This window comes from Pseudidiomarina aestuarii (assembly GCF_048263735.1).
Classification (GTDB): Bacteria; Pseudomonadota; Gammaproteobacteria; order Enterobacterales; family Alteromonadaceae; genus Pseudidiomarina; species Pseudidiomarina aestuarii_B.
On the sequence record NZ_JBLXDX010000003.1, the window covers coordinates 229,422 to 286,778 of the forward strand.

Genomic DNA, 57,357 nt, shown 5'->3' on the forward strand with positions numbered 1-57,357 from the left:
CGGAGCAACACAAATCATCAGTAGTAAACTGAGTGGCGTTCCCGGTGAGTACTCGTTACTTTTTACCGTATGGCATAGAGACGGTACGCAACGCCACGGCGTGCTGCACGGTGGGACTATTGAACAGGTCATCAGCGATTATACCGAAGCGCTGATGCTACAGTTGTTCGGCGAATTGGCGCGCCCCCACCGCGGTGCCTCCTCGCTGTTAACCACGACCTTAACGCATCGAGCCATGACACTGCTCGCGCAGGGCGAAACGCAAGCGGCTCTTCCCTATCTGGAGAGTGCTGTACTTGAGCACCCTGAAGAGCCTATGCAGCGCTTTTTGCTGGCGCGGAGCTACTTGCATTTGGGCCAAATTGAAACAGCATTGCCACATATTGAAGCCGGCCTTGGGGCTCTTGATGCTCTGCCAACTCAAGCACTACGCGGCCGCCTCCTTTATTTGAAAGGTGTCGCGCTTATGGGCAATAACCTACCCGCGGCGAGTCATTTTCTCGGCGCCGCACAAGAAGCAGCCGAGGCCCAACAGGACTGGCTTTATCACGCTTATGCAAAGGCAATGCAAGGTCAGGTACTGATTCAACAACAGCGTTTCAGTGAAGCGGAGCCTCTTTTAGCCGAGTCACTTCGCTATCAACAGCTCTTGAATTGCCCGCTTGGTATTGTACAAGGGCATCTGGATTACTTTGACTTTTACTTCGCGCAAGGAAACACGGCAAAAGCTCAGGCAGAGTTACAACTTGCTGAGCAAATGGTGCTTGAGCGTAACCTTGTCATAGTCAAGCAGCTTATTGCGGATTACAAAAATAAACTATCAAAATCATAGCGTTAAAAATTATAGAGTTCTTATAGAGGAATTCTAAGCCTTTTATTTCATGTCTTGCCATGCTGTTCCGACAACGAACAGAGGATGTAAACATGAAAATAAAATCACTCGCTAAATCACTTATGTATTGTGGTCTTGTCACCGCGCTTACGGCATGTTCTAGCTCGGGCGTCGACCGCTCAGATCTCGATGAAACAATTCAGCGCTATCATGCGGTGGTGTTGGACCAAGAGGCGGTAACTTTAAACTCACGCGTACCTGAAGGCATGGTAACGGGCGCGAGTTATGGTCTATTCGATGAGCTCGATGGTGATTCCGAAGATATGATTTCCGGGGTGCTTGCCGGGGTGCTAGTAGGTGGGGTGGTCAGCGCCCTAGCTGATGGCTCAAATGACGCCATACGCTATCGCCTTTACCACCAAGACAAGGGCGAATTTGCTGTCATTAGTAAGCAACAACTCGATGACGATGTTCAGTGTGTTGAAGTGCAGCAAGCGCAACAGGTCAAACTTTATGCTGTTCATCCGGAGTTTTGCCAACAAGCGCAGGACGAAGCCCCAGTAAAAGTCATTTACGGTGCTCGAGTAAAGCAACCTGGCACTAGCGATTGGCGCACCGCAACGGTCACTGTCAAAAATGAGCACATCGTGGCAGTTACCGAAATCAATGAGGAAATTCCCACCGGAGCACAACTGATAGATGCTCGGGGTACGTGGCTGATTCCGGGCCTCATCGATGGTCACGTGCACTTATCGCAGAGTGGCAGCGCCTTTACCCGACCGGATATTATTGGTGCAACAGAACTACACAGCTATGACCAGGACCAAGCATGGCTGACTGAACAGTTGCCGGATATCTTGCACGACTACCTTCGCCTTGGCATCACGACAATTGCGGATTTAGGCGGCCCAACGCAACGCCTTCAATCCCTTAACCAGCTTGACTGCACATCAGGTTGCCCGACCATCTTGAGTGCCGGTGAGTTGATAAGTGTTGCTCCTGTCGCCGCGCTTGACGGTGACTATGGCCCCACGTTTTTGGCTGCCGCAACGCCAGCAGAGGCAACCGCTGCGATCAAAATGCAACGCGGCTTTGGCGCACAGATTAGTAAGTTTGTGTTTACCAACGAAGCCGGTTTTAGTCCCCGGCAATTAAAGGAACGCTTTGTCGAGGCCATCGCAGAGGCGAAAGCTCACGGTCAGATTATTGCCGTGCACGCACAAGACTTGGACTACGCCAAAGCAGCCATTCGCGCAGGAGCAGATATTCTGGTCCATGGCGTTATGACTGCTGCTATCGACCGCGAGTTTATCGAGTTAGCCCAAGCGCATGATGTCTCCTACATGCCGACGCTGACGGCCTACGAGCATTATCTTTCGATTTTTAAACAAAAACTGACGTTTTCTGAATTCGAACAGCAATTCGCCGACGCCTATGTGCTGAATTCCTTCGCCGAATTACAGGAAAACCTTCCTGCGACGGATCAGATGTTTCAGGTTTTTACCCGCTATGTACCTTTTGTCGACGCCAGTCCAGAGGAACGCGCCGCGTTATCAGCACAAGAGCAAGCTATCGTGCAACAACTCGAAGCACTCTTTTCACAACGCATATTGCAGGTGCAATACAGCAATCTACGTGCCGCCCTTGATGCCGGCTTGCAGGTCGGTTTTGGGACTGATGCGGGCAATCCAGGAACCTTACATGCTGTTGCGGTAGCTGAGGAAATTAGAGCATGGCAGCGCGCAGGCGTCGGTGCCGGGGAGATTCTACAGGCTTTAACCGTTGGCAACGCCAACGCCTTCGACATAACCCAGCAGCAAGGTGTTATCGCACAAGGCAAAGCGGCGACGTTTAACTTGCTGCAACGTGATCCATTACAAGATCCACAAGCCTTGTTAACGCCCACACAAGTTTTCCAGAACGGTAGCCTTGTTTATCACGTGGATGGCAGCTTATGAACAGCAAATGCAGCTTATCAGTTTGGCTTTATAGCCTGGTAGGCATCGGCTTGTGTCTACTCGCAATCAATGCCTTGGCGAAACCAATTGTGATTCGGCACGACGTCAAAGATGCTCACTATTTGGCAACACAGGACGACTTTCCACCCCTCGCGACCCTCTACAAGATCGGCGCGCACGGCACCTTGGTGAAACCACAATGGGTTGTGACCGCAGCGCACACGGTGTTTTGCGTTACGCCAGGGACTGCGATTCGCATCGGTGATCAGCTCGCCGAGGTGAAAGCGCGATACAGCCACCCAGATTATGAACGCGGAGGCGACAACGATATCGCTCTAATTGAGCTAGCAAAGCCTCTGGTAACACCCACCCCTGCCCTCCTCTATGCGGGGAGCAACGAGGCTGGTAAAGACGTTTGGTTTATTGGCTCTGGCGCAACGGGCAACGGTCTGACCGGGCCAACGGTCAATTACAAAGCTAACGACGGCGTGCTGCGCAAAGCACAAAACCGCGTAGAAACCGCCCGAGGCAATGAAATCTCATTCACTTTTGACCGTGACGACAAAGCATTGCCATTAGAAGGTGTTTCGGGCAACGGCGATAGTGGCGGGCCAGCCTTTATGCAACGTGGCAACACCTACTGGCTGCTTGGCATTAGCTCGCGCGCGGACTCTTGGTTCAAAGACGTCGGTGAGTATGGCGTGAACGAAGTCTACACCCGTATTTCTGCTCACTTGCCTTGGCTCGAAGCCATGTTCGCGGCAACTCCTGCGCAACGCTTACAGATGAGTTCAGCTGAGCGCTTTGTTCAGCCTGGGATCGAGGATATCGACAGCGTGTGCGCCCAGATCAACTACACCCCTGTTAAGGAAAACTAATGTTTAAACGTATTGTTTTAACAGTGCTGTTCGTGCTTAGCACTATCGCATCCAGCACGACACTAGCAGCCAGCCAAGATGCGAAGCTTTATGTCGGTGGTAGCTGCTTTAAAGCGTTCCCCACCTACGATGCTTGGATCGACTTGATGCGTGAACGCAATGGTTGGTTCAAAACGTGGGTCATCTCATGGCGCTACGACGAAGAACGCTTTAACGATGCTGTGGCTAGTGTGGATTGCACCGTCGGCATTTACCCAAGTACCGACGGCACTATGGTGCAAACGTTTATTGTCAAACCTAAGCAGGTGACAGAACCGCTACCGATGGTGCTCTACAACCGTGGCGGTAATCAGGGTTTTGGTTCGGTAACCTTAGCGCAGCTATTGGACTTTATCATTCCTTTGTCAAAGCAAGGGTACGTGGTTGCTGCAACACAATACCGTGGCGGTAGTCGCCGCTCTGAAGGTCAAGATGAATTTGGCGGCCGCGACGTGCAAGATGTGCTCGCACTCAGCGAGTTAGTTGCGGCAATGCCTGAAACCGACGGTTCGCAGCGCTTCATGTTAGGCGTGTCGCGAGGCGCGATGAACACCTTTATGGCCCTACGCGATGCACCAGAAGATACTGCTACCAGCTACCGCGCAGTGGCGGTGATTGGTGGCCTTGTTGATTTGGTCGAAATGAAAGACTTTCGCCCAGAAATGGAGCGCGTCTATCGTGCCCTCATTCCCAATTACGCTACGCAACAGGCAGAGCAGCTTTACACCCGCTCCGTGAGCCTTTGGCCGGAAAAACTGCCAGCGCATGTTGGTATTTTACAACTTCATGGTGAAGATGATGAACGCGTCTCAGTGGAATCGGCGCGGACGCTTTCCGAGCGCTTGCACACTCATGTTAGGTCGCATAATCTCAAGGTGTTCAGCGGTGAAGACCACATGATTCGTGGTGAACGTGAAGCTGTAGTTGAAGCGATTGATAAATGGTTCAAGCAGCATCTTAAGACAACTTAGAATATAATTTTGCAGCCATCGCTGCTAAAGGAGCAAATTAATGTATGAACTAAGTGTAATTTTATCTTGGGGTTCTCCAGTCGGAATTGGACTGTTTTTATTCCTCATGGGATGCGGTTTAGGGGTGTTCTTTTGGGGGATTTCGCGCTTGCCGCAAAAGCCATGACTGGGCACTTTTGACGCTCGCTACCCTACGCTTCGTCGTAGGGTAGCTCCACCGCGCGACAACGCTCACGAATACGATCCGTTATCGTTGCGTACATTTGGTCCGGTAACGGCGTTCGAAAACCACTTTCGATCACCTTTAATAACTTGCCCATGAGCTGTTCTAGTTGTTTTTTCACGAGTGCTTGCGGTAAGCCTACGTTCACCCCAAGCTGCACAAAGTCGCTTTGGGTATAAAAGCCAAACTGCTCGTAGGCGTCACTGAAATAACCCTCGTCTCCTTCCTCGGTTGCGAGAACACCAATCGACATAAAGCAAGCGCGATCAAAATTGGGATAGGGTGCGAGGCTGAGTACGTCATAGATGGGCGCTAAACTATCCATCGTTGCGTCTTGTCCAGAAGGTTTTCGCATCAAAGAAAAGTTCTTTAAGTGCAAATCATTGTTCGCAACAAGGTATGAAAAAACGACTTGTAAGAATAGGTTGAGCGTCACCGCTTTGCTGTTTCCGGCGGTCTCGCTTAGCCTTTTTAAAACGGTTTCATAACTTAACGCCTCGCTGTCTTTATGCTTAGGGTGCACCATACATAACGAAGCGCCATCCTCGACAAAGAAACGCGCATCCTTGCTGAGAATATCGAAACGCTTCGTCACATAAGCGAATTCTCCGTCTTCAAAGGGGACAAGGCCACATTCAGCCGTCTTCAGGCCAATCTTATTGGCTAAGCTCATGACAAAAAACTCGTTTTCAGGGCAATGCGGAACACCTTCGGGGGCGGGTTTGACAATGTATTGTCCGCCACGCGTCGTTGGCACCAGTTGTTGACCCTCAAGTTTCATCATCAGCTTTCGCTGCACACCTGATATGGAGTGTCCGTTGGCGTGGTCAACAGCGTAGTCATTGAATGAGCGTGACGTGCCAACAATGGTGACGCCTTTGTCTTTCAATGTGCTTGGCTTCGGTATTGGCAGTTGAACAAATCGCTGCCTTGGTAACGTTTCAACCTCACCCGCGACTACTGATACGGCACCAATGAGTTCTTCGCCATTGGAGCACAACAACCCAAATTCATCGCTTTTATCAAGTCGTGCCCGCTGCGCTTGGTGGGTTCTTAACCAACCCTCTGAGAGCAAATTGGTAAAGAACGGCGGTAACGCATCAAACTCATACTGGGCCTTTGCGAGCGGAAGATGATGCCCAATTGGTGCGCCATCTACTAGGTAGTCTGCTGCATACTCAAACGTATAAGACTCACGAGCAGATAAGTCCTGCGATGCACGATATTCGGTGAGTACGCCCGCCTTCACACCATTGACGAAAACAGTCGCGATACGATTAACGTGCATCGGAGCGGCCTACATACAATGTATAGTTGCCAAATACAGCGATAATTGACTCAATGGTTGAGCACTTTGTTGAGCTTGGTGAATTAAATGCAGCGTAGAGTGTTGTCTTGCTTATCATCGCCAAGTCGCAAAAGGTGTCGATGGTAATATCGTTTTCTTTCACATACTGAGTCACACGATTCTTTAATTCAGACAGCGGAAATAACTCTTTATTTTCAAGCTCGGCTGCCTCGATTCGCTCGAGCTCTTGCAAAAGCCTGCGCGTCTGCTGTTTTAAATCTGTGATGTGACTTTTCATATACTTCACCAACTAAAGTTGTTTTTAATGAACTATGTTATAAATATCGACCATTTAGTTTAATATAGCAAACTTACATTGTATGAAGTACATTAAAGCGTATTTTTATGCGTGAATCTCTATTTTAGTCATTTAAATTGAACTATTACCCGAAAAATTGGCGGCTCAACCACTGTCTCAAGCCGCCATTGCCTGAGCTGACAGATTCGCTTCACTAAATGTAGTCCTTGCCCAAGACCTTGACTAGCAGGCCCTTTTACGCTGGTTTCAGTGACATTTTCTGGCGTTTGATTGCCTACTGGATTGGTCCAATGCAATGCGTGTTCCTTCAGCTCAATATGCAGCATCGGTTCGCTCGCATGCTCTAATGCGTTATTAATCAGGTTGGTCAGTATTAACTGCAGCAAATTCTGGTTGGCATGAATACGATAGCTATCAGGTACATTAATCGTCAGCTCAAAATCTTTGAGACCCGATAATTTTCGGTGGCTCACTATGCAGGCTTCCAGCTCAGCCAACAGGCCTAATGATTCAGTTTGTACCGATTCTTCGCGTGCTAGTGCGAGCAGCACTGTGGTGGTTTCTTCAATACGCGCAACCATTTCCGTGAGTTGCTTGCCCTGCTGCTCACTCAGCCCTTTCTCGTCATCAAGACGCTCAACCAGAAACCTCAAAACGGTGATTGGCGTGCGCAGCTCATGACTAATATCGCGGGTAAAATCGGCTTCACGTTGCAGTGCAGCTTGCAGTTTATCGACGCTGCTTTTTACCACCTCTGCGAGATAACCAATTTCGTTAGGCGGTAAACGCGCGGGCAGCATTATCGGCGTGGCGGTGTCGCTTGACGTTTTAAAGCTGTTGGACAAGCGCGTTAATGGTTGGGTGATGCTGCGCCCTAAATAGAAACTCAGTAACCACGCGGCGCCGAGGACGGTGGCAAAGATCAAGCCGATCCAGGGCACCAAGCGTGGTAAATAATCTCGCGACACTTCAAAGCCAGTCACGTCGGCGGCAAGAATCCATTCGTTGCCGCCTAATTGTAGAGCTTGCACATGCAGCGTCCCACCAGTTTCGGTCGGAAACTCAACGCGTTCAGGTGAGCGTACGTGCAGCTCTTGCACGCTCGCCGGCAACTCTTGCCAACTTGCGTAAACCGTCATAAACGGAAAGCGTGGCTGGGCAACCCGGTCCTCCTCGACATAAACTTGCTCAAGATAAGTCGCTTCGCTATTTACGAGTCGATTAAAGACATTGTCCTCAACCACATAGGCATAGGCGATAAGTAAGCCCACCAAACAGACCGCAAGTATAAGCGCGAAGCTTACGACTGCCGTCTGTAAGGTCCGATTGATGCTCGTGCTTTTGCCAGTCACATTCACTTTGCTATTTACTCTCACTGGTTTGCAACCGAAAGCCCACCCCATGCAAGGTAGCGAGCATCGGCGTGGCGAAGGGTTTATCCAGCGCCTGCCGCAAAGTATAAATATGCGAACGCAACACATCACTATCGGGCATGTCATCGCCCCAAACTTTGCTAATAACTTGCTGCCTACTTATCGCATTTGGATAGGCTCGGACCAACAACAGCAAAATCGCAAAATCCGTGCTGCTCAACTTGAGTAATTGCCCCTCACGTTGCGCCCATTGCTGCCGCTCATTGACTTCGAGTTCGCCTATTTTCACCGATTGCGCTTGGTGCAATTGTTGCCGACGCGCCAGCGCCTGACAGCGCAGGTAGAGCTCCTGCAAATCAAACGGCTTGGTTAAATAGTCATCGGCACCGGCCGCAAAGCCAACAGATTTATCGGAAATACTGTCACGCGCAGTGAGCAACAGTACCGGCGGTATTGGGTCGCAGGTCAGCTTGATACTCTCGCAGACCTGAATGCCGGTCATGTCGGGCAGCATGACATCCAGAATGACCACGTCGTAATTCTGCTCTTGCGCTAACTGCAGGCCGTGCTTTCCCGTCGCGGCAAAGTCGACTTGCACGCCTTGCTCTTCAAGGTAGTCACAAACCTCAGTTGCTATAGCCAAGGTATCTTCGACTAGCAAGACCGTTAATGTGGTCATTGCATCAGCTCCTTTATTTTTGTCAGCGCTGTATCGCTGCCGCTTGCCATGTCGGGCTGTACCATTACATCAGGAACAACAGGCGTAACCTCAGTCGCGCCATTCGGGCGCACCAACAGTCGGGTGGCCACATACGCGCGCAGCTGCGAATGCGGTAAATTAAATAAATTTCCTTGCGCGGTCTGATTCGCATAGCCACCGGTCGGCTCGCCGATAAGTTTACCCATCTGGTTGTCCTGTACTGTGGTCGCAAACACAATGGCTGCTGAATAGGTTACCGGCCCAATCAGTACATAGACATTGCCGGTAAAGCGCCTTGCTTCGCTTTTGGGACTCACTTCATCAGTCCATGGCGTGCGAATCATGTCACCTGCACTCCCTTTATAACCGAACCAGCCGCGATTGTCCTCGTTGAGTCGTTCGGTAACGTGCGACACTAGCTTGAAGGGTGCGTCGGCAAGGTAGCTTGCAAGCTCAGTCGCGGTATCGGTGTTACCACCAGTGTTTTCGCGAATATCGATGATCAGGTGCCGAATGTTTTGCTGCTTGATAGTCGAAAAGTGATCAGCAATGTCATCAGCGAATTGCTCTGGATCGACATCGAATGAACCCACGCGCAAATAGGCCAGATTAGGTTCTCGGATTTGCAATTCTAAATCGGTGTTAGCAACTTGCCCGGTTTGCGACTGCCACTGTTGATCTCTGTTCACGTCAACCGAGTTTACTTGGGTTTCGTGTTGCACCACCAATTCGAAATCACCAATCATGCCGAACACTGCCCATAGAATATAGGGAAAGCGTGCTGCCACAAAAGCTTCTCGAAGGTGTTGCGTTTCACCGCCGACGAAGTGCTGACCTTGCGCTATGATTTGTTCAGCTGACACGCCATTTATCGAGATAATCCGGCTTCCAGCTACAAGTGTTTTAGATTCACTATCTGTATTTAAATTATAGTCTCGAGCCAGATACAAAGAACCGTCTTGCTCCTTTACCGCAAAAGGAAATGGCTGGATTCCGGCGTCGACTGCTGCAGCATATTCTTGATAAGGCCAAATTAAAAAACTGTGGCCATCATTAAACAAATGCGACAGTTGCCCGACATAACGAAAAAACTCGACACGAGTCAGTGGTTGATCGATTTGTTGCTTAAGTTTTAGCATACTCTGCTGTATCGCTTGCTGGTTAGCATAGCTGTCGAAATCAGGATGCCTTGCCTGAACGCCAGCCACGAATGCATCAATATCTTGATGAAGTTGTGAAACCGAGATTTTTCGGTCCATTAAGCTAGAGTCTTCTAGCTCCGGGAAAATCTCCAAATGGGATTGTGCGCAGCCACCAAGCAGAAAAATTGTGAGAAATAGTATCGCTTTAAATGTGTTCATGATCGTCTCCTGTAGCTTGGTGCATAAGCTACACAAACGTATGTGAAGACTTTGTCGAGGCTGAACAAATTTTCTTCACATTCTCACGACAGCTTCCTAACTAAGATGCTCGAGAATCTTAATCAGGAGACTTTCTATGAAAAATGTAATCTTATTTTTAATTGGAATAGCATTGATACTGGGCAGTTGTTGCCTCAGTAGTGCCATGGCACAAACCGCCAGCAAAGAATCTAGTGACAAGCGCGTACTTATGCTGATTTCGAGTAACGGAACTGAACAGACGCCGGAACTCAGTTATGATCTTGAAGAGCTCGCCCAGGCTTATTTGGTGCTGTACGACAATGGTATTCGGATCGATATCATGAGCCCCAAAGGTGGCGCGGTGTTGGTGAAGAATAACAAAGACGACTTAGCATATATTCAGCGATTCAAAGAGCTCGCTTTGAATCAACTCGAGAATACTCTAGCGCCGACAGATGTAGACCTTAGCGATTACCATGCGGTCTTTATTATTGGTGGTTCAGGCGCCATGATTGACCTGCCTGCAGATGCAGCAACGCAAACACTGCTCCGCTCAGCGGTCAATAGCGATATGACAATTGCTGCGGTCTGTCACGGCCCGGCCGCGCTGGTGAATTTGCAAAACAACGACGGTAGTTGGTTTGTCGATGGCAAGCGCATGAATAGCTTCACGAATACCGAGGAACATGCATTTTCAGCAGAGCATATCGAGCATTTCCCGTTCTTGCTTGAAGATAAACTAAAAGAACGCGGAGCTGTCTTCGTCAATAATGCACCGATGCTGCCCTATATTGCGGTAGACGGAAATTTAATCACCGCGCAAAACCCCGGTTCCGTCGCCAAAGCAGCTGAAGCCACAGTGTTAGCTCTTGGCTTGCCACTGCAAGCGCGTCAGCCATTCCATGACGAAGCAACGATGGCGCTTATTTCCGCTGCTCGCGAGACGGGTTCTGCAATGCTCGACCTAGCACTCGCCCGCGATGTTGATAACTACGACATGAACTACTTGGCTCTCTACGGCTTTTATGCTTATCGCCTAGCCGATGAACAGGATAAGCCTCGCGAACTTGTGCTTATGCAAACTATTCGCAAGTACTTCTCTCATCCGGAGTACGACACGCAGCTCATTCTTAACTTGCTTGAGCAAGGTCATCGTGAGCACGCTTTCGAAATCTTCGAAGAGTTTAAAGCTAAGTTTGCAGGGCATTTGAATCTCGAAAAACTTGAAACGCTTTTCTGATTTCGGCCTGCCTAAACTCGATTTTTTATTATCTAAGGTGCTGTTTGGAATAAGGCTATAATCACTCTGGCAACTTATCGAATTTAGGCAGTTCATCTGCATCTGCACCCCAATTGGCGCGACTCGATGTAAAAATATGCGCAGTTGGAGAGATATCAATTTTAGAGTCTAAGCAACCCGCAGGCACGACGAGTAAACCCGGAATTTGAGTATTAGGCACTGCAGAGCCACATAACCTGCAAAAGCTTTTGTTGTGACGGGTTTCGGGGAGCGTGAAAGACGTCACAACATCTTCTCCCGAATTCCATTTTATCTCGGCTGATTTGGAGAACAAATTGGCTGCGTAACTCGAACCGGTATCCTTTTGGCAGTGCTTGCAATGACATAGATAGAAGCTGTCAAAGTCTCCTTCTACTTCAAAAGTAATTGCTCCACACAAACATGAACCGAAATGACTCCTCATGAAAGTACCTCACATCAATTTATTGGATTAACGTACCAAAAATAGTTTGCTTGGCTCTATTGCACTGGTTATTGCGTCTGGCTATCAGCACTCGCACCCAACTGGTTAAGCAACTGAATCATCGAGTCGCTTTCGAGCATTTTGGCGACACTTAACGCACTGTCGCCAAAGTCGGTCTTGGCCTGTGGGTTGAGTCCTTGTGCCACCAAAAATTGTACTGCTGCGGCATGCTGTTTCGACACTGCCATAATAAAGAGCTGCGCTTGTTCGCTTTCGGTTAGTTCGCCCTGTGCGCTGAATAACGGCCAAAGCTCGGTAACCTCATCTACCATGCCCCAAAGCATGCCCTTAGCAATCCTGTCAAACAGCGGCACGGTGGTATCCTGTAAATCAGGTTCAAACGCATGCAACTGCCAATTTAGCTCAGTATCGGCCTCACCCAATACTACCTCCTCCTTTAGTAGCTTGAAGGGAAACTGCCGCAACGATTGATTCGGCAAGTCTGAGACAGGCGCAAGTAAGCGGCCCAATCTATCCCAACGAGCACCAACGCAAGGGTCGGCAAAGCCTTCATCACTTATTTGCAGTACACAGCCAAAATAAGGAGATACTAACTCAGTTAACTGTACCACCGCAGTTTGAGCGACAGATTCTGCTGCCAACAGAGTGTACCAACGCTGCCCGTGTGCTAAGGCAATAGACGGCAGTCGAGAGTCTTGTAAGTTATCTGCGAGACCTTGATAACTTTGTTGATTAGGTAGCCAATCATTATCCACCACAGGCCGGGCTTTAAGAGTATTAAACTCCGCGACGCTGTATTGACACAGCAGCAGCGGTAACGGCCATTTCGACGCGTTAGAGCTAGTAAACGAGACCTGTGTGCAAGTGCCCGCCGCCGGCAACGGCGCAGTTTGGGCAGCAACGTCTGGTTCTGCCGCGCTTAGGCCCGCGCTGAAAAGTAGTGGCACTATGCCAAGTGTTTTACCGGAAATCATGCCTCTCCCCAAACAAGAACCGATGAGCATTGGTCAGCATAACATTACGATATAAGTAATATTTTGATGACCTGATTACTTGATTAAATTTATTTACTAGCCTACATTTTATTACTTATCTAGTAATAATGTGTATACCTTAATGCTTAAAAAAGAAAGGCTACTGGCCGTTTTCGCAAATACTGTAAGAGCTGGCGGTGGTATCCATACATCACATGAGCTAGCGTTTATGATGGGAGAGTCATTGTCGCCCACATTCACGAAGTTCCTTAGTGACTGCGTGCGGAAAGGGCTGGTTCGCCGTGTTGCTAAAGGGGTGTTCGAAAGCACCCTAACACCACCCGAGCCAACAACCGCAATTTATAAAGTCGTTCAGAAACTTCGCGGTGGCACACTCAACTATGTCAGCTTGGAGAGTCAGCTTAGTCACACTGGTGAAATTTCACAGGTGATTATGGGGCGGTTGACTGTAATGACGAAGGGACGCAGCGGTGAGTTCTCAACGCCTTACGGAGTCATTGAGTTTACTCATACCAAGAAGCCAGTCGACCAAATTATGCCGAATCTTTATTTTGACGATGAGATTGGTATGTTTCGGGCGACCTCGTCACAAGCGCTAGCTGACTTAAAGGCATGCAACAGAAATACCTCAATGGTGGAAAATTAAATGCTCAATCACTATCTTCGGCAAATCGTTGCGGCAAACCCCGATTTTGCGGCTATTACACCAGTCATTGAGAAGGAAATTCTGCACCACGACATCATGGCCGTAATGATTCAGCAAGGCGTTATGTCGTCACTAACCTTTATCGGAGGCACAGCGTTACGCATGTGCTACAACAGTTCAAGGCTGTCTGAGGATCTCGATTTTAACGCTGGTCATGACTTCAAACCAAGTGCCTTTGAAGGCCTAGAGAACGAAATCAAAAACTATATTGAGTCAAAATACGAAACGAATGTTTGGGTGAATAGGCCAACCAGTGAGAAGCAAGGTGATACATCGTCATGGACCATTAGTATCGAAAAAGAAGCAAACCGACCTGATTTACCGCGGCAAAAAATGCATATCGATGTCTGTGCTATTCCTTCATTTGATATTGAAAATCGACCGCTGATTAATCATTACAACATTGCCGTGCCCACCGAAGGTCTTTTGGTACCGGTTCAATCTCTAGCCGAGATTATGGCGGACAAGTTTATTGCTCTCGCATACCGTTCAAGACGCATTAAGCCACGAGATATTTGGGATATTATTTGGCTCAGTCAGCGTAACGTTGACGTTTCACTGAAGCTGACCAAATCTAAGCTTGATGCTCGTGGTAAAACGTTTAACGACTTTAGCGATGCCCTGATATCTCAAATTACTAAAATTCAAAGTGAGATTGAAGTTCGTGACGATTTTCATCAAGAAATGAGTCGATTTATTCCAGCAACTATTAAAACGCGAACTTTGGATAATCCTGATTATTGGCCATACGTTCAAACAGAAACTAGAAAACTAGCCAACCGATTGTTAGCCGGTGACAAAATACATAAATTTGATATGGGAAATTCCTAGCCTCACGACTGCTGCCCTTCGGAGGCAGAGGTCACAGGTTCGACTCCTGTCGTGTGCGCCATGTAGAATACGGTCTAGTATCCCCTTTTGTTATTCGCCAGCACTGGCATTGAAACTGCCAGCGAGCACTCCACCATCGATCATGATCTCTGAAGCATTCATGTAGTTAGCCTCGTCAGAGGCAAGCAACACGCAGACGGCCGCCACTTCGCTGACTTCGCCAAAGCGGTGCATCGGGCAATCGGCGACAATTTTATTAATGTTCTTTTCGCGCTGAGGCCCCTCTCCGAGCATTGGTTCCCATATTGGAGTCAGGATAGCTGCTGGATGAATTGAATTGCACCGGATGGGCAAGCCTTCCTGGGCACAATATAAAGCTACGGTTTTAGTGTGGTTGCGAATGGCGGCTTTCGATGAGGCATATGCGGCAGCGCCCGGTATGCCGACAAGACCGGAACGTGATGACATGTTGACGATGCTGCCTGCGCTTTGGGTTCGACGCATGAGCTGAATAGCGTGCTTGCAACCTAAAAAGGTGCCGTCTAAGTTTACTGCATGTACGTGGTGCCAATCTTCCAATGAGACGTTTTCGGGATCGTGCGGGCCGGTTGCTGCTTCTAGGCCCGTAATGCCAGCATTATTAAATAACCCGTTTAAGCGACCAAATTTACTTTCGATCCAACGCATTATCTCCTGCCATTGTTCTTCTTTACTGACATCCAATTCACGAGCGAAGGCACGTTCACCTAGTTCTCTCGCCAATGCGTTGATTTCATCGACTAAAATGTCGGTCAAAATGATAATTGCACCTTCCTCATGGTAGGCACGCGCCACACCCTCGCCAATTCCGCGAGCAGCGCCCGTGATGATTATAATTTTATCGTTGAGTCTGCCCATCGGGATTCGTTCCGTTCTAGATAGTATTATCTGATCATTCTAGTCAAATTAACTGATACCAACACCACAACCTGTCAAAATTTTTAAGCAGCCTTAATGCCGAATTAGCAATTTGTGAATCTTCGCCTTATAGCACTCATGACATCAGCTTAAATCGCGCATAAAGGGGGTTGTGGTCGGACACCGCGCTGGTGTTAATCGCGGACGCTTCTTGCAGTGAAAGATCGCGGTAGAAGATAAAATCCAGAGGATTTTGACGGTAGGTTTTGACGTGATGCGGGTCGGCCATAATGGCGTTCTTGAGGCCGACGCTGCGACAGAATTGCAGCAAGTGCAAGCGGCGGCGGCGACTCCACACATTAAAATCACCCGCCACGATAAGCGGTCCTTTGTGGCCTAATATCTCTTCTTTGATGACATCTATTTCTTGTGAGAACTGCTGTGATCGAACAAAGTTGATCGCGTGGACATTCACAACCAGCAAGCTGCCGCCCTCTGCAAGTGAGTGATACGAGAGCATATAGCTTTTGTGGGTGGCAAACATGCCTTCGCGCTTTCGGCTCAGTCGTGCTTGCGCTTCGGTAAAAGCATACTGGCTTGCAGTGAGCACGCCATAAGTGGAGCGACGTGTTTGCATATTCGGAGCAACAGCATACGACCAGTGCGGCAAAAGCCAATTATCTTTCGCACTCAGCTTTGCCTCTTGAAGCAACAAAAATAAGCATGGGAAGTCCGCTAGAACGCTTGCTAGAGCGCGCTGAAACGCTGTTTTCTCGGTAAGTTTCTGGGTGTTCCAACACAGCACCCCAAACGCTTCTCCATGAGCAATAGGATGCTCATGGATAAATTGCTGAGGAATCACAACCTTGGGTTTAAGCACACTTCCGCCTTGTTGAAACTCCGTACTCTCATTTCGTCACCAGCGCCTTAACCTCAGTAACTCATTGTCTTTGCTTCACCAATTAGAAGATGTAGATTACACCCACGCCGAGCTCTGCCTCATAGTTGTTGCGAGCAATAGGGCTGTCCGAAACGTCACTACTATAGCGCTCGTAGAGTCCCTCAACGAAAACTAGCCAGCTGTCATTTAGGTAATGGCGGTAATTGTAGTGGAGTCCAAACGAGCGGAGGCCGCTGCTCATGTTGGTCTGGCTCAGTCCCGAAGCCGCTGACTGCGCTGCGGTAATACCGAAGTCTTGGTTGGCCCGGTCGCTGTCGTGGAAAACGGCAACGAGCGCCAATTCAGAGCCGGTGCCATCTAGTTGCTCGCCAAAGCGACGACCGATCCCGAATATACCAAGCGAACCGTTGTCACCGGTGATGACGCGGCCATCGAGCCAGTAGCGCCAATCGGAACTGAATGCCCGACGCGCTTGCAGAACAAATTCAGTACCTTCTTCAGAATCGCCGAGGCCATTGAGTCGACCGTCATCAGAGTCAGCTTCTTCACGGCCTTCGTCGAATCCCAAAGTAGCTTCGAATAGCCAGACATCATCGCGACGTCCGCGCCAACCGAGCGCTTCACCCGCAAAGTAAAAAATATTGTCGCCTTTGCGCCATTGTATCGCGCCAGCAGGATCGATTTCGAAGCCGAATTCATCCGAACCTTCATAGGCAGACTCGTACTCAATGCCGCCACCCAGTGCAAAGGCCCAGCCGTCCTTACCCTTCGTGAAGTCGTCTAACGAAGGCAATGGAACCAAAGCCGTCCCCTCGTCTTGCGCCATCGCTGTTTGAACAGCTAATCCATTTACGCACAATGCCAACAGTAAGCCAGTGAACTTTTTCATATAGACCTCGCACGATTTAGTCTCAGTAATTGAGTACTTTCTTGATCAGAGTAGCACAACGTAGGATTTCTAGGATTAGATCAATTGTAACCACTGTATTTGCGAGTCACATAATGGCAAGCGCCTATATTTACGGTATAGCGTATATTTGCATTTTTTACGCCATGGCGTATAATCATAATAATTACTTTATAGCGTAAATTTAGGTATGTTCATATGATAAACATTACACGCCCAGAACAGCTAAGCACATTCATAAAAGAGTACCGCAAACAACAGCAACTCACTCAATCTGACGTAGCCAAGCTCATCGGTATTCGTGTTGCTACTATTTCTGACTTTGAGAATAACCCTAAATCCAGCAAGTTAGAGACCTTTTTCAAGATCTTGGCTGCTCTTCATTTACAAATGGAACTGACCTCACGTGCCCAAGCTGTGAACGAACAGCAAAGCCGATGGAACGAGGAGTGGTAACACATGGATACACTTGATGTTTACATGAACGGTTACAAAGTCGGCGAATATGCGCGCACCCGAAGTGGTGCTAATACGTTCCGTTATGATAGCACTTGGCTCGAATCACCAGGACGGCGCGGCATCTCATTGTCGTTACCACTTCGATCAGCGCCCTACACCGGCTCCGAAGTATTTAACTTCTTTGATAATCTGATCCCTGACTCTCGAGAAATTCGGGAGCGTATCGTTGCTCGATTCAATGCTCAATCGACGGAACCCTTTGATATCTTGGCGCAGATTGGTCGTGACTGCGTAGGTGCAATACAGCTGGTTCCTCATGGGTCAAGACCACCACATGTGAAGCAAATCAAAGCAACTCCATTGAACGACAAGCAAATGGCGAAGCTGTTGCGGGGATACCAATCCAAAGTGCCACTTGGCATGTTGAAAGATGAAAATGATTTCCGTATTTCGTTAGCTGGTGCGCAAGAAAAGACAGCTCTCCTTTATCATCAAGGACGTTGGTGTTTACCTCACGAGTCAACGCCTACTTCACACATTCTCAAATTACCCATCGGTGAAATTCGGTCGCATGACCGAGTAATCGATATGACTCATAGCGTCGAAAATGAATACTTGTGCCTCAAAATTGCCAAAGCTTTTGGATTTGCTACCGCAGAGTGCGAGATTATCACACCGGATGGTGAAAAGGCGCTTGCGGTCGAACGTTTTGACCGACAGTTATCGCATGACGGAACTTGGATCGTACGGTTACCTCAAGAGGATTTCTGTCAGATTACTGGAACCTCGCCCGCCGGAAAATATGAAGTCGATGGAGGTCCCGCAATCGTTCGAATCATGCAAGAGCTGCTCGGATCCGTTCACCCAACTCATGACCGTAACCTGTTTATGCGCACACAAGTATTATTCTGGTTATTAGGTGCAACGGATGGTCATGCTAAGAACTTCTCCATTTTTCTTGAGCGAGAGAATCAGTATCGTCTGACACCGCTGTACGACATCTTGTCAGCTTTTCCCGCTGTCAGTAAAAAGGGATTACATGAGAAAAATCTCAAACTAGCCATGTCACTCAAAGGTCGTCGGGGAAGAAAATACGAATGCCGCAAGATTCGAAGAGAGCACTTTCTCGCTACCGCTAAAGAAGTCGGTTTTAGCACAGACACCATGAACGAGATATTGGATGAGATGGCAACACGCACGGATGCAGTCATCCAAACGGTTGCCAACCAATTACCCTCTGCCTTCCCAGCCTTCATTGCCGAACCTATTTTCGAAGGTATGCGCAAATATGCTCAACGGCTGGCTTGCTAAACTGCTTTCGTAATCCGAAGTCTAGCTCAACCAACAGGCTTCAGCCGAGCTTTTGCGGCGAGCTTGTCGCCAAGCTTGCCGGTGACTGCCCATACGCACAGCGCACCCCATGCTATCCACGACAGACCTGCAGGTATGTTGAGTAAGGCTATTTTTCCGATGTGTTTGCGGTTAAATATCAGCGCCAGCAAGCTCGGTAAGAACCAAACTGCGAGGAACAGCAGCCCAAACAGTACCAATGAGAGTGGGTCGGCTTGTTGCACCATTGCTAAGTAGTTTTGTACGGTTTCCATGTGTTTATCCTTAATAGTTTTCTGATGACTTAGAGTTGAACATCGCTCAACAAGGGAAGTTGTGCTTTGAGTTCTGCAACATCGTGCGTAACGCCTCTCTGAACAACCGTTTTAACTGTGTTGAGTGCTGTGAGATCAATGAGTGGATTAGCTGTGAGAACAATAAAGTCGGCAGCAAAGCCGGGAGCCAATTCGCCGATATCCGCTAACCCCATATGGCGAGCACCAGCTACCGTTGCTAGCTCAAGGACTTGCCAGTTGCTCAAGCCGGTGGCCTGCACTAACTGAAGTTCACGCAAGTAAAAAGGTCCGCTGGCTACGCTATCGGTACCAATTGCCAGCGGAACATCGGCGTCATAAAGCCGCTTGAATAGCTCCTGAACTTTAGGTAATTGTTCCTGTGCGTCAGCGAAATCTTCGGCAGTCCAGTCATAACTCGGAGCAGCCATGGTGGTGTGCCAGCGGCTCCGGAACGTTGGGTGAAGGGCCCACATTTCTGACTCTGGATAAAGCGTCTCCAGCTCTGGTGAAAAGTAGAACAGTTCATTGACAACCAAGGTTAAATCCACCCGTGTTTGCTGATCAGACAAAGTGGTAATCAAACTTTGCATGGGCTCGCTGTCATAATCCACGTAGTCAAACCAGCGATAAATAAACCGTTGACTGTATGGATTCTCGCGTTCAGATAAGTAGGTTTCTTTGTTCGCGCCAACGAGCAGATCTGCGCTTGTTGGAAGCGCGTGTGTTAATGCATCAACGCCGAGATCAGCGGCGTACTGCCAACTCACCTGATCAAGATGCGCAACTGTATCTAAACCCGCGGTTTTCGCTAACCGGTGGCCCAACGCAAGTTCTGCTTCGTTCAGGCCGGTGTATAGTTTGATGGCAGTAACACCCAACGACTTTTGCCGACTAATTTCAGCTTGCCATTCAGTCTCTGTTTGCGGATACACGGAGCCTCCAGCAATTGGCGTTGGCTCAAAAATGAAACCGGCGTATCGCAAATCAGGTCCAAGCCACTCGCCACTTTGCTGGTGCTTTACATACTCAGCGTTTGCAGTTGGGTCGCCCGCGGGACTGAATGCAGAGGTAATGCCTGTAGCTAACGTACTGATGGCATGATACCGAGTGATTTCGCTGTGCCCGTGCATTGAAAATGTGGGTTGACCATCTTTCATCTCAACGCGCTGCGGACCTGCTGTAAGATGCAAGTGAACATCAACTAAGCCTGGCAGCACATACTGGTCATTTAAGTCGACACGCTGATCGGCAGTGGGTAATAATGAGGCTGACTCTTCCTGCTGACCAACCTCAACAATGCGGCCGTTCTTCACCAGCATCCAACCATCGTTCAGTTGCTGCTCGCTAGCAGGGTTAATCAACGTAGCGTTGTGATACAAAACCGAACTCTCATGATCGCTAGCGTTTGCGTCCGCTAGCGCCAGTCCAAGCCCGCCCAACAGACAAACAAGTAAACATTTTTTCATCGCGAATTTCCTATTACTTAGTGTGTTTGCTTGGTAAGTCGAGGTATTCTCGAGCTCTGTTACAGATTTTATTTTCTTTTTTTATGTAACACTTAGCCGCGACCGACAGACTAGACGCAAGAGAACAACATAAAAGATGCCACGAGGATTGTTTGAGCTTATCCGCAACCCACTCAATAACGCCTGAGCAGTTCTTACTGCAACTTTGGGAGCAGAACCATGGAGCAATTGGTCGTACTCTCGTTGCAACCGAGGCCGATCCGAGTGCGCGTGACGATCTCAAGCAAGACATCTTTATGGCTTTGTATCAGTCGGCAACAAGACTACAAGCAGCCGAGAATCCACGTGCCTATTTATTCCGAATCATGCACAACGTGACCGTCGACCATATTGCCCGAGCACAGCGTCACAAATGGCAACCGCTTGATGAGAATATTCAGCAACAAATGCTTGATGAATGTCCCTCACTACAAGTCGATGAGCAATTGCAGAATCAACAATTGATGCGGGCGGTGCAGCAGTTATCCTTAGCAAATCAACAAGTGATTTTGTTGGCATTAGAGGATTTAGATGCGCCGGAAATCGCAGATATTCTGCAAATTAGCCATGGCGCCGTTCGGGTACGCTTGAATCGGGCTAAGACTGAGTTAATGGAGCTTATGCAAAATGACAAATGATTTAGACTTAGCTCAGCTCGCAAAAAGCTGGCAACAACAAACACCGAGCACACCACTTCCCACTGCCGCTGATTTAGCCACAATTAAATCTCGTCAACGGCGGCAGCGCTGGCTGATGTATGTAGAGTGGTTCGGTGCGTTGATGATGGTGGCTGCCGCGTGCTGGTTGGTTGTGGCGGTGCCCGATGCGCTGGGCTATTTTGCAGCAGCATTTCTTGCGGTGGGCGCAGTGGGCACATTCTATGCGAGCTGGCAGGTCCATCGTCCTATCTTAGCCTATGACAACTATAGCAGTGACAGTCTATTGAAGTTTCGACTACGTACTGCCCAGTTCACATTACGCTACTACCGCTATACGCAGTTCTCGTGCGCGGCGCTGGTATTGTTTGCACTGTTATTATGGGTATTGCACTGGTTTCAGCCAACCACAACACCAATGACCATACTAACCTTTTACAGTGCAGTGGTGGCGCCCCTGTGTCTCTTAGCTGTTGTTATTTTACGAAACAAAGCAAAGAAAAAAGCCGCGGAATTAGCGCGGCTTTCAGAGTTGCTTAAAGACTTTGAACAATAGCTTTATACCCACAAATAGGATAGTACCGCTTACCTCTTGCGAGGACGTTTCATGAGTATCGATCTGACGTATACTTTTTCTAAATATATCGCCTTGCGATAGGTCAAATTTAGGTGTCGAGAAAGATGACGTCCCACATTCATTGTCAAAATTGCAGTATGGCACCATTGTGCTTGCCTTATCTGTTAAATCCAGAACAAATAGAGCAACTAGATAGCATCATTCAGCGTCATCGCCCTTTGCAAAAACGCGATCTTGTGATTCATAGCGATGACCCAGCCAAGTTTCTTTATGCGGTGCGCTCGGGCTCGTTGAAGTCATACACTCTGGACAGTCAAGGCGGTGAACAAATCATCGACTTTCATCTACCCGGTGACTTGATCGGTTTCGATGGATTAATTGATGGTAACTATCGGAGCTATACGCAAGCGCTCGAAACGACAATGCTGTGTGAAATTCCAATCCAGTCGTTGGATCAACTCTCCACTGAACTACCTGGGTTACGCAGACAATTACTACGCGTTGTGAGTAGCGAGCTTTATTCCAGCAAGACGTTATTAGGAAACTTGAATCATCACTCGGCACAACAACGTCTCGCGCAATTTTTTGTGACACTGTCCTCGCGATTTCAACAACGCGGTCTCTCGAGTCGCGAATTTCGATTATCGATGACTCGTGCTGACATCGGTAATTACTTGGGGCTGTCGGTCGAAACAATTAGTCGGCTGTTAACACAGCTGCAGCGAGATGGTCTACTGCAGGTGCAAAACAAGCTTGTAGCTATACATGCGCCAGAGCGCTTACGCGCACTGGCGGTATAAGATTACTGGCACGAGCCACAACAAAAATCCTTTCCATGCTGAGGTTTAGTTGCCTTTGGCTCAAGGAATAGAACTTCGTTTTCTAGCGCTATGTGCTCTCGAAGGTCTTTCATGAGCTCGTCTATACCCGCATATAATCGAATCCAGCTGCCACAAGCATCTAACGGCAAGTTGCCCTGATTGATGTGTTGATAAAGACGAATTAATAGTTGCTCGTGTTCAACGTGCTCTTCTTCCATCACCGCAATTGGACCACTTGGATAGACGCCGCCCGCTAACATGGGAAATAGAATTTGTTCTTCTTTCATCATGTGGCTATCGAGTTCATTTGCCATTTCGCTGAGTAAATCAGCAAGACCTAAAGGACACTCGTGATGAGCACCATGCACATCTTCGATTTTGCGGGCTAATTGAATAAGTTCTGGTAACTGCTGACGGTGCTTTTCATGATAATTTGTAAGAATATGCTGAATCAGATCTGCGACCGGCGCATCGTGCCACTGTTGAATAAGATGTTGTGACATGTGAGTTCCTTAATATTTAAAAATTATTGGTGTATGACACAGTCAGTTTTGCAAGTTTAATGCCAGATCTACCCACTTTGATTTATATAGCTATTTTTCACTAGATGGTAAATTACACCCATCATATTCGGGGTAATGCTGCCAATTTGGGTTGATTTCACCATGCAAGATATATCGCTTTTAGAAACATTGATTGCCGACCTAGTGACCGAGCTACCTGCAGTTGTTCGCTTGCAAAAACTCGTTTCGACATTACGTCGTCACTTCCTCTGCGGTGCCGTCGTTTTGCTTCAACAAGATCAACAAATACTGCGTCCCATCGCTAGTATTGGTTTAGTCCGAGAAGCTCTGGGGCGGCGCTTTGTTACTGAACAGCATCCGCGACTCGCAGCTATCCTAGCAGCTAGAGAAACGGTTCGATTTGAACCTGACAGCTCTTTGCCCGACCCATACGATGGCCTGATTGAGGATAGTCCTGATGGACACCTTGCCGTACATGATTGCATGGGAATTTCTTTGTATGTCGAAGGGAAATGCTGGGGTGCTTTAACGCTAGATGCTCTGCAACCCGGAACTTTTAGCGCCAACACTATGCGTGAGTTGCAACGCGCCAGCCTGTTGGTCGAGGCCGCCATTCGTATGGGTCAAATTGAACAGGGTATTCGAGCGCTACGAGGCAGTCGCCGAGAAATCGATACCAGTTTGACCAATACGTACTCGACAAGTAGCGAAATTATTGGTCGCAGCGAGCCCTTACAAAATATTATGAAAGAACTAGAAGTCGTGGCGACTGCTGACTTACCCGTGCTCCTTCTCGGCGAGACTGGGGTGGGCAAGGAGCTATTTGCGCGACAATTACATCTTTGGTCGAATCGCCGAGAGCAACCTTTAATCTATGTTAATTGTGCCGCGCTACCTGAGTCTTTGGCGGAGAGTGAACTCTTTGGTCACACCAAAGGCGCATTTTCTGGAGCAACATCGGAACGAGCTGGTAAATTTGATAGCGCCCACGGTGGTACACTCTTTCTCGATGAGGTTGGCGAACTACCAAGCACCATTCAAGCAAAATTATTGCGAGCATTACAAAATGGTGAAATTCAGCGCTTGGGCAGTGACAAATCACATAAAGTTGATGTCCGAATTGTTGCAGCCACCAATCGTGATCTACAACAACAAGTAAAAAACGGCGATTTTCGTGCCGACTTGTATCATCGTCTCAGTGTCTACCCATTACCTATTCCACCATTGCGAGAGCGGCGTGACGACATTGCATTACTTGCCGGACATTTTCTCGAGCTGAATCGCTCTCGACTCGGATTACGCGCGTTGAGACTCACTGATGCCGCAGAGAGAGCACTCATTGCATATGACTGGCCGGGCAACGTTCGTGAGTTAGAGCATACCGTTAGTCGAGGCGCGATTAAGGCGTTAAGTCAATGTATGGATCGGCAATCAATTCTGAGTATCGGAGTCGAACTGCTAGATCTACCCCATTCGCCGACAGTCGCACAGTCTGTAGATGCTTCGGAATATACCGCTACCAGCATGAATCTGCGTGATGCGGTACAACAACTCCAAACACAAATGATTGAACAAGCCCTGAAGCAAGCGAACCAAAAATGGATCCAAGCAGCCCGTATACTCGAGGTCGACCCTAGCAATTTGCACAAACTTGCACAGCGATTAGGCTTGAAATAAGGAGCGCACATATCATGACTTTACCTGAACTTAGTCGCGAACAGCTGCTTCGCTATAGTCGTCATGTCATGCTACCCAGTTTCGATATGCTGGGTCAGGAAAGGCTCCTCCAGGCAAAGGTTCTCGTTGTCGGTATGGGTGGACTTGGCTGTGCTGCAGTACCCTATTTATCTGGCAGTGGCGTCGGACAGATAACTTTAGTCGACGCAGATGTAGTTGATGCTCATAACCTGCCACGCCAGCACTTATTTGGTCCCGAACATGTCGGCCAGCCAAAAGTCGATGTAGCTATAGAACGATTACAACCACAAGCCCCCGACTGTCGATTTATTTCTCTGCGAGAATATGTCGATGCAAGTCGACTAAACGCGTTAGTCAGTAATTATGATGTGGTACTGGATTGTAGTGATAATTTGGCGACTCGAAATGCTATCAATCAAGCGTGTGTTGATGCGAATGTTCCCTTAGTTTCCGGCGCGGCTATTCGATACGAAGGACAAGTCAGCGTATTTTTAAACGATGGTCACCATGCTTGTTATCAATGTTTAAGTTTGCTCTTTGGCGATCAACAGTTGAGTTGCATGGAAGCAGGCATATTGGCCCCGGTTGTCGGCGTAATTGGAACTATGCAGGCAGTAGAAACTTTAAAGTTAATTGCTCAAGTTGGTGAACCTATCTCCGGTCGAGTTCTGCTTTATGACGGTTTGCATGGAGAATGGCAAGCCTTCAAATTGGCTCGCCATCCCCATTGCAAAGCGTGTTCGGATTAACCTGGTCGGCCATCTGCTCGCGGCGTTGTCAGAATAGGTAAATAGACAACTACATAAATAAGGTAAGCCAAAACCCATGCGCCGCCCGCGAATAAGTACCAGTCAAATGTAAGCTCTGGCCACCACCAAGGTGCAAAGATTCGAAGTAAAGCTGCAATGGCTACAAGTCCAAATGCAACAGACATGATCGCTTTCGGTTGCAACGGACGTCCACTATGGCCGAGCGAGACCCTTGCCAGCATGCTTAAAATCATATTACCCATTGCACCGGCTGTTAATGCATGAATTCCCGTACTCAAAGTGACTTGGCCACTAAAGTAGTGCCATGCGATTAAAGCTAAACCAATAGGTAGAAACCAATAGGCGAGATGCAACGACCACAACAATGGAACACGTATTGTTATCCAAGGTTTCCAACGTAAGCAGCGCCATGCCAGGAGAACAGCTGCCAGTCCATACAGTCCGGCTAGCCAGGTATCGACTATGAGGCTGCTTAACTGTGAGATCTGTAACGCGAAAATCAGCCAAAGCGTGCCGAGCGCAAACCGATCTAACCAGAGCAACGGCTGAACCTTTTGGGTCATCGTGCCGTTGGCGGTAAACATTGGAATGACGCGACCGCCAACAATTGCCATCAATAGCGTGATTAACATGACTGCATTCTGACTGCCGATTTGTTGGATATCGAACCGTCCTGTTAGTCGGCCGTAGTACATCAGTCCATTACATAAAGTGAGCAATAGTAGTACAGGTACGAAGAAGAGATTACGTTTCTGCTTCACGGCTACGAGTGGAATAGCAAGAAGGAATGCAGCAAGCGGAAGGAAAAGTAAGTCTATGGCAACAGGCACATACATAGGCAACCAAGCGCCGAATAATAGACTGAGGCGTCCAAGTAACCAAACCAGAGTCAAAATTGCGAGAGCTTTTCCGTGAGTAGCGCGCAGCCCAGTCCAATTTTGAACTGCGGTTAATAAGAAGCCGACAATAATTGCTGCAACAAAGCCAAACAGCATCTCATGGGCGTGCCAAAACATCACATCGGCAAAAACTGGCAACTGCACGGCGCCACTTAGTGCCCACAACCACAACATCATGGCAATGGCACTGAAAGTGGCGCCAAGTAGAAAGAAAGGTCGAAATGCTTGTCGCAATAATGGCCACATTTTTTCTTCTATTTTCATATCTGTGATCTGAATCATGATCGGAATACCTTAAACATGCATTTAGTTTGTTTAGTTATACCAAGAAAACATGCCCATCCCACCACAATACCTAGAGATACCCCCTAATATCAGGTTCACAATCGACGGCTGCGCCGCCCTACCTACAAAGCGGTAATTCCCCGCCAATTATCGGGCTTGTAGCGCTAATTTGAATTCTCCATAAGCGGTAGAGCGATGAATAATTCTTAGTCAGAGCAGCTAGTTAGCGACTATTGCCAGACGATTATTTCAGTAAACTAAGGGCTGAATTTTAACGTCGTACCATGAGGAGCTTGGTTATGACATCAATACAGCAAGGCGTACCTAACTTCGACCGCTATCGTGCGCTCGGTCTCTCTACTTTTGCCTTCACTCTATGTTTTGCCGTGTGGACAATTTTTTCAATCATCGGCATTCAGATTAAGGATGACTTTAACTTAAGCGACACTCAGCTCGGGTTACTGATGGCAACCCCCATCTTAACGGGCTCAATTAGTCGTCTGTTTCTCGGAATTTGGACCGACCGTTTCGGTGGTCGTTGGGTTTTAGGTCTATTGATGCTGACCACGGCTGCCTGCGTCTACTTGCTCACCTTTGCCACGAGTTACGAAATGTTGCTGGTTGGCGCCTTGGGGGTAGGTTTAGCCGGTGGTGCGTTTATTGTCGGTGTGACCTATACCGCAAGCTGGTTTGACACCAAGCAACAAGGTACAGCACTAGGTATTTTCGGAGCCGGTAACGTCGGTTCTGCAGTCACTAACTTTGGGGCACCCTTTTTATTGATCGCTCTTGGTTGGGTAGGTACAGCACAGGTTTATGCGGCAGTACTCGCCGTGATGGGCTTGGTTTTCATATTGTTTGCAAAAGAAGATCCATTGACTCAACAACGTCGTGCACAGCCTCAACTATCTTTTATGACCCAAATGGCGCCGCTTGCAGAACTGCGTGTTTGGCGTTTTAGTCTCTACTATTTCTTTGTGTTTGGCGCCTTTGTCGCACTTGCATTGTGGTTACCCCACTACCTTATGGAAGTATACGACCTGAGTATTAAAGAAGCAGGTTTTATTGCTGCACTTTACACAATTCCGGCATCTCTTTTCCGTATTCTTGGTGGCTGGATGTCTGATAGATATGGTGCACGGCGAGTGATGTACTGGACCTTTATTGCATCGGCCATTTGCACATTCATGTTGAGTTACCCGTCAACTGAATACATTGTGCAGGGCGTACATGGTGAAATTCGCTTTCAGTTTGAGATAAATCTTGCGGCTTTCGTGGTACTGACTTTTGTCCTGGGTTTTTTTATGTCGCTCGGCAAAGCTGCCGTGTTTAAGCATATTCCTGTCTACTATCCCAAAAATGTTGGGGCCGTAGGGGGTGTAGTTGGCATGATCGGCGGACTCGGTGGCTTCTTACTGCCATTGACGTTCGGAATGTTGAATGACGTCATTGGTGTCTGGCAAAGTGTGTTCATGCTGCTGTTCGCCATTACCTCTATTTCACTCTTGTGGATGCACTTTTCAATCCGCCAAGCAGAGCGAATCGAACTACGTAGTGAGATTGAGCAAACAGACCTTCCAGAATTTTCGACTCCGGATCACTACACACTGGATGACTGGCGTCCAGAAGATCCAAGTTTTTGGGAGCAAACCGGCAAAAAAATTGCAAAACGCAATTTATGGATTTCTATTCCAAATCTCTTTTTAGCATTCGCAGTGTGGACTATTTGGAGTATTCTCGTGGTCAAAATGCCTCAACTTGGTTTTGGATATTCATCCAATCAGTTGTTTTGGCTTGCCGCATTACCTGCTCTCTCCGGTGCAACTCTAAGAATTTTTTATAGTTTTATGGTGCCCATTTTTGGTGGTCGGCGGTGGACAGCAATTTCTACCGCTTCACTGCTCATTCCATGTGTTTGGATAGGTTTCGCGATCCAGAATCCTGAGACACCTTACATCGTGATGCTTATTCTTGCCCTACTCTGCGGTTTTGGAGGAGGTAACTTCTCGAGCTCCATGGCCAACATCAGCTTCTTCTATCCACAGAAGGAAAAAGGTGCAGCGCTAGGAATGAATGCTGGATTGGGTAATCTTGGCGTTTCAGGCATGCAGCTCCTTGCGCCGTTGGTCATAGCCGCCAGTGTATTTGGTCCTTTGGGAGGTGACCCATTAGTCGTACAGCAAGGTACCCTGCAAGGTACGGAACTGTGGTTACAAAATGCAGCCTTCTTATGGGTTCCCTTTATCGCCATTGCCGCTATTGCTGCGTGGTTTGGCATGAATGACATTTCCTCGGCAAAAGCTTCGTTCAGCGATCAAGCGGTTATTTTTAAGCGCTCTCACAACTGGATCATGAGTGTTCTTTATTTAGGAACCTTTGGCAGCTTTATCGGGTTTGCGGCAGGATTCCCTCTGCTCTCAGGAATGCTTTTCCCTGAAGTCGACCCCACTAAATATGCGTTCCTCGGTCCTTTGGTGGGTGCACTAGCTCGTCCAGTCGGTGGTGTGTTAGCTGATAAACTGGGCGGCGCACGCGTTACATTTTGGAACTTTCTATTAATGATTGCTGGCGTACTTGGGGTAATCCACTTTTTACCTTTAGGAGAAAATGTTGGGAGTTTTGCAGGTTTCTTCATCGCCTTCTTAGTACTCTTTATCGCCACCGGTATCGGGAATGGTTCGACCTTTCGAATGGTTCCCGTCATCTTCCTTAATCAGCGTAAGCGCGTTCTGGGAGATACTGACTTAGCGGTCAAGGAAGGGAATAAAGAGTCTGCCGCCGTTATTGGATTTATTTCAGCATTTGCCGCTTACGGTGGCTTTTTTATTCCAAAGTCATACGGTACGTCCATTGCACTCACAGGTGGGGTTGCAGGTGCACTGTATACCTTTGTTGGTTTTTACGTGGTATGCACACTCATAACATGGTGGTTCTACTCGCGTAAACATGCACCGAACCCCTGTTAAAGGGTTACAGTCGAGCGCTAGCCCGCACTCAGATGCGGGCTATTTTTTGGGTCGGAAAGGTTGTATCACAGCCTCGTCACACTCCAAATAAGGCCCGTTCATCAAATCAATGCAGTAAGGAATGGCTGGGAATACAGCGTCTAAACACTGGCGAATAGCTTTGGGTTTGCCGGGCAGGTTCACAATGAGACTTGAACCTCTTAACCCTGCAGTTTGACGAGACAAAATTGCCGTCGGCACATATTTTAGGGATTCCGTCCGCATGAGTTCACCAAAACCTGGCATCATCCGGTCACACACTTCTTGTGTCGCTTCTGGTGTCACATCTCTCTCTGCCGGACCAGTGCCTCCTGTGGTGACCACCAAACAACACCCTTCATCGTCGACCATGGAGCAAAGCGTTGCAGCAATGACTTCCTGCTCATCAGGTATCACTCGATAGACAGCTTGCCACGGAGACGTTAAATATTCCTCTAGGGTTGATTCAATGGCTTTACCAGAAATATCTTCATAAATGCCAGCGCTGGCACGATCACTGACCGTCAAAATGCCAATTTTTGCAGGTTTCTTTTCAATTTTCATATGAATCTGGTGTCTCCTGTACCTGCACCAGGCCCGCTAGCTTCAGCCAATAACCATTACTTTCGGACGTGGATAAGCGCACTGACTGTGCGCCATGTTGATTTTTCTGAAAACGCTGAAGCCAAACTAGGCTGTCATTTGGTTCTGGACTTAAGCGTACCATATCCACTAATTCGTGCATGCCATTGAGTTGGTTGATGAGGTTATAACGACTCCCTGACTGCGTTTGAATGCCATTTAACACAAACACATCGGTACCATCTTGACTAGTCACTGAGCGTCCTTGTGGATATTTAATACAGCACAGTTCACATTGGTCTTTCGAACGATTTTCCGAACGTGCAGTAAAGCAACGGCCGGACCACGCCAACGGTAGATGACCAAAAGCAAAAACTTCTGTTTCAAAACAATCGCGGACACTATCAATCATGGACTCAGAGAGCAGCTCCACTAACCAGTCTCGGGACAATTCAGCAGGTATGACCCAGCGCTTCATACCCATGCCGATAAATTTCCGTAAACTGTGCTGGTTATAGATTTGCAATGCCGCGCCACCCACGAAGGGTAACTTCTGTTCGGCAAGCATACTGACGGCCCCAACATCATTCGCTTCCACCATAAATTCACCATTGTCACAGTACTTCCGCAACTCCCGAAGCTCAGAGGGTGCCTCAAGCAAGGTCATTGTGGAGAGGCAGACCTGTTTACCAGCCTCGCGAAGCATTTGTGCAATATGAAAATAATTTTCAAATTTAAGTTCGCGTCGTTTGCTACAGACTGTTTCGCCCAAATAAACACAGTCCACATCAGATTCTGCGACCTGTTGATAAAACGCTTCAACTTGTTGACGCGGCCAATAATAAAGAATGGGTCCAAATGAAAATTGCATAATTTACTTCCATTTTCGATGGTAGGCGCCGAGTGTCGTTTGACTGCCTTCTGAGAGTCCAGATAGCACTGCATCCCACTCTGCTGAAACCGTAAAACGCTCAGGATCGATCATGACCGCATCTATGGCTTGTCGCCAGACTCGGGTGATCTGCGCAACATATGCTGGACTGCGCTGACGACCTTCAATCTTCAAGCTCGAAATACCCTCGCGATAGAGCTCCGGCAATAGATCTAGAGTATTGAGACTCGTCGGTTCTTCCAAAGCATGGTACGTTTCATCACCTACTTTAAAACGTCCTTTGCAGAGGGTTGGGTAACCCGCTGTTTCATGAACTGAAAAACGATCAATCATGATGCCATTTAAACGTGATTCTAAACCGCCATCACTCGTTTCATCCCAACGAACAAACTGTGCTGGTGAGCATGCGCCTGCAGTATTAGGTGATTGTCCCGTCATGTAGGAACTTAGGTAACATCTTCCCTCAGCCATGATGCATAAACTGCCAAATGCAAAGACTTCGAGCTCTATATCCGTTGTTCGTGCCAGCGCGCGGACTTGCTGCATTGACAACACGCGCGGCAGAACCACACGTTTGATTCCAAACTGTTTGTAAAAATCGATTGCCGCTGCATTCGTTGCCGACGCTTGAACACTAAGGTGTAACTCAAGTTTCGGATACCGCTCTGCGGCATAGGCGAGCACTGCTATATCAGCAACAATCAGCACATCGACTCCGACAGCAGCGGCATCATCAATGGCTTGACGCCAATGATCCCAAGTACTGACATGAGCAAAGGTATTGATGGCCACGTGAATTTTTTTTCCGTAGCGATGTACCAAACGGACAGCTTCCCGCAGTGTCGAAACATCAAAGTTCAATCCAGCGAAATGACGCGCGTTCGTTTCGCCTTTGAAACCGACGTATATTGCATCCGCACCATTCTCGAGTGCTGCTTTTAAGGCTGGCATACTGCCAGCAGGACAAAGAAGTTCCATTTTATTGATCCGTGCCATGAACATGCATCCATAATGGCAATTATAATCCCTGATAACTTTGATGACGCGCAAAAACAGGAACAATGAATGGCTATTCCTAAAGGAGTAGAACACACTCCCGAACGACTAAAACAGACTCTGAGATGGGTACCTAAGCCACTAATTTATGGCGGTATAACACTCTTATTTGGTCGTATTTTTAAAACTGATTGTGAGCGCGGATCATTTGATTTTTTGATAGGTAAAAAAGTCTTCATTACAATTAGCGATATCGAATTACAATTTCAGGTCAGTGCAACAAAGCGTTATCAGCGGACATTTCTTAACGTCACTCCTATAACTACCGAAGCAGATGTTTCCATGCGGGTTACCTGGTCAGCTCTATTGCAACTGACAACTCAAAAAGTGGATCCTGACACGCTGTTTTTTAAGCGCAAGCTTCTACTCACCGGTGATACTGAGTTAGGCCTACGGATCAAAAATCTGCTCGATACCATTGAACTCGAACAGCGGTTGCCAGCTGCAGTGCATCAGCAACTGTGTAAATTGGCGGATAAATCCATGATCGAGATCAACTAAGTATCCCTTCAGGAGTATCAAATTTATGATCTAAATCACGTAAAATCTAGGCTCACACATGCAGAACGTTGGGAGCCTAATATGGCTGCAGTAATTTGGAATCAAGCACTGATTGATAAATACAATATCAATGGACCACGTTATACGTCTTACCCTACTGCGCTAGCCTTGCATGGTGGTTTCGAACATCAGAATGTGTTTAATACTTTAGCCAATAGCTCCGAGACACTTAGCCTTTACATCCATTTGCCATTTTGTCACAAGCTCTGTTACTACTGTGGCTGTAATAAAGTCATCACTCGTCATCAACACAAGGCTGATCGTTATCTCGATATGTTAGCCAAAGAAATGGCTATTTATCAGCCTCATGTTGCGCAAAAGCAAGTGAATCAAATTCATATGGGCGGTGGTACCCCGACTTTTCTCACTGAAGAGCAATTGAGTCGCCTGATGACACTGTTGCAGCAACATTTTCATATTACTGACGATGCTGAATTGAGTATCGAGATTGATCCCCGTAGTTGTAGCGACGAGAAGCTAAAACATCTGCGAATACTGGGTTTTAACCGTGTCAGTTATGGTGTGCAAGATTTCGACAAAGAAGTACAAATTGCAATTAATCGCGTACAAGACACTGACTTAATAGCGCATCAAGTGCAGTTGAGCCGAGAACTCGGTTTCCGCTCAATTAACTTGGATTTAATTTATGGTTTGCCTTATCAACAACCAGCCTCTTTCGCCGCCTCTATTGAGCAGGTAATTTCATTGAATCCAGACCGTGTGTCGTTATTTAGTTACGCGCATTTGCCGAGTCGTTTTGCAGGCCAGCGTAAAATTGACGACAGTTCACTACCGACAGCACCTATAAAGCTTGAGTTACTGCAACTCGGCATCACCAAGTTTACTGCAGCTGGCTATCAGTTTATCGGCATGGACCATTTTGCGAAAAGAGAGGATGAGCTGGCAATTGCCCAGCAGCAAGGACGCCTACAACGCAACTTCCAAGGCTATACAACTGAAGGTCAGGATTGCATGCTCGGTATCGGTGCATCTTCTATCAGTCAGATCGACGGCGTACTATGGCAGAATAGCAAAGATTTACCTGACTACTACAAAGCGCTCAAGAATAACCAATTACCCGTGGTGAAAGGTTTCATATTAAGTGATGACGACCGTCTTCGTGCTGCACTAATCTCACAAGTTATTTGTCACTTTGAGCTCGACCTCAATCTATTTACAACAACCTGGAACCTCGATAATTTCTGGCGTTACTTTGCTACTGCAAAAGAAAAGCTCGCACCTTTTATCGAAGATGGACTCGTCGAAGTAGACGATCAGTCATTGAATGTCACAGCTCTGGGACGATTATGGGTACGCAGTATCTGTGCGTGTTTCGACGCATACTTAGATAACGAGACAACGATGCCTCGTTATTCGAAAGTGGTCTAATTAAACTCTAGGCGAACAGCTGTAGTAGTTCGCCTTTCCGATTAACCGTAACAAATTCAGCGATACTGCCTGCCTTAATTTTGTTCACCATTAGAGTCAGCGGCTGGTCGGCCTCATCACTACTGGGTGGATGTCCTGCACGTCCTTCCATACTGGCAATGAAAGCTATATCCCAATCCACTCCAGTATGATGCGACTCCTCTAACAATAGAGAAAAATCAGCTACCTCTTCTGGTAATTTATCAACACAAAGTACTGGTTCCAACGCTCCACCTTGTTGCTGTGCATATCGTTGTTGCTGACTCGCTGTTGCATCTTGTGGCAATTCAGCTTTGGCGAGCACAAAAAGCAAACGTTGTGGTTCAGGCTGTTGTTGTGCAGCAGCAATTAAATCGGAATAGCTTTCAATAACCATAATGGGCATCTCTCGAAATTGATTCAACTGAGGAGTGTACGCGGTTACACCAAACAAACCCATACAACAAAAAAGGGAGCTTAGCTCCCTCTTTGTGAGTAGTTTGTCTGGCACACTTAACTGGCTTGTTGCCATGCGCGCTGTGCAGCACCCACTGGATGCGCCACTTCCGCCTGATGTTGACGATGATAGTGACGTTTATTGTGCTCTTGTTGGCGGCCAGTACTAAAAGCAGAAACACGTTTTAGATAACCGATAACTCGCGTGCCATAATCAATATCCTCAGAGCCACACTCCGAGCATGCTTCGAGTGTTCGTTTATCGATATGTTCACATGCATTGCAAATCGTGATCTTCACATTAATACAAAAATAATTACAGCCTGTACGAGCCGCTGTGTTCAACAACGTTAAGTATCCAGCTTGGGTGAGTTTCTCATCTAGATTGAGATGCAATGCCGAGCCACCATCCAGATATTGAGTTAGCTCTGAACCATGCAAAACAAGTTTATCCAGCGCATTCGAAGCTTCATCTTCAACAACATAAAAATAGGAGTTATAGCAGTCACGAGGGACAAAATATCCATCTGCACGATCCCATTTAGCATTCTTCACACCTAGATTCTCCGCAGGCACAAACTCAGTGTTGAACATATATCCATATTCTTTCCGTGCAGCTCGGTTCGCATCATAAATTACTTTGAGTCGTTCACGGACAAACGCGGTATAGTCGGGATTATTTCCTGCCACAATGCCTTGAGATTCTGCGGCCTCGACCATACCGTTGATACCAATCGTCAAAAACTGCTTATCTAAACTAATGAAACCAGCATCGTATACAGTCAATAGACCGGCTTCTTTGTAAGCTTCCATAAGCTTGCGATACGCCACTTGATACTTCTGGATCTTGTCAATTTCTACAGCAAGATCGCGACCATCTTGCACTAGGCGATTCATATTGATCGTAATCACATTGATAGAGCCGGTCGCCACTCCTCCCGCACCGAGCGTGTAAGAGAATGTGTGATCGCTAATTTCACTGCGTAAACGACAACAGGACGCCAGTGAATCTGCATTATCCGATAAGTAAACAAAGAATGAATTCCCCTCTGCGAGCTCCGTTGCAATTTCTTCAGCAAACGATTGGTCTTTACAGTGTCCATCTTCAGTCAGCATCGCAACCGTAACGACTGGGAACGTCAAGATTGTTTTCTTACGTTCTGCATTAAACCACTGCATAAAGAAATCTTGCAAAGCACTCACTGATGACCATTCAGGTTTGCTGAAATCAGGGAACACGAACGTTCCAAACATGCTGTCAAAGTAGAATCTATCGTAAATCGAAATATTCCAGAACACGCTTTGATACCCTCTTGCTGCGGCTGGCTGATTTAACGCGTAAACAACATGTTGTAGGTGGTTTTCAATTTGACGTCGATGGGTGGTTAAATAATCATCACCGTAATCCTTGCGCGCAAAATAGTCGAAATATGTAAGGAATTCGACGGTGGCTACTGCGCCGGCGAACTGTGAACTAACTGCAAATACGAAGTTCACGAAACAACCACAAAAGCTTTCTAGATGTTTCGGTGCGAGTGATTCACCGCCGAGTTTTGTCAAGCCATCACGTAAGAATGGGTACATGGTCACCGAAACACAGTATGGCTTCAGACTGGTTTCGTCATGCACATAAATTTCATGCTCTTCGATCTGCCGAACATACTCTTGAGCAAGATCATTGCCAAACAACTCAGCAATCTTGCTGCTGACCTGCTTGCGATTAACCTGGACGAAGAAATCCTTCATCAGCTCAGCTTCTAGTGTCGCAATATTTTTTTGTGTCACGTTGGCATTGGCATCCATTTTCGAGCCATCTGCCGCATTTTGTGCTTGCAGATACTCATGGATGAACTGCATTTTGTTATCGAGTTGATCTGGATGTAAGCGCAGCATTTTGTCCTTCCTTATTTAGTTCGATAAATTCCGGGCAAAATAATGCGTTGAGTACTTTGCCCGAGCGCAAATCGTAAAATCTTTGGTTAGTTTTAGGACTCATCAGTCCCCCGCGCTCAGCGACCCACGGTCCTGTCTTTAAATAATCGAGGTGTTTTTTCAGACCGTCATCAACATCGACTAAGCCGGTATATAAACATGTTGCTAAACCCCGTTGTTTAGCCATATTTAAGAAATAGGTAAGATCTTGCGAATACCATTCACCACCTAGAAATAGAACGGCGGTGATAAGTCCCTGATAACGGTCAAACTGTTGTTGCAGATGACTAGCGGTCAACGGGTGTCCACGATCTGCTGACCAACTGTCTGCGCTATGGCAGCCTTTGCAACCAATTGGACAACCCGTGATGGTATACGCTAACGCTACCTCACCAGGAACTTCTTGAAACACAACCGCTTCCGCACTAAATCGCATAAACCCTATATCCTGTGCCTTATTCAAATTAAAACACTATATCTTGTGTATCAGGCTAGTTGATATGACTAGATTTTCCTTGATCAAGATCAATAAAAACTGTGCGTGGGTAAAAATGACCCAAACATGTAAATTCACCTAGCAGTTGCTTAGGTCTTTTATACCCATAATTATTTTTTAACTATAATTTTCAGAAGCTTAATAATTGGCAGGCTTATTGCAAAGACATTACTGAAGATGAACTCCAACTAATAAGGTGATGTATGGCCGGTTATAAGAAACTTTGGTGGACGCTCATCGCTATTCTGGCGATTACGTTCGGTATTCTTGGGTATTTTGGTAAAGAGGTGTATCGGGAAGCGCCACCAATTCCTGCCAAGTTTGTAACAACAAACGGGCAGGTATTAATGACGGAAGAATCAATTCTTGATGGGCAAACTGCATGGCAATCTGTAGGTGGTATGCAGTTAGGTTCAATCTGGGGTCATGGTGCATATCAAGCACCGGATTGGACAGCGGATTGGTTGCATCGAGAGCTTCTCGCTTGGCTTGAGATAGCTGCTGAGGAAACCTATGCGACAGACTTTGATAAACTGACTCCAGCACAAAAAAATCAACTCGAGTTTGAACTTAAACGGGCTTATCGCACAAATACCTATAATGCCGATAGCAATGAAATTGTTATAGACGAGCGACGCGCTCAAGCTATCACAATCACTGCTGATTATTACGTTCGATTGTTCAACGATGACCCGAGCTTGCGCAGCACGCGTGAGAGCTACGCGATGAAAGAAAACACATTGCCTAGCCTCGAACGACGCCAGAAAATGACACACTTTTTTTTCTGGACTGCATGGTCTGCTGCTACCGAGCGACCCGATAGTAATATCACCTACACAAATAACTGGCCGCATGAACCACTCATCAACAATGTGCCTAGTCCGGAAAATATCATTTGGTCGATTATCAGCGTCATTTTACTTATTGCTGGTGTTGGCGGTTTGATTTGGGCTTGGGCCTTCATACGTAAACACGATGAAGAAGACGTTCAAGTACCCAAGCACGATCCGATTAGTTTGGTAAAGCTAACGCCTTCACAACTGGCATTAGGTAAGTATTTATTTATTGTGGTTGCCTTATTTACGTTGCAGGTATTTTTGGGTGGCTTTACTGCGCATTACACTGTTGAAGGCCAAGAGTTTTATGGCATTAATGTGTCAGAATGGTTCCCTTACAGCTTGGTGCGCACATGGCACATTCAAGCAGCATTGTTCTGGATTGCTACCGGTTTTCTCGCAGCGGGATTATTTCTTGCACCCATTATCAATGGTGGTAAAGATCCAAAATATCAAAAGCTAGGCGTTGATATCTTATTCTGGGCACTAATTGTCGTTGTCGGTGGCACCTTTGTAGGTAGTTTCCTTGCCATTGCGCAAATCATGCCCGAGCATCTCAACTTTTGGCTCGGTCACCAAGGTTATGAGTACGTTGACCTCGGACGCCTTTGGCAGATCGGTAAATTCATCGGTATCGTCTTTTGGCTGGTACTAATGATACGCGGCATTATTGGTGCATTTAAAGTCAAGGGTGACAAAAACCTACTGGCTCTATTTACTGCTTCCGTTGTAGCGATTGGCTTGTTCTACGGCGCAGGATTTTTCTATGGTGAACGCACTCACTTATCGGTCATGGAGTACTGGCGTTGGTGGATTGTGCATCTATGGGTTGAAGGTTTCTTTGAAGTGTTCGCAACCACAGCCATAGCCTTTATCTTCCACAGCATGGGGCTCGTCTCAAGACGCATGGCCACTACAGCCTCACTTGCGTCCGCTTCATTGTTTATGCTTGGTGGTGTACCCGGTACGTTCCATCATTTGTACTTCTCCGGTACAACCACTCCCGTCATGGCAGTGGGCGCAACATTCAGTGCTTTGGAAGTAGTGCCGTTGATTGTGCTCGGTTACGAAGCTTGGGAAAACTGGAGTATGCAACATAAAGCCCCATGGATGGCTCGCATTAAATGGCCACTGATGTGTTTCGTTGCAGTTGCTTTCTGGAATATGTTGGGTGCTGGCGTACTGGGCTTCATGATCAATCCACCTATTTCGCTTTACTATGTGCAAGGTCTAAATACCACACCAACTCATGCCCATGCTGCACTCTTTGGTGTTTACGGCTTCTTAGCGCTGGGCTTTGTTTTGCTTATCTTGCGCTACATACGTCCTCATCTCGCTTTCAATGACAAACTCATGAGCACTGCGTTCTGGTGGATGAATATAGGCCTCGGTTTGATGCTATTCACTAGTCTTCTTCCGATTGGATTCATTCAGTTCTACGCAGCTGTCTCTGAAGGCCTTTGGTACGCTCGTAGTGAAGCCTTTATGCAACAACCATTACTTGAAGGTTTGCGCTGGGTGCGCACCGTTGGTGATGTGATCTTTATCATTGGCGCATTAGCTATTAGCTGGCAAGTCGTCAGTGGCTTGTGGGGCAAACAATCATCAGCAGATGCAGCTGCCCTAAAACAGAACTAGAGAATACCCGTTTTGGGAGGAGCACTTTCCCCACAGTGCCCTCCCCTTTTTGTTTTTGGAGGCGTGTATGTCTGAATCAAATAAACGACAACGCAAGCCCGATACAAGTGATGCGATGCGCACATTGATTCAAACCATTAGAGACACCATTCCTTTCGGCTTAGAGGCCGCAGACATGTGCCAGGGCATATGCCGTGGCTGCTCGAAGAAGATGATGGAGATGCTTGATTCTGAGGTTAGTCAATGGCAAGTCGAACTCGATAACAAGACAGCTGTTCCAACCCTTGCTGACTTAGCTTTTATGAAAAAGCTCGCAAGTCGAACTTACAAAGTATTACAACGCAACAATCTGATCTCAGGCTAAATAAAAAAGCCTCCATAACGGAGGCTTAATCTTTTGGGAAAACGAACGTTACTGCAACAATGGAGAGTCTGAAACCACAAAATCAAAGCCTTGAATATTGGCATCTTGAATAAGAGTATGAATATATTGCGCGACCGCCTTGCGCTCTACCTTTTCATTCAAGTAGGTCTCGATCTTGTCTTTCACTGTCTCATAAGGAAGTTGTTTCCCTGCAATTTTCCGATCGACTGTGACCACATGAAATCCATAACGAGTTTCAACTGGATTCGGCACCAATCCCTCATTTGCTGTAAACACCTGTCGCTCAAATTCGGCGACGGTTTGACCACGACTAATTTGCCCAAGACCACCGGCAGTAGCGCTAGAGGGACACGCCGAATGCTGTTGAGCTAATCGAGCAAAGTCCTCACCTTCACGGAGTTGCTTGATAATTTGTTCGGCCACTATCTTCGCATTGACACGATCTAACTCATCATCAGGTGCTGCAGCAAGCAGGATATGCCGCACTTCCAGTAATGGAGAAGTCATGAACCGTTCGGTGTTTTGCTGATAATAGGTCTCACAAGACTCTTCATCTGCTTTCGGAATTGCCACTTCGCGTTCGATGAGTGCAGCAAGAAAGTCATTATCACTCGACTTTTTACTTTCGTCGGTTACCTGCAGCCCCAGTTTGGCAGCTCGTTGGCGAAGTAGTTCACCGATAACCAACGACTCCGCAGCTTTAGTCATCGCTCGCTCTTGGCTATCTGCGGGATGATATTGCATCTCTGCCAAAATCGCTGGCTCATCGATCGTTTTTTGATTCACTTGGATCATCATTAAACTCCCTAGCGAGCCGCTTTTTGTCGAACAATTTGATGTTGCCGGCGTAGATACTGAACCGGCACGCTAAACATATGCACTAAACGAGTAAACGGGAACACTAAGAAAATAGTCAGACCTAGTGTGATATGTAATTTGAATATCCAGTGAACGTCCGTCATCGCAGCAACCGCTGTACTCGCATCAAATGTCAGTGTGTTCTGTGCCCATGACATCAGTAAGAGCATGGTTGAACCATCTAGGTGATCGAGAGATACAAAAATCGATAACATTCCCAATATTAATTGCGCATACAGCAATAGCAGAATTACGATATCCATGGCACTGCTATTGGCACGGATGCGGGGATTCTTGAGCCGACGCACAATTAAGATAGTCATCCCGTAAAAGCATACGATACCAGCTAAACCACCAGCAATAATGGCTATCAACTGTTTCGTGCCTGCACTGATACCAAGTACATGCCAAACTGCGTTGGGAGTTAATAAGCCAACAAAATGCCCCGCAAATATAGCTAAAATACCAATGTGAAAAGCGATGCTGCCGCGACGCAGCTGCTTTTTTTCCAATAACTGGCTGGAGCCAGTCTTCCATGTGAATTGCTCACGATCGTAGCGTACCCATGTACCTATAAACATCACCGCTAATGCAATGTATGGATAAATACCAAAGAAAAATGTGTTGAGATAATTCATGGTGAAACTCCTTAAGCGTCCGCGGCGTTTTTCACATTATTCAATTGATCGAGATTCAATGGGATGAACTGATCACGACGCTGTCCTTCTGCTGGACGATTTTGTGCTGTCGAACAGGTGTTGGTTGCATCATTACCAGTGAAGGTCACCATTTCTTCTTCCCAAACTTTATCGAGTTCCTTAGGCGTATCGTCGCGCTTTTCACCCTTGACTTGCTGGCGAACATCTCCGAGATCAATTTCGATTGCGGCAAGTTCAATTAAACATTGGAATAATGCGGCATAGTTACTATCACGTTGTTCGAGGCGAGCAGCTAATACTGCCAAAATATGTACGACCTCGGCTAAACCCTCACGCGCGTTGTCGTCGCCCTGGGTAGACAAAAACTCGAGATATAGCGGAATGTAGTCAGGTAATTCTTTAATACCGATTTCCAAACCTGCTTGTTGATATTGGCTCATCAAATCAACCATCGCCTGACCACGGTCACGTGATTCACCATGAACATGTTCAAACAATAACAACGACAGCGAACGACCGCGCTCAAACAGACTGTCATACTCAGACTGCCAATCCATCAAGTTGCCTTTGGTGCGTTCGACAATAAAAGAATCCAATGCTTGTTTATTGGCGTTGCTAAGTGACGATTCATTGACGAGTGCTCGAAGCTCTACCGTTGCCTCCAAAATCTCGTCACGTGGATAGTCAAGCAACAGCGAAATAGCTTGTAAAACTTGCATGTGATTACTCCTTCACCGTTACAGGAATGACTTGTCGCACGCTTTGTTTTTTCGCACCAAACAAACTCACTCCATTGTTACCGTCACTGCAACCGTTGCCAAAAGTGAAGCCACAACTACCTTTTAAGTCGTAGGCATTTTCTGCATAGGCACGATGACTAGTCGGGATTACAAAGCGATCTTCATAATTAGCCAGTGCCATATAGCGATACATTTCTTCTACTTCATGCTTAGTTAGACCAACTTGTTTCAGCACGTCGAGATCTTCTACACCATCCACATGCTGACTGCGTTTATAGGCTCGCATAGCAATCATGCGCTCCAGTGCACGAACAATAGGTGCTTCATCTCCAGCGGTTAACATATTGGCTAGATAACGTAGTGGAATCCGGAGAGATTTCAAATCTGGAATTTCACCGTTCAAACCCACATGTCCTGCTTCCACCGCACTTTGAATAGGTGATAGTGGTGGCACATACCAAACCATTGGCAATGTTCGATATTCCGGGTGTAACGGCAGCGCGACTTTCCATTCCATTGCCATCATATAGACTGGCGAGCGTTGCGCAGCTTGAATCCAGTTGTCAGCTATGCCCTCTTTTCGGGCTGCGGCTTGTACTTCCGGATCATGCGGGTCCAAGAAAATATCAAGCTGCGCTTGATACAAGTCTTGCTCATTTGGCGTATTGGCTGCTTCTTCTATACGGTCTGCGTCGTATAGGAGCACGCCTAAATAGCGGATACGCCCCACACAAGTTTCAGAACAAGTGGTTGGTTGACCGGCCTCAATACGCGGATAACAGAAGGTACATTTTTCTGATTTACCGGTTTTCCAGTTGTAGTAAATCTTCTTGTACGGGCATCCCGATACACACATGCGCCAGCCACGACATTTGTCTTGGTCGATCAAAACGATACCGTCTTCTTCTCGCTTATATATCGCACCAGATGGACATGCTGCCACACAAGCAGGATTCAAACAGTGTTCACATAAGCGGGGCAAATACATCATGAAAGTCTTTTCAAACTGACCATAAATGTCTTTCTGCACCACTTCATCGAAGTTTTTATCTTTCTTCCGTTTTGCAAACTCAGTACCGAGAATTTCCTCCCAGTTCGGACCCCACTCGATTTTCTCCATGCGCTGACCTGAGATCAGCGAGCGCGGACGAGCAACCGGTTGATGTTTGCTATCTTTTGCGGTGTGCAAATTCTGGTAGTCAAAATCAAATGGTTCATAATAATCATCGATTTCTGGTAGGTCGGGGTTAGCGAAGATATTCGCTAACACACGACGCTTGGCACCGATTTTTAGTTCTAATTGACCGCGCTTATTGCGCACCCAACCACCGTTCCACTTGTCTTGGTTTTCCCATTCTTTCGGAAAGCCAACGCCTGGCTTTGATTCCACGTTGTTAAACCACGCGTACTCAACACCTTCACGTGATGTCCAAACATTCTTACAAGTGATGGAGCAGGTATGACAACCGATACACTTATCCAAATTTAGCACCATGCCAATTTGAGCTCTTACTTTCATGGTAACGTCCTCACTCCAACCTTATTCAGTGTCCAACCAATCGACTTTGTCCATCTTCCGGACGACCACGAATTCATCGCGGTTACAGCCAACGGTACCGTAGTAGTTAAAGCCATAGGCTTGTTGTGCATAACCGCCAATCATATGGGTCGGCTTCATGACTGCACGAGTCACCGAGTTGTGAATACCACCGCGAGTTCCAGTTAACTCCGAACCGGGCACATTGATGATTCGCTCCTGTGCGTGATACATCATGCTCATTCCTTCAGGGACGCGTTGCGATACAACCGCTCGAGCACTGATAGCACCATTTACGTTGAAGATTTCGATCCAATCGTTATCTTCAATCCCAGCAGCTTTTGCATCGATTTCGCTGAGCCATACAATCGGGCCACCGCGCGATAGCGTCAGCATCAATAGGTTGTCAGAGTAGGTGCTGTGAATACCCCACTTTTGGTGTGGAGTAATCCAGTTCAACACGATCTCTTTGTTGCCGTTGCCTTTCTTGTTCAGCACTGGCTCCACGGTTTTTAGGTTAATCGGTGGCTTGTAAGCACACAGGGTTTCGCCGAAATCGCGCATCCATTCGTGGTCTTGATAGAACTGCTGACGACCAGTGACGGTGCGCCATGGGATCAGCTCGTGCACGTTGGTATAGCCCGCGCTATAAGACACATGCTCATCCTCCAGCCCCGACCAAGTAGGTGATGAAATAATTTTTCGAGGTTGTGCAACGATATCGCGGAAGCGAATTTTTTCTTCTTCTTTAGGCTTGGCCAGATGGGTGTGGTCACGCCCGGTGAATTCACCCAGAGCTTCCCAGGCTTTCACTGCAACATGTCCGTTGGTTTCTGGCGCTAACGAGAGAATGACCTCACATGCATCGATTGCCGAATCAATCACTGGGCGCCCCTTGTTGGGCCCCTCTTCGTGATGAACACGGTTCAGTTTGCCTAAGAAATCGACTTCTTCTTGCGTATTCCAGTTGATACCTTTACCGCCATTTCCAAGTTTATCCAACAATGGTCCCAGCGAGGTAAAACGGTGATAGGTGCTTGGGTAGTCTCTTTCCACCACAGTGATGTTAGGCATGGTGACGCCAGGAATAGCTTCACACTCACCTTTCCACCATGCTTTCACGCCATACGGTTGGGCTAATTCACCAGGCGAGTCATGCATGATCGGTGTCGTTACGACGTCTTGTTCGATTCCCAAATGACCTTGACATACACGAGAGAATTCCTTGGCAATTCCTTTGAAGATGTCCCAGTCACTGCGCGCCTCCCAAACCGGATCAATGGCAGCAGTCAATGGATGAATGAACGGATGCATGTCCGATGTATTCATGTCATCCTTTTCGTACCACGTTGCCGTTGGTAAAACGATGTCTGAGTACAAACAGGTTGTTGACATCCGAAAGTCTAGTGTCACCCACAAATCAACCTTTCCTTCCGCTCCATCATCAACCCATTCCACATCTTCTGGCTTCTTACCACCGAAATCACCCAAATCTTTACCTAGCAAACCATGTTTAGTGCCTAAAAAGTGCTTCAACATATATTCATGGCCTTTGCCTGATGACCCCAGCAAGTTCGAACGCCAAATAAACATGTTGCGTGGAAAGTTCTTCGGGGCGTCAGGTTGCTCACAAGCGAACTTCAAGCTGCCGTCTTTCAGTTGTGAGACTAAATAGTCCTTCACATCCATACCCGCATTTTTTGCCGCAGCAGCGATTCCGAGTGGGTTACTCCCTAGCTGAGGTGCCGATGGAAGCCACCCCATCCGTTCGGCACGAGTGTTATAGTCAATAATGGAACTTTTCCATTTGTTTTTATCGGCTAATGGAGACACGACCTCGCTCATATCAAGCTTCTCATAACGCCATTGACTCGAATGATTGTAGAAGAATGAAGTACCATTCATATGACGCGGTGGACGCTGCCAATCAAGTGCGAACGCAAGTGGCTGCCAACCGGTTTGTGGACGCAGCTTTTCTTGACCTACATAGTGTGCCCAACCACCACCTGACTGACCTACGCAGCCACACATCATCAACATGTTGATCAAGCCACGGTAGCTCATATCCATGTGATACCAATGATTCAATGCAGCACCAACGATGACCATTGAACGTCCTTTGGTCTTATCTGCATTGCGCGCAAACTCGGTGGCAACACGAATCACATCTGCAGGCCTTACTCCGGTTATCTGTTCTTGCCACGCTGGTGTATAAGGCACATCGTCTTCATAGCTTTGCGCCCGACTTGGATCGTTACTGCCATCATCGACACCATACTGTGCCAACATCAAATCATAAACGGTTGCAACCAACGCAGTCTCACCGTTGGCAAGCGTCACACGCTTAGCTGGGATAAGGCGGATCTGAACTTCGTCATGATGGGTGTGCTGAAAATACTCATACTCATGCGGCGCTGAGCCAAAATATGGAAAACCGACTTCTACCACCTCGTCATTATTGTCTTTGAGGCTCAACTGCAAGTCTAAATCACTGTCTTTGTCTTTTTGCTCAAGGTTCCACTTACCTTTCTCTCCCCAACGATAGCCGATGGAGCCATTTGGGCTTGTCAAACGCTGATCTTTTGAATTCAGTGCGATAGTCTTCCAGTCTGGATTGTTTGCCTCACCAAGATTGTCAACGAGGTCTGCTGCACGCAAAAAACGACCTTGATTAAACGCTTTTTCACCGGGCTCCAGCATGACCAACATCGGCATATCGGTATAACGCTTCACATAGTCCTGAAAGTATGTGCTTTGTTGATTTACATAGTATTCTTTCAAAATGACGTGCCCAAACGCCATGGCTAGGGCGGAGTCTGTTCCTTGGCGCGGAGCTAGCCACGTATCACCAAACTTCGATGCTTCTGAATAATCCGAGGTAATGACACAAGTTTTGGTGCCTTTGTACCGAACTTCAGTTAAGAAATGAGCATCTGGCGTGCGTGTTTGCGGGACATTTGAACCCCATACGATGATGTAGTTTGAATTATACCAATCTGCCGACTCTGGCACGTCTGTTTGCTCGCCCCACACTTGTGGAGATGCCGGCGGTAAGTCACAATACCAGTCATAAAAACTCAGGCAGTTGGCGCCAATGAGTGACAAATAGCGAGCTCCCGCAGCATAAGATACCATCGACATAGCAGGGATTGGCGAAAAGCCACTAATGCGGTCTGGGCCATAAGTCTTTGCGGTATACACATTGCTCGCGGCAATTAGTTCATTCACTTCATCCCAACTTGCTCGAACAAAACCACCAAGACCTCGGCGTTCTTTATAACTCTTTGCTTTTACTGGATCCGTGACAATGGATTCCCAAGCATCGACAGGATCATCGTGTTGGGCTTTTGCTTCACGCCAAAGTTGCATCAATTGTTGACGCATTTTAGGGTACTTCAGGCGGTTTGCACTGTAGATGTACCATGAATAACTGGCGCCTCGTGGGCAGCCACGAGGCTCATGATTAGGTAAATCTGGGCGAGTACGTGGATAGTCGGTTTGTTGGGTTTCCCAAGTCACCAGACCGTCTTTCACATAAATTTTCCAGCTACATGAACCAGTACAGTTTACACCGTGAGTCGAGCGAACGACTTTGTCATGTTGCCATCTCTGGCGATAGCCATTTTCCCAAGTACGATCTTGGTCAGTTGTTACCCCATGCCCGTCGGCAAAAGGTTCTTTTCGGGTCTTGAAAAACCGCAATTTGTCGAGTAAATGACTCATCCTTTAACTCCTGCTAGATGTCGTTACCACGGTAGTGTGGCTAAGCACCTCAGGAAACACCATAGGGTCACCACGTCCACACAGGCGTGTGGTTACCTGAAATTACCCCTGAAGAGGTAGTTGTGTGAATTATTAACCAACTGTTTTATATAATTTTTATTTTTCTTAATACGGTTGTATAGCCCGTCCCAGTGCAGAAGAGGTAGCCCCTTTAACACACTAGACTTATGGTTGTTCGTGCGAGTCGAATGAATAGACGCTAAACTATATGACCCAAGTTTTAGAAATAAATGAGTTAAATGTCTAAGATTTCCATTGTCACGCGGATGGGCATCGCCCTGAGCTTAATCGTTGCACTGACAGTTGGCACTCTCCTTGCCTCTTATTGGTTGTCAGAGCGAGCCGATCAGGATGCTCTCGCCATCAATCTAGCCGGGTCACTGCGGATGCAAACTTATCGGTATGCTTTGCATCATCAACAACAACCGCAATCAGCCGAAGCCTTGAAGTTTGCCGATGAATTGATGGACACATGGAAACATCCAGTTTTTAACCGTTTCAATTTTGGTCAAGGTGAATTGGCGACACAATTTAAATCGACTCGTCAAGACTGGGAGCAATTGCAGTCAAGTTTGATCACGGGCCAGGTTACCGGTGCCGAGCTTGAACGAGAACTAGCGCCACATATCGCTATGCTTCAAAGCTTAGTCAATGCTATCCAAGCTGAAGCGGAATCGCGCATTCGTGCGATTCGTCTTATCCAGATTTTATCTTTATTCAGTACTATTACCCTAGCTGGGTTTATTGCTTATTGGCTTCGTAGTCGGGTCCGTGATCCCTTGCAACAGCTAACCCAAGTTGCTCGGCGTATCGGTCAAGGGGATTTCACTGCTAGGGTCAAACATCATACCGGTGATGAGCTCGGAGTTTTAAGTGCAACACTGAACAAGATGAGTGACGCTATTAGCTACATGTATGGCAACCTCGAAAAACGCGTCGACGAGCAGACACAAGCTATTCAGCGCAGCAATGCAAGACTACAATTTTTATATGACATGGCACGCAATATTATTGAGCGGTCCCCAAGTTATCATGACTTTACTGACATCATTGAAGGTCTGAAAGAAGCGTCCCAAGTGACGGACATTGAGCTGTGCCTCATTACTGCAACGGGCGATAAGCCATACTTGCAAGTTCAGCCCCAAGAACAGGCTGATGACCCATGCGCAGGGGTTGATTGCGCAGCTTGTGTTAGTGCAGGTGGAGGTGTCAGTGTGATGGATAATAAACGCGTTTTCCGATTTCCGTTGGAACGCGAACATCATTATTATGGGGTGTTAGTCGCACGATGCGAACGTGGTGATCAACTGGATGACTGGCAGCAACAATTGATGCAGTCGGTCAGCGATCAACTGGCGATTGCATTGAGCCTCAAGCAAGAAGAAGATCAAGTGCGGCGTTTAGCGCTAATCCAAGAACGAACAGTAATTGCGCGAGAATTACACGATTCACTAGCACAAGCACTATCGTATTTAAAAATTCAGGTCACTCGACTCGATCGAGCGATTGCGAAAGATAATCATGAAATTATTGAAGATGTCTCTCAGGAACTTAGAGAAGGGTTAAGTTCGGCTTACCGACAGTTGCGTGAACTCCTGACAACCTTCCGATTGAAAGTAGATGGCTCAGGTCTCATTAACGCCCTGCAAACGACTATCAAACAATTTGAAGAGCAATCAGACTTACTCTTTCGACTCGATTATCAACTTGCTAACAGCCCTCTTGCTCCACACGAGGAAATTCATCTACTGCAAATTATTCGTGAAGCATGTCAGAACGCAATTCATCACAGTCAAGGCACTGAAGTAGTCATTCGCATCCAAGAATCCATTGACCAAGGTATCAGTTTAAGTATTGAGGATGATGGCGTCGGTATCCCTGAGCAAGCGGAAAAGCTGAACCACTATGGACTTGCGATTATGCAGGAGCGCAGTAAACATTTAGCCGGCGAAATTTTTATTCGTCGACGTGATGAGGGCGGTACAGGTGTTTACTTCAGTTTCCGTCCTGAATATTTGAAAGAACGTGATTCTGAGATAGCTTAAGGATTGAAGTAAACACTATGGCGGCGCAAATAGACGCTTGCTACTAGCAATCCGCAAAGCGCATAGAATCCAGCAAAGGCAACGAAAGCTAAGTCAGGTGTGCCAGTGACACTATGTACTCCCCACATTAACGGCATATATCCAGCCCCTGCAATGGCGCAAGCAGATAACCACCGTAAAGCACTCGGTAGTTGATGCAATGGAAACAATACACTCGCTGAGCGACAAATCGCACTACTGGCGATAGAAGCCGCTGCAAACAACGAAAAGAATATAAACAAAAAAAGTAAAAAGAAGCGTTCTGGTGCTGCACTTAAATATGCACTACCCGTCACCCAAGCCGCCGCCAAACTTATCAACATTAAAGCCAGCGAGCAGACTAAGGTTACTTTGGCGCCACCATATTGATCCGCTAGCCACCCTCCCAAAGGTCTCACCACAACACCAATCAAAGGACCTAACCATGCATAGGTGAGGGCTTGAGGAGCATAGTCATTACTGAATACGGCGACTAATTGCCCTTCCTGCCAGTGTCTGCTCACACCGAAAACGAAAGTTAGTACTAGTGGAAAGCTTAGCGCTAGCCCAACGAAAGTTCCAAATGACATTATATACAGCACCGTCATCAACCAGATATGTGGATTACGAAATAACGCCCAACGAGAATAAGGTGCCGATGCTAATTGATGAGAGTTACTGGCAACGGGGAGTTTCCACAAACTTACCAGCACTATCATGACACCAAAAAAAATGCCGATATGCCCCAACGTCAAATCAATTCCGGGACGCATACCACCAAGCACAGTCCCAGTGCTTACCAACGTTCTATGGGTCACTAAATCATCAACAAACACATTGGGTACAATCACAACTAAAGGCGTGATTATCTGAGCAACGATAATACCAATACCGCCCATACTCGCTGTGAGTGCAAGATCCCAACCGGGCGTTTGAGTATTGCTTTGAGTCTTCATACTACGTAAAAATAACTGCGCACCGCCAAGCCCGCAAAGTATAGCTAAGAGTTGGAGAAGGGGATAACTCACGACCGATATACTGAAAATCCATACCGAAAGTAGACAAGGTATGAGAAGAAGACCACTGATGATACGAATGAAATTCGATAGTAACGCTCGAACTCCTAAAACAAAAAATAACAGTTGGAAACCGGCAGCAGCAAAGCCAGATAGAGCTAGCAATCCGAATAATTGAGCAAACGAAAACCCTAAATCCAGCGCATACAGCAGCACGACAAGCACACTCCAGCTCATCCATACTGCTGTGCTGCTCATCAAATGTATGCTTGCTAACTTATTTAAATTCTCAATTTGCACTGTCGTCTGCGCTTAGTTGTTGTCCACTTGGCTCGCTAATCTTAACTAAGCTTAGAATGGCGATAGCAATGGTTGCTCACAAGCTATTGATAGAGATATTGCTGGGTTATTCCGAGATAGAAGCTATACTACCAATGAGGTATTTATATTTTAAGCTGTTGTTTTTATTGACTTATTTAATATATAAATTTTGAGCATCGTTCGTCTATGGAGCTTACTTTAGGAGCTCTTATAGCGGATATATGTAAGAATGAGTGGCATCGGATAAAGGAGAACGAATATGACTGACGTGCGCTCGAGCATTATGCTCGTAGACGACCATCCGCTATTAAGAAAAGGGCTAAGGCAACTGATTTCCTTCGAGGACGATCTTGAAGTTGTTGCCGAATTTAGCAATGGCAAAGATGCGATTCCGAAGGCCGTAGAATTGGATCCCGATCTAATTATTCTCGATTTCAATATGCAAGGTTTGGATGGCGTAGAAACATTAAAACGTATGCGAGATGAAGGGGTAACATCTCGCATCATCATGCTTACCGTATCCGATGCAGATGAAGATGTCGTTTCAGCGATTACAAATGGTGCCGACGGTTACTTATTAAAGGATATGGAGCCTGAACAACTGATTGAACAAATCAAACGTGCTCTGGAAGGAAAAATGGTGCTAAGCGAAGTGATTACCGAGGTCTTAGCGACCGCTTTGCGCCGCCCGGCTCCACAAGGCAGCGGGAAACTTGAAAGCCTTACTAAGCGCGAATTCGAGATATTAAAGCTCATAGCCAAGGGCATGAGCAATAAAGTTATTGCACGGGAACTCGATATCTCCGACGGCACCGTAAAAGTCCATGTGAAACATTTATTGAAAAAGTTAGGTCTACGTTCTCGTGTTGAGGCTGCAGTATGGATGGTGAATCAAGAAGGTGATCGAAAGTGAGTAACACCTGGACGCCAGTTCAAACAGCGCTTGCTGCCATACAGAATTTAGTCAGTCCTATCACTGACACCGAGAGCATCGATTTATTCAGTGCATTAGATCGCGTGCTTGCTGAATCTGTGTTTGCTTCTATCAATGTTCCTGGCTTTGATAATTCAGCTATGGACGGTTATGCCGTGCGTGCAGTAGAGGCCAATACACGTATGCCTTTACAGGTCGTTGGAAATGCCTATGCTGGCCACACCTTTGTAGGCGAACTTCCGGCGGCAAGCTGCGTTCGAATTATGACCGGTGCACAACTGCCAACCGGAACTGATGCTGTCATTATGCAGGAACAAGTCGAGCGCACAGATGAACAGATTATTTGCCAGACCGATTTGCAGGTCGGTGACAATGTGCGTTTGTGCGGCAGTGACATTAAACAAGGCACCACCATTTTGACCGCCGGACAGCGGCTAACACCTGTTCATCTGGGCTTGCTCGCTTCCATTGGTATTGCTCACGTCAAAGTTGTTCGTAAGCTCAAAGTCGCACTTTTCTCCAATGGTGACGAACTAATTCAGCCCGGACAATCTCTTCCGAGCTCGAGTCACTTATACGATAGTAATCGATTCGTGCTCAATGGAATGTTGCAACGTCTCAATGTAGAGATTCATGATCTGGGTCGTATCCCCGATAATCCGAAAGCACTTGAAGACGTCTTCAAACAAGCCATGCAGAGTGCAGATGTGGTCATTTCGAGTGCGGGAGTATCTGTTGGTGATGCGGACTTTACCAAAGATGTCATGAGCAAGCTTGGCCACATTGAATTTTGGAAAATTGCCATGAAACCGGGTAAGCCTTTCGCTTTTGGTAAGCTTGGCTCTAGTTGGTTTTGTGGATTACCAGGTAACCCGGTAGCAGCTGTAGTCACTATGAATCAAATTGTACAGCCGATGCTACGGAACTTAGCTGGCGAACAATGTTCAGCTGTAACAACATTCACTGCAGAAGCTAGCTGTGTTATCAATAAGCGACCAGGACGTACTGATTTCCAACGGGGTTACTTTGAACAAAAAGAAGGCAAGCTGTTTGCTAGACCCGTCGGTAGCCAAAGTTCAGCCCTACTCACGAGTGTAGCGCGTGCCAACTGTTTTATCATCTTAGAGCAAGATCGCGACAGCGTATCCGCCGGTGAATCAGTTACCATTCAACCGTTTGATCGCTTCATGATCTAGGTCAAAGTATCTTTTTGTAACACACCTCAAAATGAGCGCTTTAACTGTGCTAATTTGGGGAGTTTCATGAAGCTTGTTGATGCGCTGGTCAGTGAACTGCAAGATATTAGCTGCAGCGAGCTATTTGGGATTCCCGGTGATTTTGTTCTACCTCTTTTACAGGGGCTACAACAAAATGGGCAGCTACCATTTTATAGTCTGCACCATGAACCAAGCGTTGTTTATGCGGCCGACGCATGTGCCAGATTCGCTCAGCGTCCAAGTGCGGTGGTGCTCACCTATGGGGCTGGTGCTCTCAATGCTGTGAATGCAATTGCACAAGCCTACGTAGAAAGAGTACCACTAGTTATTATTACCGGCTTCCCCGACAAGCAGGAAATCGATCGCAATATCGCAATTCATCATCAAGCCAAAAATCTTGATTCACAACGTTCTATTTTGGCAGAAGTAACGACTGTACAAGTTCGCATTGATAATGCCGAAACTGCACTCAAAGATCTCCGCTATGCATTGAGATGTTGCCAGAAAGAATCACGCCCTGTGCTCGTCGAAATCCCTCGTAGTGCCTCCAATCTAGAAATTGCAGAATCAAACTTTGGGAAACTGATTAGGCGCGGCAAAAATGCTCCTCGGAACTCGGCAAAACTTATCACGTTGATTGCGGAAAGACTACAAACCGCTAAACGCCCCGTGCTGCTTGCCGGAATTGAGGTACAACGTTATGGTGCTAGTGAAGCCTTACAGAATCTTGCCCAACAGCTAAACATTCCAATTGTCACAACTTTATTGGCTCGTGCCGCAGTTACTCACAGCCATCCATGTGTCCTTGGTACGTTTGTCGATGACACTGATCAACTACCGTATCATTTGTTGCAGAATAGCGATCTGATTATTCATTTCGGTGTGATAGTTAACGACAGCAACTTTGCCGCATATCCACAATTTGCCAAGGGCGCTAAAGTCATTCAATTACATCAAAATATTACCGTACTTGATGATATGGCGTTTGCAAATACTGACCTGGCTTCGTGCTGTGAACAATTGCTCGAACGGAATTTGCATCCATTTTCTACTTGGTGGAGTAAAACGCCCATTACCACATTGATTGAACATGAAACCTGGAACGCATCAACAATTGTTGAAGAAATTGATGCAGCGCTCGTAAAGCAATCGGAAATTGTTCCTATCATTAGTGATATCGGTGATTGTTTATTTGCATCGTTACATGCAAAAGCTACACATGTATTAGCTCCAGCATACTATGCATCAATGGGTTATGGCGTTCCTGCGGCTTTGGGTGTATATGTTTCGAGCCGACTGCGTTCTGTCGTACTAGTCGGTGATGGTGCATTTATGATGACTGGACTCGAAATCAGCCAGCTCAAGGCACACGGTGCAAAACCAATTATTGTTATCTTCAATAATAAATGTTGGGACATGATCGAGGCATTTTCACCCGGGCTTAGTTGTGCTAGCCGTCCTGAATGCGATCTGCAACAATTGACCACTGCTCTTGGTGCGCAAAGCTATCAAGCAACCACTATTGTTTCCTTTAATCAAGCGTTCCAACAAGCCTGGCAAGATACAACAAGCATTCATGTGATAGAGGTACTACTGACCAACCATCGTAGTCAGCGATTAGAGAGTTTCGCGCAACGCTTCGTGCAAGGCTGCAGCCTTTAAGTGAGCTACTACCCTCATACCTCGTTGTAACTCTAATTGCTGCCAAGCAGCACGAGTAATTAAGGCAAAGAACACCTGTTGCGCAACGGCTAGTTCAACTAATAACTCTGCTTGGTGCATTGCTGGATGGTAATCCACTATTTCGCAACGCAATTGGTTCTGTACGCTACTCCCGCCTACGGGCTCAAGAGTTAAACTAACGTCCCGAGCATAGATACGAATGCGATAATCACTGCCAACCTTAAATTCAACATGCTCAGAGCAAGGTAATTGGAGTCTTTGGTTGCCCAACTGCACGACCAACTGTTGATTTTCATTTACCTGTAAAATTGACGTGTTTAATACACTCACAGCAACTTGTGAGCGCAAAGGTTCTTGCTTTAATTGCTCTGACAAAGGGCCTGCTTGTAGCACTTCACCAGCTTTCAATACAACCAAGTAATCACTTATTTCAACTACATCTGTTAACTGGTGACTAACCCAAATAACAGGTAAGTTAAACCGTATATTGAGGTTGCGAAGTAACCTTACAAGTTGTCGTCGAGTGGTTTCATCAAGTGCAGCAAATGGTTCATCAAGCAACAATAACTGTGGCTGGCCTAAAATAGCTCGCGCAAAAGCAACTCGTTGTTGTTGTCCGCCTGAGAGTTGCGATGGCCGTTGCATCAGCAACGTAGTCAAATCACAGGCGCTGATGATCTCATCCCATAAAATAGAATGTTGCTGAGCGCGTTGCCATCCATATCGAAGATTATCGTAGACTGTCAAATGCGGAAATAAATGGGGTTGCTGCAATACCAAACCAACATCTCTTAATCGAAGTGGCTGATCGCGAAAACGAACTGTTGTTTTGGATTGTTCATTTAATCCCGCGATAGTTTCAATCAAGGTAGTCTTGCCGCCACCGGATTCCCCGACTATAGCGGTAATTCCGTCACTAGGCAGAGTCAATTGTACTCGCAATGAAAAGTTTTGAAGCGGTATTGCACAATCAATCGTTAGACTCATTGCGCTCTTCTCCGTCCATAGACGATTGTCAGCACAACCAATGCAACGGCTATCATACCTAAGGACAATTTATGCGCCGCGGTGTAGTTCAGTGCTTCAGTGTGATCGTAAATTAATACAGACAATACCTGCGTCTCACCCGGAATGCTGCCACCAATCATTAATATCACACCAAACTCACCTAAAGTGTGGGCAAATACCAAGGTAGCAGCAACTATAAAGCCACCACGACACATTGGCAGTGCCACAGTCCATAATGCATCCAATTTAGAAGCACCGAGGCTTTCTGCAACAAAGAGTGGTCGTCGCCCCATGGTTCGGAAAGCTTCGGTTAAAGGCTGGACTGCAAACGGTAATGAATAAATTACACTACCAATAACGATACCGGTAAAGGTAAAGGCTAAATGCCTCCCACCAAGAAACTCCATAGTTTTGCCAACAAAGCCCTGTGGACCAAGTGCAATCAACAAATAGAAACCAAGAACCGTAGGCGGTAATACCAGTGGCATCGCTACCAAAGCTTGGATCCAATGACGCCAGCGTTTTCTAGTAAATGCTAACCACCATGACAGTGGCGTTGCGATCGCCAATAATATGACCGTTGTCAGCGCAGCAAGCTGCAGAGTGAGGCTGATTGCCTGCCAATCATTCTCCTGCAGCATACAGTAGCTCCTGGTCGTCAGTGATCTTTTGATAACCGTAACGCAGCATAATCTGTTGCGCAGCGTCGCTCCACAGCATCGCTAACATCAAACTCGCACCTTCGCTTGTCTCGCCATGTTTTGATAACGCCGCAGTGTGAGCCAATAGCGGTGCGTTATTTAAGTGACTGTAGTGTTGCGCGGTACCACCTAATTCAATCACTTGACTCAACGCAACAAAGCCCATAGGCACCGCGCCAGCATAAACTCGATGAATCACTTGGGCGGCGTTTTCGGCATATATAAAACGATCTTGAACTGCCGTTAACCACTCCTGCTGTTCTAGAAATGCTATGGCGGCCTGCCCGTAAGGAGCATGTCGCGGTTGTGCAATTCCAATATGTCGAGCATTCCTAAGCAAAGTTTCCAGTCGGCCCGTCTGTTCTGGGTGCCACAAAACGACTTCACCATAAGCAAATATGCGCGGTGCGACTGCAAGTAAGTTGAGTTCCTTTAATACATTCAAATAATAGGGGTCGGCTGCGATCAAAACGTGGTAGGGAGCGCCGTGCTGCACTTGAGCAACTAGTTTGCCAGTTGCCGCATAGCTTAATTGCACACGATAATTTGGATAACGTTGCTCAAACGACTGCGTAATTTCAGTAATTGGCGCACGTAACGAGGATGCGACTGCTACATGAATGTCTTCCTTGCCGTATGCAACGGATATACACAACGCCAACAATAAGAGAACTAAGAGTCTCAAAGCCATTGCTTTTGAGCCTCTTTGTCACTTGCTTTTGCTCTAACCCAATAGCGTCCAGACGTAGTCAACTCCTGCTTCCAAAACGGCGCTTCGGTTTTTAAATAATCCATGATGTACATTGCTGCAGAAAAGGCTGCCTTTCGATGAGCCGAGGCAACCCCAACAAAAACGATTTGCTCATTCA

General features: G+C 47.1%; 53 protein-coding genes (2 of these 53 running past the window's edge). 23 read left to right on the forward strand and 30 right to left on the reverse strand.

The features are described 5' to 3' along the window. From ACN0S4_RS08215 to ACN0S4_RS08230, 4 genes are all read left to right on the forward strand, one after another. A protein-coding gene (locus tag ACN0S4_RS08215; RefSeq protein WP_417657202.1) for a winged helix-turn-helix domain-containing protein crosses the window boundary here: on the forward strand, window positions 1-832 show its 3' portion. Its footprint begins 680 nt before the window's first position; 832 of the gene's 1,512 nt are visible here — the last part of the coding sequence; the start codon falls outside the window, past its left edge; its stop codon occupies window positions 830-832. Between the two features lie 92 nt (window positions 833-924). Then, on the forward strand, window positions 925-2,790 hold the full coding sequence (locus tag ACN0S4_RS08220; RefSeq protein ID WP_417657203.1) for an amidohydrolase family protein: 1,866 nt from the start codon (window positions 925-927) through the stop codon (window positions 2,788-2,790). Beyond that, window positions 2,787-3,668, forward strand: coding sequence for a S1 family peptidase (locus tag ACN0S4_RS08225; protein WP_417657204.1), 882 nt, complete (start codon window positions 2,787-2,789; stop codon window positions 3,666-3,668). Before ACN0S4_RS08220 ends, ACN0S4_RS08225 begins: the two co-directional genes overlap by 4 nt. After that, complete coding sequence (locus tag ACN0S4_RS08230; RefSeq protein WP_417657205.1) at window positions 3,668-4,678, forward strand: alpha/beta hydrolase family protein; 1,011 nt, start codon at window positions 3,668-3,670, stop codon at window positions 4,676-4,678. The genes ACN0S4_RS08225 and ACN0S4_RS08230 overlap by 1 nt, the downstream gene beginning before the upstream one ends. A gap of 191 nt (window positions 4,679-4,869) precedes the next feature. Here the strand turns inward: ACN0S4_RS08230 and ACN0S4_RS08235 are convergent, their stop codons facing one another. The 5 genes from ACN0S4_RS08235 to ACN0S4_RS08255 all read right to left on the reverse strand — a co-directional run bounded on the left by ACN0S4_RS08235 (window position 4,870) and on the right by ACN0S4_RS08255 (window position 9,942). Beyond that, the gene (locus tag ACN0S4_RS08235) at window positions 4,870-6,189 is read right to left on the reverse strand and encodes a type II toxin-antitoxin system HipA family toxin (protein WP_417657206.1); all 1,320 of its coding nucleotides are present in this window, start codon (window positions 6,187-6,189) and stop codon (window positions 4,870-4,872) included. Further along, window positions 6,179-6,487, reverse strand: a complete 309-nt coding sequence (locus ACN0S4_RS08240; RefSeq protein WP_417657207.1) for a hypothetical protein — start codon at window positions 6,485-6,487, stop codon at window positions 6,179-6,181. The genes ACN0S4_RS08235 and ACN0S4_RS08240 overlap by 11 nt, the downstream gene beginning before the upstream one ends. 128 nt (window positions 6,488-6,615) lie before the next feature. After that, a complete protein-coding gene (locus ACN0S4_RS08245; RefSeq protein ID WP_417657208.1) occupies window positions 6,616-7,860 on the reverse strand; it encodes a sensor histidine kinase in 1,245 nt (414 codons plus the stop codon). Window positions 7,861-7,870: 10 nt separating this feature from the next. Then, on the reverse strand, window positions 7,871-8,560 hold the full coding sequence (locus ACN0S4_RS08250) for a response regulator transcription factor (protein WP_417657209.1): 690 nt from the start codon (window positions 8,558-8,560) through the stop codon (window positions 7,871-7,873). Continuing rightward, entirely contained in the window at window positions 8,557-9,942 is a 1,386-nt protein-coding gene (locus tag ACN0S4_RS08255; protein ID WP_417657210.1) for a S41 family peptidase, read from the reverse strand. Before ACN0S4_RS08255 ends, ACN0S4_RS08250 begins: the two co-directional genes overlap by 4 nt. Before the next feature lie 136 nt (window positions 9,943-10,078). Between ACN0S4_RS08255 and ACN0S4_RS08260 the strand changes: the two genes are divergently transcribed. Beyond that, window positions 10,079-11,203: a type 1 glutamine amidotransferase domain-containing protein gene (locus tag ACN0S4_RS08260; protein ID WP_417657211.1), complete on the forward strand. Its 1,125-nt coding sequence runs from the start codon at window positions 10,079-10,081 to the stop codon at window positions 11,201-11,203. A 61-nt stretch (window positions 11,204-11,264) separates the two neighbouring features. On the opposite strand, the gene ACN0S4_RS08265 is transcribed toward ACN0S4_RS08260, so the two are convergent. Beyond that, the gene (locus ACN0S4_RS08265; protein ID WP_417657212.1) at window positions 11,265-11,666 is read right to left on the reverse strand and encodes a GFA family protein; all 402 of its coding nucleotides are present in this window, start codon (window positions 11,664-11,666) and stop codon (window positions 11,265-11,267) included. Window positions 11,667-11,734: 68 nt separating this feature from the next. After that, complete coding sequence (locus tag ACN0S4_RS08270) at window positions 11,735-12,661, reverse strand: hypothetical protein (protein ID WP_417657213.1); 927 nt, start codon at window positions 12,659-12,661, stop codon at window positions 11,735-11,737. A gap of 142 nt (window positions 12,662-12,803) precedes the next feature. Between ACN0S4_RS08270 and abiEi the strand changes: the two genes are divergently transcribed. Next, on the forward strand, window positions 12,804-13,328 hold the full coding sequence (abiEi, locus tag ACN0S4_RS08275) for a type IV toxin-antitoxin system AbiEi family antitoxin (RefSeq protein WP_417657214.1): 525 nt from the start codon (window positions 12,804-12,806) through the stop codon (window positions 13,326-13,328). Continuing rightward, a complete protein-coding gene (locus ACN0S4_RS08280; protein WP_417657215.1) occupies window positions 13,329-14,219 on the forward strand; it encodes a nucleotidyl transferase AbiEii/AbiGii toxin family protein in 891 nt (296 codons plus the stop codon). 90 nt (window positions 14,220-14,309) lie between these two features. Here ACN0S4_RS08280 and ACN0S4_RS08285 read toward each other — a convergent pair whose 3' ends face one another. From ACN0S4_RS08285 to ACN0S4_RS08295, 3 genes are all read right to left on the reverse strand, one after another. Then, on the reverse strand, window positions 14,310-15,116 hold the full coding sequence (locus tag ACN0S4_RS08285; protein WP_417657216.1) for an SDR family oxidoreductase: 807 nt from the start codon (window positions 15,114-15,116) through the stop codon (window positions 14,310-14,312). 136 nt (window positions 15,117-15,252) lie between these two features. After that, window positions 15,253-15,996 (reverse strand): endonuclease/exonuclease/phosphatase family protein, encoded by a 744-nt coding sequence (locus ACN0S4_RS08290; protein WP_417657217.1) that lies wholly within the window; start codon window positions 15,994-15,996, stop codon window positions 15,253-15,255. An 82-nt stretch (window positions 15,997-16,078) separates the two neighbouring features. Continuing rightward, window positions 16,079-16,906 carry a MipA/OmpV family protein gene (locus ACN0S4_RS08295; RefSeq protein WP_417657218.1) on the reverse strand — a complete coding sequence of 276 codons (828 nt, stop codon included), beginning with the start codon at window positions 16,904-16,906 and terminating at the stop codon, window positions 16,079-16,081. 216 nt (window positions 16,907-17,122) lie between these two features. Here ACN0S4_RS08295 and hipB point away from each other — a divergent pair, with 216 nt between their 5' ends. Both hipB and ACN0S4_RS08305 read left to right on the forward strand, forming a co-directional pair. Then, on the forward strand, window positions 17,123-17,380 hold the full coding sequence (gene hipB, locus ACN0S4_RS08300) for a type II toxin-antitoxin system antitoxin HipB (RefSeq protein ID WP_417657219.1): 258 nt from the start codon (window positions 17,123-17,125) through the stop codon (window positions 17,378-17,380). A gap of 3 nt (window positions 17,381-17,383) precedes the next feature. Continuing rightward, window positions 17,384-18,694: a type II toxin-antitoxin system HipA family toxin gene (locus ACN0S4_RS08305; protein ID WP_417657220.1), complete on the forward strand. Its 1,311-nt coding sequence runs from the start codon at window positions 17,384-17,386 to the stop codon at window positions 18,692-18,694. A gap of 26 nt (window positions 18,695-18,720) precedes the next feature. Here the strand turns inward: ACN0S4_RS08305 and ACN0S4_RS08310 are convergent, their stop codons facing one another. Both ACN0S4_RS08310 and ACN0S4_RS08315 read right to left on the reverse strand, forming a co-directional pair. After that, on the reverse strand, window positions 18,721-18,987 hold the full coding sequence (locus ACN0S4_RS08310; RefSeq protein WP_417657221.1) for a superinfection immunity protein: 267 nt from the start codon (window positions 18,985-18,987) through the stop codon (window positions 18,721-18,723). A 29-nt stretch (window positions 18,988-19,016) separates the two neighbouring features. Beyond that, window positions 19,017-20,474 carry an amidohydrolase family protein gene (locus ACN0S4_RS08315; RefSeq protein ID WP_417657222.1) on the reverse strand — a complete coding sequence of 486 codons (1,458 nt, stop codon included), beginning with the start codon at window positions 20,472-20,474 and terminating at the stop codon, window positions 19,017-19,019. Between the two features lie 152 nt (window positions 20,475-20,626). Here ACN0S4_RS08315 and ACN0S4_RS08320 point away from each other — a divergent pair, with 152 nt between their 5' ends. The 3 genes from ACN0S4_RS08320 to fnr all read left to right on the forward strand — a co-directional run bounded on the left by ACN0S4_RS08320 (window position 20,627) and on the right by fnr (window position 22,546). Further along, complete coding sequence (locus ACN0S4_RS08320; protein WP_417657223.1) at window positions 20,627-21,151, forward strand: RNA polymerase sigma factor; 525 nt, start codon at window positions 20,627-20,629, stop codon at window positions 21,149-21,151. Further along, complete coding sequence (locus ACN0S4_RS08325) at window positions 21,141-21,725, forward strand: hypothetical protein (RefSeq protein ID WP_417657224.1); 585 nt, start codon at window positions 21,141-21,143, stop codon at window positions 21,723-21,725. Before ACN0S4_RS08320 ends, ACN0S4_RS08325 begins: the two co-directional genes overlap by 11 nt. A gap of 125 nt (window positions 21,726-21,850) precedes the next feature. After that, window positions 21,851-22,546 (forward strand): fumarate/nitrate reduction transcriptional regulator Fnr, encoded by a 696-nt coding sequence (fnr, locus tag ACN0S4_RS08330; protein WP_417657225.1) that lies wholly within the window; start codon window positions 21,851-21,853, stop codon window positions 22,544-22,546. A 2-nt stretch (window positions 22,547-22,548) separates the two neighbouring features. Here fnr and ACN0S4_RS08335 read toward each other — a convergent pair whose 3' ends face one another. Continuing rightward, window positions 22,549-23,070: a hemerythrin domain-containing protein gene (locus ACN0S4_RS08335; protein ID WP_417657226.1), complete on the reverse strand. Its 522-nt coding sequence runs from the start codon at window positions 23,068-23,070 to the stop codon at window positions 22,549-22,551. Window positions 23,071-23,232: 162 nt separating this feature from the next. Between ACN0S4_RS08335 and norR the strand changes: the two genes are divergently transcribed. Together norR and ACN0S4_RS08345 are read left to right on the forward strand one after the other, a co-directional pair. Next, window positions 23,233-24,768, forward strand: coding sequence for a nitric oxide reductase transcriptional regulator NorR (gene norR, locus ACN0S4_RS08340; RefSeq protein WP_417657227.1), 1,536 nt, complete (start codon window positions 23,233-23,235; stop codon window positions 24,766-24,768). Between the two features lie 14 nt (window positions 24,769-24,782). Then, window positions 24,783-25,538: a HesA/MoeB/ThiF family protein gene (locus ACN0S4_RS08345; RefSeq protein WP_417657228.1), complete on the forward strand. Its 756-nt coding sequence runs from the start codon at window positions 24,783-24,785 to the stop codon at window positions 25,536-25,538. Here ACN0S4_RS08345 and ACN0S4_RS08350 read toward each other — a convergent pair. Then, window positions 25,535-26,740: an NnrS family protein gene (locus ACN0S4_RS08350; protein ID WP_417657229.1), complete on the reverse strand. Its 1,206-nt coding sequence runs from the start codon at window positions 26,738-26,740 to the stop codon at window positions 25,535-25,537. The genes ACN0S4_RS08345 and ACN0S4_RS08350 overlap by 4 nt on opposite strands. Window positions 26,741-27,042: 302 nt before the next feature. On the opposite strand from ACN0S4_RS08350, the gene ACN0S4_RS08355 reads away from it, so the two are divergent. After that, window positions 27,043-29,709, forward strand: a complete 2,667-nt coding sequence (locus ACN0S4_RS08355) for a nitrate/nitrite transporter (protein WP_417657230.1) — start codon at window positions 27,043-27,045, stop codon at window positions 29,707-29,709. A 39-nt stretch (window positions 29,710-29,748) separates the two neighbouring features. On the opposite strand, the gene mog is transcribed toward ACN0S4_RS08355, so the two are convergent. Genes mog through ubiU form a run of 3 tightly spaced genes read right to left on the reverse strand, consistent with a single transcriptional unit; the run spans window position 29,749 to window position 32,179 of the window. Then, window positions 29,749-30,291: a molybdopterin adenylyltransferase gene (gene mog / locus ACN0S4_RS08360; RefSeq protein ID WP_417657231.1), complete on the reverse strand. Its 543-nt coding sequence runs from the start codon at window positions 30,289-30,291 to the stop codon at window positions 29,749-29,751. Beyond that, complete coding sequence (locus ACN0S4_RS08365) at window positions 30,281-31,180, reverse strand: U32 family peptidase (RefSeq protein ID WP_417657232.1); 900 nt, start codon at window positions 31,178-31,180, stop codon at window positions 30,281-30,283. Before ACN0S4_RS08365 ends, mog begins: the two co-directional genes overlap by 11 nt. 3 nt (window positions 31,181-31,183) lie before the next feature. Beyond that, the gene (gene ubiU, locus ACN0S4_RS08370) at window positions 31,184-32,179 is read right to left on the reverse strand and encodes a ubiquinone anaerobic biosynthesis protein UbiU (RefSeq protein WP_417657464.1); all 996 of its coding nucleotides are present in this window, start codon (window positions 32,177-32,179) and stop codon (window positions 31,184-31,186) included. An 87-nt stretch (window positions 32,180-32,266) separates the two neighbouring features. Between ubiU and ubiT the strand changes: the two genes are divergently transcribed. Together ubiT and hemN are read left to right on the forward strand one after the other, a co-directional pair. After that, window positions 32,267-32,758, forward strand: coding sequence for a ubiquinone anaerobic biosynthesis accessory factor UbiT (ubiT, locus tag ACN0S4_RS08375; RefSeq protein ID WP_417657233.1), 492 nt, complete (start codon window positions 32,267-32,269; stop codon window positions 32,756-32,758). A gap of 81 nt (window positions 32,759-32,839) precedes the next feature. Further along, on the forward strand, window positions 32,840-34,207 hold the full coding sequence (hemN, locus tag ACN0S4_RS08380; protein WP_417657234.1) for an oxygen-independent coproporphyrinogen III oxidase: 1,368 nt from the start codon (window positions 32,840-32,842) through the stop codon (window positions 34,205-34,207). Window positions 34,208-34,214: 7 nt separating this feature from the next. On the opposite strand, the gene ACN0S4_RS08385 is transcribed toward hemN, so the two are convergent. The 3 genes from ACN0S4_RS08385 to nrdG form a co-directional block, all read right to left on the reverse strand. Next, window positions 34,215-34,622, reverse strand: coding sequence for a ribonucleotide reductase subunit alpha (locus ACN0S4_RS08385; protein ID WP_417657235.1), 408 nt, complete (start codon window positions 34,620-34,622; stop codon window positions 34,215-34,217). A gap of 116 nt (window positions 34,623-34,738) precedes the next feature. Then, window positions 34,739-36,574 (reverse strand): anaerobic ribonucleoside-triphosphate reductase, encoded by a 1,836-nt coding sequence (nrdD, locus tag ACN0S4_RS08390; RefSeq protein ID WP_417657236.1) that lies wholly within the window; start codon window positions 36,572-36,574, stop codon window positions 34,739-34,741. Continuing rightward, window positions 36,543-37,049, reverse strand: a complete 507-nt coding sequence (gene nrdG / locus ACN0S4_RS08395; RefSeq protein WP_417657237.1) for an anaerobic ribonucleoside-triphosphate reductase activating protein — start codon at window positions 37,047-37,049, stop codon at window positions 36,543-36,545. Before nrdG ends, nrdD begins: the two co-directional genes overlap by 32 nt. Window positions 37,050-37,312: 263 nt before the next feature. On the opposite strand from nrdG, the gene ACN0S4_RS08400 reads away from it, so the two are divergent. Both ACN0S4_RS08400 and ACN0S4_RS08405 read left to right on the forward strand, forming a co-directional pair. Then, window positions 37,313-39,583 carry a nitric-oxide reductase large subunit gene (locus ACN0S4_RS08400; RefSeq protein WP_417657238.1) on the forward strand — a complete coding sequence of 757 codons (2,271 nt, stop codon included), beginning with the start codon at window positions 37,313-37,315 and terminating at the stop codon, window positions 39,581-39,583. A gap of 67 nt (window positions 39,584-39,650) precedes the next feature. Continuing rightward, window positions 39,651-39,947, forward strand: coding sequence for a hypothetical protein (locus ACN0S4_RS08405; protein WP_417657239.1), 297 nt, complete (start codon window positions 39,651-39,653; stop codon window positions 39,945-39,947). Between the two features lie 48 nt (window positions 39,948-39,995). Here ACN0S4_RS08405 and ACN0S4_RS08410 read toward each other — a convergent pair whose 3' ends face one another. Genes ACN0S4_RS08410 through ACN0S4_RS08430 form a run of 5 tightly spaced genes read right to left on the reverse strand, consistent with a single transcriptional unit; the run spans window position 39,996 to window position 47,485 of the window. Further along, window positions 39,996-40,766: a peptidylprolyl isomerase gene (locus ACN0S4_RS08410; RefSeq protein ID WP_417657240.1), complete on the reverse strand. Its 771-nt coding sequence runs from the start codon at window positions 40,764-40,766 to the stop codon at window positions 39,996-39,998. Between the two features lie 8 nt (window positions 40,767-40,774). Then, the gene (narI, locus tag ACN0S4_RS08415; RefSeq protein WP_417657241.1) at window positions 40,775-41,464 is read right to left on the reverse strand and encodes a respiratory nitrate reductase subunit gamma; all 690 of its coding nucleotides are present in this window, start codon (window positions 41,462-41,464) and stop codon (window positions 40,775-40,777) included. An 11-nt stretch (window positions 41,465-41,475) separates the two neighbouring features. Next, window positions 41,476-42,204, reverse strand: coding sequence for a nitrate reductase molybdenum cofactor assembly chaperone (gene narJ, locus ACN0S4_RS08420; RefSeq protein ID WP_417657242.1), 729 nt, complete (start codon window positions 42,202-42,204; stop codon window positions 41,476-41,478). Window positions 42,205-42,208: 4 nt separating this feature from the next. Next, entirely contained in the window at window positions 42,209-43,744 is a 1,536-nt protein-coding gene (gene narH, locus ACN0S4_RS08425) for a nitrate reductase subunit beta (protein ID WP_417657244.1), read from the reverse strand. A 21-nt stretch (window positions 43,745-43,765) separates the two neighbouring features. Continuing rightward, on the reverse strand, window positions 43,766-47,485 hold the full coding sequence (locus ACN0S4_RS08430) for a nitrate reductase subunit alpha (protein WP_417657246.1): 3,720 nt from the start codon (window positions 47,483-47,485) through the stop codon (window positions 43,766-43,768). 299 nt (window positions 47,486-47,784) lie between these two features. On the opposite strand from ACN0S4_RS08430, the gene ACN0S4_RS08435 reads away from it, so the two are divergent. After that, the gene (locus ACN0S4_RS08435) at window positions 47,785-49,590 is read left to right on the forward strand and encodes an ATP-binding protein (protein WP_417657247.1); all 1,806 of its coding nucleotides are present in this window, start codon (window positions 47,785-47,787) and stop codon (window positions 49,588-49,590) included. Here the strand turns inward: ACN0S4_RS08435 and ACN0S4_RS08440 are convergent. After that, a complete protein-coding gene (locus ACN0S4_RS08440) occupies window positions 49,587-50,924 on the reverse strand; it encodes an MFS transporter (RefSeq protein WP_417657248.1) in 1,338 nt (445 codons plus the stop codon). The two genes, ACN0S4_RS08435 and ACN0S4_RS08440, sit on opposite strands and share 4 nt — an antisense overlap. Window positions 50,925-51,204: 280 nt before the next feature. Between ACN0S4_RS08440 and narL the strand changes: the two genes are divergently transcribed. The 3 genes from narL to ACN0S4_RS08455 all read left to right on the forward strand — a co-directional run bounded on the left by narL (window position 51,205) and on the right by ACN0S4_RS08455 (window position 54,758). Then, on the forward strand, window positions 51,205-51,858 hold the full coding sequence (gene narL / locus ACN0S4_RS08445) for a two-component system response regulator NarL (protein WP_417657249.1): 654 nt from the start codon (window positions 51,205-51,207) through the stop codon (window positions 51,856-51,858). Beyond that, window positions 51,855-53,075 carry a gephyrin-like molybdotransferase Glp gene (gene glp, locus ACN0S4_RS08450; protein WP_417657250.1) on the forward strand — a complete coding sequence of 407 codons (1,221 nt, stop codon included), beginning with the start codon at window positions 51,855-51,857 and terminating at the stop codon, window positions 53,073-53,075. The genes narL and glp overlap by 4 nt, the downstream gene beginning before the upstream one ends. A 66-nt stretch (window positions 53,076-53,141) precedes the next feature. Continuing rightward, window positions 53,142-54,758 carry a thiamine pyrophosphate-binding protein gene (locus ACN0S4_RS08455; protein ID WP_417657251.1) on the forward strand — a complete coding sequence of 539 codons (1,617 nt, stop codon included), beginning with the start codon at window positions 53,142-53,144 and terminating at the stop codon, window positions 54,756-54,758. On the opposite strand, the gene ACN0S4_RS08460 is transcribed toward ACN0S4_RS08455, so the two are convergent. The 4 genes in view from ACN0S4_RS08460 to moaE are tightly spaced (each overlapping or abutting the next) and all read right to left on the reverse strand, a layout consistent with a single transcriptional unit that may run on beyond the window. Next, on the reverse strand, window positions 54,714-55,766 hold the full coding sequence (locus tag ACN0S4_RS08460; RefSeq protein WP_417657252.1) for a molybdenum ABC transporter ATP-binding protein: 1,053 nt from the start codon (window positions 55,764-55,766) through the stop codon (window positions 54,714-54,716). The two genes, ACN0S4_RS08455 and ACN0S4_RS08460, sit on opposite strands and share 45 nt — an antisense overlap. Next, window positions 55,763-56,428, reverse strand: a complete 666-nt coding sequence (modB, locus tag ACN0S4_RS08465; protein WP_417657253.1) for a molybdate ABC transporter permease subunit — start codon at window positions 56,426-56,428, stop codon at window positions 55,763-55,765. The genes ACN0S4_RS08460 and modB overlap by 4 nt, the downstream gene beginning before the upstream one ends. Next, on the reverse strand, window positions 56,412-57,179 hold the full coding sequence (gene modA, locus ACN0S4_RS08470) for a molybdate ABC transporter substrate-binding protein (protein WP_417657254.1): 768 nt from the start codon (window positions 57,177-57,179) through the stop codon (window positions 56,412-56,414). The genes modB and modA overlap by 17 nt, the downstream gene beginning before the upstream one ends. Continuing rightward, window positions 57,170-57,357, reverse strand: partial view of a molybdopterin synthase catalytic subunit MoaE gene (gene moaE / locus ACN0S4_RS08475; RefSeq protein WP_417657255.1) — the 3' portion only. The gene runs 262 nt beyond the window's last position; 188 of the gene's 450 nt are visible here — the last part of the coding sequence; the start codon falls outside the window, past its right edge; it ends in the stop codon at window positions 57,170-57,172. The genes modA and moaE overlap by 10 nt, the downstream gene beginning before the upstream one ends.

Excerpts from the sequence above, each read along its gene's own strand:
- ACN0S4_RS08435 (WP_417657247.1), top strand. The coding sequence starts at position 47,785 with ATGTCTAAGATTTCCATTGTCACGCGGATGGGCATCGCCCTGAGCTTA.
- ACN0S4_RS08455 (WP_417657251.1), top strand. The coding sequence starts at position 53,142 with ATGAAGCTTGTTGATGCGCTGGTCAGTGAACTGCAAGATATTAGCTGC.
- abiEi (WP_417657214.1), top strand. The coding sequence starts at position 12,804 with ATGCTTAAAAAAGAAAGGCTACTGGCCGTTTTCGCAAATACTGTAAGA.
- ACN0S4_RS08400 (WP_417657238.1), top strand. The coding sequence starts at position 37,313 with ATGGCCGGTTATAAGAAACTTTGGTGGACGCTCATCGCTATTCTGGCG.
- nrdG (WP_417657237.1), bottom strand. The coding sequence starts at position 37,049 with ATGCGATTTAGTGCGGAAGCGGTTGTGTTTCAAGAAGTTCCTGGTGAG.
- ACN0S4_RS08345 (WP_417657228.1), top strand. The coding sequence starts at position 24,783 with ATGACTTTACCTGAACTTAGTCGCGAACAGCTGCTTCGCTATAGTCGT.
- fnr (WP_417657225.1), top strand. The coding sequence starts at position 21,851 with ATGACGTCCCACATTCATTGTCAAAATTGCAGTATGGCACCATTGTGC.
- ACN0S4_RS08285 (WP_417657216.1), bottom strand. The coding sequence starts at position 15,116 with ATGGGCAGACTCAACGATAAAATTATAATCATCACGGGCGCTGCTCGC.
- ACN0S4_RS08230 (WP_417657205.1), top strand. The coding sequence starts at position 3,668 with ATGTTTAAACGTATTGTTTTAACAGTGCTGTTCGTGCTTAGCACTATC.
- ACN0S4_RS08350 (WP_417657229.1), bottom strand. The coding sequence starts at position 26,740 with ATGATTCAGATCACAGATATGAAAATAGAAGAAAAAATGTGGCCATTA.
- ACN0S4_RS08305 (WP_417657220.1), top strand. The coding sequence starts at position 17,384 with ATGGATACACTTGATGTTTACATGAACGGTTACAAAGTCGGCGAATAT.
- ACN0S4_RS08225 (WP_417657204.1), top strand. The coding sequence starts at position 2,787 with ATGAACAGCAAATGCAGCTTATCAGTTTGGCTTTATAGCCTGGTAGGC.
- ACN0S4_RS08385 (WP_417657235.1), bottom strand. The coding sequence starts at position 34,622 with ATGGTTATTGAAAGCTATTCCGATTTAATTGCTGCTGCACAACAACAG.
- ACN0S4_RS08355 (WP_417657230.1), top strand. The coding sequence starts at position 27,043 with ATGACATCAATACAGCAAGGCGTACCTAACTTCGACCGCTATCGTGCG.
- nrdD (WP_417657236.1), bottom strand. The coding sequence starts at position 36,574 with ATGCTGCGCTTACATCCAGATCAACTCGATAACAAAATGCAGTTCATC.
- ubiU (WP_417657464.1), bottom strand. The coding sequence starts at position 32,179 with ATGGAACTTCTTTGTCCTGCTGGCAGTATGCCAGCCTTAAAAGCAGCA.
- norR (WP_417657227.1), top strand. The coding sequence starts at position 23,233 with ATGCAAGATATATCGCTTTTAGAAACATTGATTGCCGACCTAGTGACC.
- narH (WP_417657244.1), bottom strand. The coding sequence starts at position 43,744 with ATGAAAGTAAGAGCTCAAATTGGCATGGTGCTAAATTTGGATAAGTGT.
- narI (WP_417657241.1), bottom strand. The coding sequence starts at position 41,464 with ATGAATTATCTCAACACATTTTTCTTTGGTATTTATCCATACATTGCA.
- ACN0S4_RS08430 (WP_417657246.1), bottom strand. The coding sequence starts at position 47,485 with ATGAGTCATTTACTCGACAAATTGCGGTTTTTCAAGACCCGAAAAGAA.
- ACN0S4_RS08270 (WP_417657213.1), bottom strand. The coding sequence starts at position 12,661 with ATGATTTCCGGTAAAACACTTGGCATAGTGCCACTACTTTTCAGCGCG.
- narL (WP_417657249.1), top strand. The coding sequence starts at position 51,205 with ATGACTGACGTGCGCTCGAGCATTATGCTCGTAGACGACCATCCGCTA.
- ACN0S4_RS08240 (WP_417657207.1), bottom strand. The coding sequence starts at position 6,487 with ATGAAAAGTCACATCACAGATTTAAAACAGCAGACGCGCAGGCTTTTG.
- ACN0S4_RS08220 (WP_417657203.1), top strand. The coding sequence starts at position 925 with ATGAAAATAAAATCACTCGCTAAATCACTTATGTATTGTGGTCTTGTC.
- ACN0S4_RS08280 (WP_417657215.1), top strand. The coding sequence starts at position 13,329 with ATGCTCAATCACTATCTTCGGCAAATCGTTGCGGCAAACCCCGATTTT.
- narJ (WP_417657242.1), bottom strand. The coding sequence starts at position 42,204 with ATGCAAGTTTTACAAGCTATTTCGCTGTTGCTTGACTATCCACGTGAC.
- ACN0S4_RS08255 (WP_417657210.1), bottom strand. The coding sequence starts at position 9,942 with ATGAACACATTTAAAGCGATACTATTTCTCACAATTTTTCTGCTTGGT.
- ACN0S4_RS08235 (WP_417657206.1), bottom strand. The coding sequence starts at position 6,189 with ATGCACGTTAATCGTATCGCGACTGTTTTCGTCAATGGTGTGAAGGCG.
- ubiT (WP_417657233.1), top strand. The coding sequence starts at position 32,267 with ATGGCTATTCCTAAAGGAGTAGAACACACTCCCGAACGACTAAAACAG.
- ACN0S4_RS08260 (WP_417657211.1), top strand. The coding sequence starts at position 10,079 with ATGAAAAATGTAATCTTATTTTTAATTGGAATAGCATTGATACTGGGC.
- ACN0S4_RS08315 (WP_417657222.1), bottom strand. The coding sequence starts at position 20,474 with ATGAAAAAATGTTTACTTGTTTGTCTGTTGGGCGGGCTTGGACTGGCG.
- ACN0S4_RS08405 (WP_417657239.1), top strand. The coding sequence starts at position 39,651 with ATGTCTGAATCAAATAAACGACAACGCAAGCCCGATACAAGTGATGCG.
- ACN0S4_RS08365 (WP_417657232.1), bottom strand. The coding sequence starts at position 31,180 with ATGCAATTTTCATTTGGACCCATTCTTTATTATTGGCCGCGTCAACAA.
- ACN0S4_RS08250 (WP_417657209.1), bottom strand. The coding sequence starts at position 8,560 with ATGACCACATTAACGGTCTTGCTAGTCGAAGATACCTTGGCTATAGCA.
- hipB (WP_417657219.1), top strand. The coding sequence starts at position 17,123 with ATGATAAACATTACACGCCCAGAACAGCTAAGCACATTCATAAAAGAG.
- ACN0S4_RS08295 (WP_417657218.1), bottom strand. The coding sequence starts at position 16,906 with ATGAAAAAGTTCACTGGCTTACTGTTGGCATTGTGCGTAAATGGATTA.
- ACN0S4_RS08410 (WP_417657240.1), bottom strand. The coding sequence starts at position 40,766 with ATGATGATCCAAGTGAATCAAAAAACGATCGATGAGCCAGCGATTTTG.
- modA (WP_417657254.1), bottom strand. The coding sequence starts at position 57,179 with ATGGCTTTGAGACTCTTAGTTCTCTTATTGTTGGCGTTGTGTATATCC.
- ACN0S4_RS08460 (WP_417657252.1), bottom strand. The coding sequence starts at position 55,766 with ATGAGTCTAACGATTGATTGTGCAATACCGCTTCAAAACTTTTCATTG.
- ACN0S4_RS08325 (WP_417657224.1), top strand. The coding sequence starts at position 21,141 with ATGACAAATGATTTAGACTTAGCTCAGCTCGCAAAAAGCTGGCAACAA.
- ACN0S4_RS08310 (WP_417657221.1), bottom strand. The coding sequence starts at position 18,987 with ATGGAAACCGTACAAAACTACTTAGCAATGGTGCAACAAGCCGACCCA.
- modB (WP_417657253.1), bottom strand. The coding sequence starts at position 56,428 with ATGCTGCAGGAGAATGATTGGCAGGCAATCAGCCTCACTCTGCAGCTT.
- ACN0S4_RS08265 (WP_417657212.1), bottom strand. The coding sequence starts at position 11,666 with ATGAGGAGTCATTTCGGTTCATGTTTGTGTGGAGCAATTACTTTTGAA.
- mog (WP_417657231.1), bottom strand. The coding sequence starts at position 30,291 with ATGAAAATTGAAAAGAAACCTGCAAAAATTGGCATTTTGACGGTCAGT.
- ACN0S4_RS08335 (WP_417657226.1), bottom strand. The coding sequence starts at position 23,070 with ATGTCACAACATCTTATTCAACAGTGGCACGATGCGCCGGTCGCAGAT.
- hemN (WP_417657234.1), top strand. The coding sequence starts at position 32,840 with ATGGCTGCAGTAATTTGGAATCAAGCACTGATTGATAAATACAATATC.